This is a genomic window from Planomonospora algeriensis (assembly GCF_977012225.1).
Map to the genome: position 1 here is coordinate 1 of NZ_CDRNDK010000002.1, position 56,440 is coordinate 56,440.

General features: G+C 71.0%; 51 protein-coding genes, 2 tRNA genes, 2 pseudogenes and 1 riboswitch (1 of these 56 cut by a window edge). Of the genes and pseudogenes, 29 read left to right on the forward strand and 26 right to left on the reverse strand.

What is annotated here, in order from left to right:
- Window positions 1-459 precede the first annotated feature (459 nt).
- The 6 genes from ACWJ6R_RS00315 to ACWJ6R_RS00340 form a co-directional block, all read right to left on the reverse strand.
- Window positions 460-3,045: a valine--tRNA ligase gene (locus ACWJ6R_RS00315; protein WP_449060268.1), complete on the reverse strand. Its 2,586-nt coding sequence runs from the start codon at window positions 3,043-3,045 to the stop codon at window positions 460-462.
- A 191-nt stretch (window positions 3,046-3,236) separates the two neighbouring features.
- On the reverse strand, window positions 3,237-4,514 hold the full coding sequence (gene clpX, locus ACWJ6R_RS00320; protein ID WP_068903694.1) for an ATP-dependent Clp protease ATP-binding subunit ClpX: 1,278 nt from the start codon (window positions 4,512-4,514) through the stop codon (window positions 3,237-3,239).
- Window positions 4,515-4,707: 193 nt separating this feature from the next.
- On the reverse strand, window positions 4,708-5,352 hold the full coding sequence (locus tag ACWJ6R_RS00325) for an ATP-dependent Clp protease proteolytic subunit (RefSeq protein WP_449060269.1): 645 nt from the start codon (window positions 5,350-5,352) through the stop codon (window positions 4,708-4,710).
- A gap of 11 nt (window positions 5,353-5,363) precedes the next feature.
- Complete coding sequence (locus ACWJ6R_RS00330) at window positions 5,364-6,008, reverse strand: ClpP family protease (protein WP_449060270.1); 645 nt, start codon at window positions 6,006-6,008, stop codon at window positions 5,364-5,366.
- A gap of 323 nt (window positions 6,009-6,331) precedes the next feature.
- Window positions 6,332-7,702 (reverse strand): trigger factor, encoded by a 1,371-nt coding sequence (gene tig, locus ACWJ6R_RS00335; RefSeq protein ID WP_449060271.1) that lies wholly within the window; start codon window positions 7,700-7,702, stop codon window positions 6,332-6,334.
- Window positions 7,703-7,909: 207 nt separating this feature from the next.
- The gene (locus ACWJ6R_RS00340) at window positions 7,910-8,776 is read right to left on the reverse strand and encodes a helix-turn-helix domain-containing protein (protein WP_449060272.1); all 867 of its coding nucleotides are present in this window, start codon (window positions 8,774-8,776) and stop codon (window positions 7,910-7,912) included.
- A 242-nt stretch (window positions 8,777-9,018) separates the two neighbouring features.
- Here ACWJ6R_RS00340 and ACWJ6R_RS00345 point away from each other — a divergent pair, with 242 nt between their 5' ends.
- Window positions 9,019-9,525 (forward strand): ATP-binding protein, encoded by a 507-nt coding sequence (locus ACWJ6R_RS00345; protein ID WP_449060273.1) that lies wholly within the window; start codon window positions 9,019-9,021, stop codon window positions 9,523-9,525.
- 65 nt (window positions 9,526-9,590) lie between these two features.
- On the opposite strand, the gene ACWJ6R_RS00350 is transcribed toward ACWJ6R_RS00345, so the two are convergent.
- A tRNA-Pro gene (locus ACWJ6R_RS00350) sits at window positions 9,591-9,664 on the reverse strand.
- An 88-nt stretch (window positions 9,665-9,752) separates the two neighbouring features.
- On the opposite strand from ACWJ6R_RS00350, the gene ACWJ6R_RS00355 reads away from it, so the two are divergent.
- A tRNA-Gly gene (locus ACWJ6R_RS00355) sits at window positions 9,753-9,826 on the forward strand.
- A gap of 88 nt (window positions 9,827-9,914) precedes the next feature.
- On the opposite strand, the gene ACWJ6R_RS00360 is transcribed toward ACWJ6R_RS00355, so the two are convergent.
- The gene (locus ACWJ6R_RS00360; RefSeq protein WP_449060274.1) at window positions 9,915-10,067 is read right to left on the reverse strand and encodes a hypothetical protein; all 153 of its coding nucleotides are present in this window, start codon (window positions 10,065-10,067) and stop codon (window positions 9,915-9,917) included.
- Between the two features lie 101 nt (window positions 10,068-10,168).
- On the opposite strand from ACWJ6R_RS00360, the gene ACWJ6R_RS00365 reads away from it, so the two are divergent.
- The 8 genes from ACWJ6R_RS00365 (at window position 10,169) to ACWJ6R_RS00400 (ending at window position 19,199) form a co-directional block, all read left to right on the forward strand.
- Window positions 10,169-11,566 (forward strand): TrpB-like pyridoxal phosphate-dependent enzyme, encoded by a 1,398-nt coding sequence (locus ACWJ6R_RS00365; RefSeq protein WP_449060275.1) that lies wholly within the window; start codon window positions 10,169-10,171, stop codon window positions 11,564-11,566.
- A gap of 358 nt (window positions 11,567-11,924) precedes the next feature.
- Window positions 11,925-13,685: an ATP-binding SpoIIE family protein phosphatase gene (locus tag ACWJ6R_RS00370; RefSeq protein WP_449060276.1), complete on the forward strand. Its 1,761-nt coding sequence runs from the start codon at window positions 11,925-11,927 to the stop codon at window positions 13,683-13,685.
- A gap of 212 nt (window positions 13,686-13,897) precedes the next feature.
- On the forward strand, window positions 13,898-14,785 hold the full coding sequence (locus ACWJ6R_RS00375) for a TIGR03086 family metal-binding protein (RefSeq protein ID WP_449060277.1): 888 nt from the start codon (window positions 13,898-13,900) through the stop codon (window positions 14,783-14,785).
- A gap of 9 nt (window positions 14,786-14,794) precedes the next feature.
- Window positions 14,795-15,400: an HD domain-containing protein gene (locus tag ACWJ6R_RS00380; protein ID WP_449060278.1), complete on the forward strand. Its 606-nt coding sequence runs from the start codon at window positions 14,795-14,797 to the stop codon at window positions 15,398-15,400.
- An 83-nt stretch (window positions 15,401-15,483) separates the two neighbouring features.
- Complete coding sequence (locus tag ACWJ6R_RS00385; RefSeq protein WP_449060279.1) at window positions 15,484-16,284, forward strand: DeoR/GlpR family DNA-binding transcription regulator; 801 nt, start codon at window positions 15,484-15,486, stop codon at window positions 16,282-16,284.
- Window positions 16,281-17,378, forward strand: a complete 1,098-nt coding sequence (galT, locus tag ACWJ6R_RS00390; RefSeq protein WP_449060280.1) for a galactose-1-phosphate uridylyltransferase — start codon at window positions 16,281-16,283, stop codon at window positions 17,376-17,378. The genes ACWJ6R_RS00385 and galT overlap by 4 nt, the downstream gene beginning before the upstream one ends.
- Before the next feature lie 72 nt (window positions 17,379-17,450).
- Window positions 17,451-17,586: riboswitch (cyclic di-AMP (ydaO/yuaA leader) on the forward strand.
- Between the two features lie 3 nt (window positions 17,587-17,589).
- Complete coding sequence (locus tag ACWJ6R_RS00395; RefSeq protein ID WP_449060281.1) at window positions 17,590-18,597, forward strand: coiled-coil domain-containing protein; 1,008 nt, start codon at window positions 17,590-17,592, stop codon at window positions 18,595-18,597.
- Between the two features lie 95 nt (window positions 18,598-18,692).
- Entirely contained in the window at window positions 18,693-19,199 is a 507-nt protein-coding gene (locus ACWJ6R_RS00400) for a DinB family protein (protein ID WP_449060282.1), read from the forward strand.
- Window positions 19,200-19,307: 108 nt separating this feature from the next.
- Here the strand turns inward: ACWJ6R_RS00400 and ACWJ6R_RS00405 are convergent, their stop codons facing one another.
- The 3 genes from ACWJ6R_RS00405 to ACWJ6R_RS00415 all read right to left on the reverse strand — a co-directional run bounded on the left by ACWJ6R_RS00405 (window position 19,308) and on the right by ACWJ6R_RS00415 (window position 22,459).
- Entirely contained in the window at window positions 19,308-19,877 is a 570-nt protein-coding gene (locus ACWJ6R_RS00405) for a MarR family winged helix-turn-helix transcriptional regulator (protein ID WP_449060283.1), read from the reverse strand.
- A gap of 49 nt (window positions 19,878-19,926) precedes the next feature.
- Complete coding sequence (locus ACWJ6R_RS00410) at window positions 19,927-21,231, reverse strand: M50 family metallopeptidase (protein WP_449060284.1); 1,305 nt, start codon at window positions 21,229-21,231, stop codon at window positions 19,927-19,929.
- Window positions 21,232-21,343: 112 nt separating this feature from the next.
- A complete protein-coding gene (locus ACWJ6R_RS00415) occupies window positions 21,344-22,459 on the reverse strand; it encodes a PP2C family protein-serine/threonine phosphatase (protein ID WP_449060285.1) in 1,116 nt (371 codons plus the stop codon).
- Window positions 22,460-22,737: 278 nt separating this feature from the next.
- Here ACWJ6R_RS00415 and ACWJ6R_RS00420 point away from each other — a divergent pair, with 278 nt between their 5' ends.
- Complete coding sequence (locus tag ACWJ6R_RS00420; RefSeq protein WP_449060286.1) at window positions 22,738-23,805, forward strand: GNAT family N-acetyltransferase; 1,068 nt, start codon at window positions 22,738-22,740, stop codon at window positions 23,803-23,805.
- Window positions 23,806-23,883: 78 nt separating this feature from the next.
- Window positions 23,884-24,102 (forward strand): hypothetical protein, encoded by a 219-nt coding sequence (locus ACWJ6R_RS00425; RefSeq protein WP_449060287.1) that lies wholly within the window; start codon window positions 23,884-23,886, stop codon window positions 24,100-24,102.
- Here ACWJ6R_RS00425 and ACWJ6R_RS00430 read toward each other — a convergent pair.
- Window positions 24,066-24,533 (reverse strand): ribose-5-phosphate isomerase, encoded by a 468-nt coding sequence (locus ACWJ6R_RS00430; RefSeq protein WP_189239229.1) that lies wholly within the window; start codon window positions 24,531-24,533, stop codon window positions 24,066-24,068. The two genes, ACWJ6R_RS00425 and ACWJ6R_RS00430, sit on opposite strands and share 37 nt — an antisense overlap.
- 99 nt (window positions 24,534-24,632) lie before the next feature.
- Here ACWJ6R_RS00430 and def point away from each other — a divergent pair, with 99 nt between their 5' ends.
- On the forward strand, window positions 24,633-25,121 hold the full coding sequence (gene def / locus ACWJ6R_RS00435) for a peptide deformylase (RefSeq protein WP_189239230.1): 489 nt from the start codon (window positions 24,633-24,635) through the stop codon (window positions 25,119-25,121).
- 95 nt (window positions 25,122-25,216) lie between these two features.
- Here the strand turns inward: def and ACWJ6R_RS00440 are convergent.
- Both ACWJ6R_RS00440 and ACWJ6R_RS00445 read right to left on the reverse strand, forming a co-directional pair.
- Window positions 25,217-26,625 (reverse strand): annotated as a pseudogene (locus ACWJ6R_RS00440) (aldehyde dehydrogenase family protein).
- A gap of 339 nt (window positions 26,626-26,964) precedes the next feature.
- On the reverse strand, window positions 26,965-27,585 hold the full coding sequence (locus ACWJ6R_RS00445; protein WP_449060288.1) for a mycothiol-dependent nitroreductase Rv2466c family protein: 621 nt from the start codon (window positions 27,583-27,585) through the stop codon (window positions 26,965-26,967).
- A 222-nt stretch (window positions 27,586-27,807) separates the two neighbouring features.
- Here ACWJ6R_RS00445 and pepN point away from each other — a divergent pair, with 222 nt between their 5' ends.
- The 5 genes from pepN (at window position 27,808) to ACWJ6R_RS00470 (ending at window position 35,203) form a co-directional block, all read left to right on the forward strand.
- Entirely contained in the window at window positions 27,808-30,381 is a 2,574-nt protein-coding gene (gene pepN, locus ACWJ6R_RS00450) for an aminopeptidase N (protein ID WP_449060289.1), read from the forward strand.
- A 216-nt stretch (window positions 30,382-30,597) separates the two neighbouring features.
- A complete protein-coding gene (locus ACWJ6R_RS00455) occupies window positions 30,598-31,581 on the forward strand; it encodes a hypothetical protein (RefSeq protein ID WP_449060290.1) in 984 nt (327 codons plus the stop codon).
- Window positions 31,582-31,712: 131 nt separating this feature from the next.
- Entirely contained in the window at window positions 31,713-32,525 is an 813-nt protein-coding gene (locus tag ACWJ6R_RS00460) for a nuclease-related domain-containing protein (RefSeq protein WP_449060291.1), read from the forward strand.
- Window positions 32,526-32,723: 198 nt separating this feature from the next.
- Complete coding sequence (gene ilvD, locus ACWJ6R_RS00465; protein ID WP_449060292.1) at window positions 32,724-34,562, forward strand: dihydroxy-acid dehydratase; 1,839 nt, start codon at window positions 32,724-32,726, stop codon at window positions 34,560-34,562.
- A 155-nt stretch (window positions 34,563-34,717) separates the two neighbouring features.
- Window positions 34,718-35,203 (forward strand): helix-turn-helix transcriptional regulator, encoded by a 486-nt coding sequence (locus ACWJ6R_RS00470; protein ID WP_068903649.1) that lies wholly within the window; start codon window positions 34,718-34,720, stop codon window positions 35,201-35,203.
- Window positions 35,204-35,341: 138 nt separating this feature from the next.
- Here the strand turns inward: ACWJ6R_RS00470 and ACWJ6R_RS00475 are convergent, their stop codons facing one another.
- The 3 genes from ACWJ6R_RS00475 to ACWJ6R_RS00485 all read right to left on the reverse strand — a co-directional run bounded on the left by ACWJ6R_RS00475 (window position 35,342) and on the right by ACWJ6R_RS00485 (window position 37,033).
- Window positions 35,342-35,548, reverse strand: a complete 207-nt coding sequence (locus ACWJ6R_RS00475) for an FmdB family zinc ribbon protein (protein ID WP_449060293.1) — start codon at window positions 35,546-35,548, stop codon at window positions 35,342-35,344.
- A 99-nt stretch (window positions 35,549-35,647) separates the two neighbouring features.
- Window positions 35,648-36,472, reverse strand: coding sequence for a GNAT family N-acetyltransferase (locus ACWJ6R_RS00480; protein WP_449060294.1), 825 nt, complete (start codon window positions 36,470-36,472; stop codon window positions 35,648-35,650).
- Between the two features lie 51 nt (window positions 36,473-36,523).
- Window positions 36,524-37,033, reverse strand: a complete 510-nt coding sequence (locus ACWJ6R_RS00485) for an HNH endonuclease (protein WP_449060295.1) — start codon at window positions 37,031-37,033, stop codon at window positions 36,524-36,526.
- Between the two features lie 317 nt (window positions 37,034-37,350).
- Between ACWJ6R_RS00485 and ACWJ6R_RS00490 the strand changes: the two genes are divergently transcribed.
- From ACWJ6R_RS00490 to ACWJ6R_RS00500, 3 genes and pseudogenes are all read left to right on the forward strand, one after another.
- Window positions 37,351-39,423, forward strand: a complete 2,073-nt coding sequence (locus ACWJ6R_RS00490; protein WP_449060296.1) for a prolyl oligopeptidase family serine peptidase — start codon at window positions 37,351-37,353, stop codon at window positions 39,421-39,423.
- 100 nt (window positions 39,424-39,523) lie between these two features.
- Complete coding sequence (locus tag ACWJ6R_RS00495; protein WP_449060297.1) at window positions 39,524-40,090, forward strand: helix-turn-helix domain-containing protein; 567 nt, start codon at window positions 39,524-39,526, stop codon at window positions 40,088-40,090.
- Window positions 40,091-40,188: 98 nt separating this feature from the next.
- Window positions 40,189-40,452 (forward strand): annotated as a pseudogene (locus ACWJ6R_RS00500) (VOC family protein); the annotation flags it as partial.
- Between the two features lie 134 nt (window positions 40,453-40,586).
- Here ACWJ6R_RS00500 and purU read toward each other — a convergent pair.
- Window positions 40,587-41,438, reverse strand: coding sequence for a formyltetrahydrofolate deformylase (purU, locus tag ACWJ6R_RS00505; protein ID WP_449060298.1), 852 nt, complete (start codon window positions 41,436-41,438; stop codon window positions 40,587-40,589).
- A gap of 353 nt (window positions 41,439-41,791) precedes the next feature.
- Here purU and ACWJ6R_RS00510 point away from each other — a divergent pair, with 353 nt between their 5' ends.
- The 4 genes from ACWJ6R_RS00510 to ACWJ6R_RS00525 are packed head-to-tail and all read left to right on the forward strand — an operon-like array spanning window position 41,792 to window position 43,823.
- The gene (locus tag ACWJ6R_RS00510) at window positions 41,792-42,505 is read left to right on the forward strand and encodes an inorganic phosphate transporter (protein WP_449060299.1); all 714 of its coding nucleotides are present in this window, start codon (window positions 41,792-41,794) and stop codon (window positions 42,503-42,505) included.
- Window positions 42,433-42,738, forward strand: coding sequence for an inorganic phosphate transporter (locus tag ACWJ6R_RS00515; protein ID WP_449060300.1), 306 nt, complete (start codon window positions 42,433-42,435; stop codon window positions 42,736-42,738). The genes ACWJ6R_RS00510 and ACWJ6R_RS00515 overlap by 73 nt, the downstream gene beginning before the upstream one ends.
- A 26-nt stretch (window positions 42,739-42,764) precedes the next feature.
- Window positions 42,765-43,367, forward strand: a complete 603-nt coding sequence (locus ACWJ6R_RS00520; protein WP_449060301.1) for a DUF47 domain-containing protein — start codon at window positions 42,765-42,767, stop codon at window positions 43,365-43,367.
- Window positions 43,368-43,379: 12 nt separating this feature from the next.
- Window positions 43,380-43,823, forward strand: coding sequence for an NUDIX hydrolase (locus ACWJ6R_RS00525; protein WP_449060302.1), 444 nt, complete (start codon window positions 43,380-43,382; stop codon window positions 43,821-43,823).
- Between the two features lie 21 nt (window positions 43,824-43,844).
- Here the strand turns inward: ACWJ6R_RS00525 and ACWJ6R_RS00530 are convergent, their stop codons facing one another.
- From ACWJ6R_RS00530 to ACWJ6R_RS00545, 4 genes are all read right to left on the reverse strand, one after another.
- The gene (locus ACWJ6R_RS00530; protein ID WP_449060303.1) at window positions 43,845-44,993 is read right to left on the reverse strand and encodes an FAD-dependent monooxygenase; all 1,149 of its coding nucleotides are present in this window, start codon (window positions 44,991-44,993) and stop codon (window positions 43,845-43,847) included.
- On the reverse strand, window positions 44,990-45,598 hold the full coding sequence (locus tag ACWJ6R_RS00535; RefSeq protein WP_449060304.1) for a TetR/AcrR family transcriptional regulator: 609 nt from the start codon (window positions 45,596-45,598) through the stop codon (window positions 44,990-44,992). Before ACWJ6R_RS00535 ends, ACWJ6R_RS00530 begins: the two co-directional genes overlap by 4 nt.
- Before the next feature lie 746 nt (window positions 45,599-46,344).
- Window positions 46,345-46,836, reverse strand: a complete 492-nt coding sequence (locus ACWJ6R_RS00540) for a GNAT family N-acetyltransferase (RefSeq protein ID WP_449060305.1) — start codon at window positions 46,834-46,836, stop codon at window positions 46,345-46,347.
- Window positions 46,833-48,395, reverse strand: a complete 1,563-nt coding sequence (locus tag ACWJ6R_RS00545) for an XRE family transcriptional regulator (protein ID WP_449060306.1) — start codon at window positions 48,393-48,395, stop codon at window positions 46,833-46,835. Before ACWJ6R_RS00545 ends, ACWJ6R_RS00540 begins: the two co-directional genes overlap by 4 nt.
- A gap of 341 nt (window positions 48,396-48,736) precedes the next feature.
- On the opposite strand from ACWJ6R_RS00545, the gene ACWJ6R_RS00550 reads away from it, so the two are divergent.
- From ACWJ6R_RS00550 to ACWJ6R_RS00565, 4 genes are all read left to right on the forward strand, one after another.
- Entirely contained in the window at window positions 48,737-49,021 is a 285-nt protein-coding gene (locus ACWJ6R_RS00550; RefSeq protein ID WP_449060307.1) for a hypothetical protein, read from the forward strand.
- A 543-nt stretch (window positions 49,022-49,564) separates the two neighbouring features.
- On the forward strand, window positions 49,565-50,437 hold the full coding sequence (locus tag ACWJ6R_RS00555) for a mechanosensitive ion channel family protein (RefSeq protein WP_449060308.1): 873 nt from the start codon (window positions 49,565-49,567) through the stop codon (window positions 50,435-50,437).
- A 160-nt stretch (window positions 50,438-50,597) separates the two neighbouring features.
- A complete protein-coding gene (locus tag ACWJ6R_RS00560; RefSeq protein ID WP_068903622.1) occupies window positions 50,598-50,996 on the forward strand; it encodes a globin in 399 nt (132 codons plus the stop codon).
- Between the two features lie 45 nt (window positions 50,997-51,041).
- On the forward strand, window positions 51,042-52,571 hold the full coding sequence (locus tag ACWJ6R_RS00565) for a glycoside hydrolase family 13 protein (RefSeq protein WP_449060309.1): 1,530 nt from the start codon (window positions 51,042-51,044) through the stop codon (window positions 52,569-52,571).
- Between the two features lie 97 nt (window positions 52,572-52,668).
- Here ACWJ6R_RS00565 and ACWJ6R_RS00570 read toward each other — a convergent pair whose 3' ends face one another.
- The 4 genes from ACWJ6R_RS00570 to ACWJ6R_RS00585 form a co-directional block, all read right to left on the reverse strand.
- Window positions 52,669-53,490 carry an arylamine N-acetyltransferase family protein gene (locus tag ACWJ6R_RS00570; RefSeq protein ID WP_449060310.1) on the reverse strand — a complete coding sequence of 274 codons (822 nt, stop codon included), beginning with the start codon at window positions 53,488-53,490 and terminating at the stop codon, window positions 52,669-52,671.
- A 45-nt stretch (window positions 53,491-53,535) separates the two neighbouring features.
- Window positions 53,536-53,997, reverse strand: a complete 462-nt coding sequence (locus tag ACWJ6R_RS00575) for an acyl-CoA thioesterase (protein ID WP_449060311.1) — start codon at window positions 53,995-53,997, stop codon at window positions 53,536-53,538.
- 69 nt (window positions 53,998-54,066) lie between these two features.
- Window positions 54,067-55,731, reverse strand: a complete 1,665-nt coding sequence (ettA, locus tag ACWJ6R_RS00580; protein WP_189239252.1) for an energy-dependent translational throttle protein EttA — start codon at window positions 55,729-55,731, stop codon at window positions 54,067-54,069.
- 26 nt (window positions 55,732-55,757) lie between these two features.
- Window positions 55,758-56,440, reverse strand: partial view of a GGDEF domain-containing protein gene (locus ACWJ6R_RS00585; protein WP_449060312.1) — the 3' portion only. 619 nt of this gene lie beyond the right edge of the window; only the last 683 of its 1,302 coding nucleotides appear in the window; the start codon falls outside the window, past its right edge; the stop codon is at window positions 55,758-55,760.

The following is a 56,440-nucleotide window of genomic DNA, read 5'->3' on the forward strand; positions in this document are numbered from 1 at the left end:
GTGCATCATGCACTGGCTTTTAGCACACTGTTGAGTTCTCAAGAAACGGACGCGTCCACCGCCTGCCGGGATCCGAAGACCCGGTGTGCGGGGCGTTCCACTTCGTTGCGTTCCCATCCTACCGTATCGTCCGCTTCGTGTCAATCTGACCCGATTCGTCCGATCCCGGTCCGACCGGAACCACCCCGTCTCCGGGGCAACCCCTCTAACTTACCTCGACATCCCGTTCGTGTCCACTCATGCGGTCACGCCCGATTTGCCGGGAGTTCTAGAGAGGGGGTGCAGGGGTTCGCCCTGCAAGAAGAAACCTTAGCAGCCTCTACGGCTGACATGACCAACTTCCCGGTAACAGGTGGGTCTTCCCAACGCCAGAAGACTCCAAACGCGAAGACGCGGGGTCAACGGCCCCCCGCGTCCTCACCTCATCCCGGTCCGGCACCTCGGCTGCAGAATTCCGATTCAGCCGGCGGGCAGCGCGGCCAGCTGAGCGGTCAGCCGGGCGATGTCCTGGTCGGCCTGAGCCGCACGGGCCCGGACCTTGCTCACCACGTCATCCGGCGCCTTCGACATGAACTGCTCGTTCCCCAGCTTGGCGGCCACCTGCGCCGCCTCCTTGCGCGCCACCGCGAGGTCCTTCTCCAGGCGCTTGCGCTCCGCGGCCACATCGATGGCACCCGCCGTATCGATCTCCACGGCGATACCGCTCACATCGAGACGCGCCGTCGCCGCGAAGGACTCCGACGGCTCGTCCAGCCGGAGCAGCGAACGGATCGCGCTCTCATGGGGGGCCAGAGCCGTACCGGCGAGGGACAGCCGCGCCGCCACCCGCTGGCCCGGCTTGAGCCCCTGGTCGGAACGGAACCTGCGAACCTCGGTGACCAGGTTCTGAACCGCGAGGATCTCCTCCTCCGCCGACGGGTCACGCAGGGACTCCTGGACCGTGGGCCAGGGCGCGACCACGATGGACGGCCCCCCGGTCAGCGCCCTCCACAGCTCCTCGGTGACGAACGGCACCAGAGGGTGAAGCAGTCGCAGCAGCGCGTCGAAGACATGCCCCAAGACCAGCCGGGTGTGTTCCTGGCCCGCCGCGATCTGGATCTTGGCGAGTTCCACGTACCAGTCGCAGACCTCGTCCCAGGCGAAGTGGTAGAGCAGATCTGAGGCCTTGGCGAACTCGAACTCCTCGAAGGCGGCGTCCACGGACGCCGTGACCTCCTGGAGGCGGGAGAGGATCCACCGGTCCGCCGCGGTGAGCTCCGCCGCGGGAAGCTCTCCGACCGCGGCGCCGTTCATCAGGGCGAACCGGGTCGCGTTCCAGATCTTGTTGCAGAAGTTGCGGGAACCGCCCGCCCACTCCTCGCTGATCGCCACGTCGGAGCCCGGGTTGGCGCCGCGCAGCAGGGTGAAGCGGGTCGCGTCGGCGCCGAAGCGCTCCACCCAGTCCATCGGGTCCACCACGTTCCCGAACGACTTGGACATCTTCTTGCCGAACTGGTCGCGGACCATGCCGTGCAGCGCGACGGTCCGGAACGGCGGCCGGCCGTCCATCGCGTACAGGCCGAACATCATCATCCGGGCGACCCAGAAGAACAGGATGTCGTAGCCCGTCACCAGGACCGAGGTGGGATAGAACTTCTCCAGCTCGGGCGTCCGGTCGGGCCAGCCGAGGGTCGAGAACGGCCAGAGCCCCGAGGAGAACCAGGTGTCCAGGACGTCGGGGTCCTGGACGTAGCCCTCGGGCGCCTGCTCGTCCGGACCCACGCAGACGACCTCGCCGGCCGGGCCGTACCAGACGGGGATGCGGTGTCCCCACCACAGCTGCCGTGAGATGCACCAGTCGTGCATGTCGTCGACCCAGTCGAAGTAGCGCTTGGCGAGCTCCGGCGGGTGGATCTTCGTGCGGCCGTCCCGGACCGCGTCGCCCGCGGCCCTGGCCAGCGGTGAGACGTCGACGAACCACTGCAGCGAGAGACGGGGCTCGACCACCGTCTTGCAACGCGAGCAGTGGCCGACCGAGTGCAGGTAGGGCCGCTTCTCGGCGACGATCCGGCCCTGCTCCCGCAGCGCGGCGACCACGGCCGGCCGCGCCTCGAAGCGGTCGAGGCCCTCGAACGGACCGTGCGCGGTGATCACTCCGCGCTCGTCCATGACCGTCATCGACGGGAGCGAGTGCCGTCGGCCGATCTCGAAGTCGTTCGGGTCGTGGGCCGGGGTGACCTTGACCGCGCCGGTGCCGAAGGCGGGGTCGACGTGCTCGTCCGCCACGACCGGGATGCGGCGGCCGGTCAGCGGGAGCTCCACCTCGCGGCCGACCAGGTGGGCGTAGCGCTCGTCGGACGGGTGGACGGCCACGGCGGTGTCACCGAGCAGCGTCTCGGCCCGCGTGGTGGCGACCACGATGGAGTCGTCGCCGTCGCCGTACCGGATCGAGACGAGCTCTCCCTCGTCCTCGGTGTGCTCGACCTCGATGTCCGACAGGGCGGTGAGGCAGCGCGGGCACCAGTTGATGATGCGCTCGGCGCGGTAGATGAGCCCGTCGTCGAAGAGCTTCTTGAAGATCGTCTGCACCGCGCGGGAGAGTCCGGGGTCCATGGTGAAGCGCTCGCGGGACCAGTCGACGCCGTCCCCGAGCTTCTTCATCTGGCCGAGGATCCGGCCGCCGGACTCCTCCTTCCACTGCCAGACCCGCTCGACGAACGCCTCACGGCCGAGGTCGTGCCGGGACAGGCCGTCCTTGGCGATCTCGCGCTCGACGACGTTCTGGGTGGCGATGCCGGCGTGGTCCATGCCCGGCATCCAGAGCGTCTCCCTGCCCTCCATGCGGGCACGGCGAGTCAGCGCGTCCTGGATCGAGTGGTCCAGCGCGTGCCCCATGTGCAGGACACCGGTCACGTTCGGCGGCGGAAGGACGATGGTGTACGGCTCGCGCTCACTGCTCGGATCCGCGGCGAAGTATCCCTCCGCTACCCAGCGCTCGTAGCTCCGGGTCTCCACATCGGCGGGTGTGTACTGGGTGGGCAGCTCTGGAGTCGTCACGGTGCCCAATTCTAAGGACGTCCGGGCGGCCGTCGTCCCATCGCCCGGTGAGTCGCCGGTCCTCTGGGCGGCTCGCGCCCCGTCCGTCCGCCGGGGTCTCCCCGCCCGTGGACCGCTTCTCGCCGGGTCCCGGACACGGCGGCGCCCCCGCGGATGATCCGCGGGGGCGCCGCCGTACGGGATTCGGGCGGGTGCCGGGGCTAGGCCGACTTCTCGCGGGGGGCCCGCTGCTTGCTGAGTTGGTCGCGCGGGACGAGCGTCGGGTTGACGTGCTCCAGCACCGACTCCCGGGTGATGACGACGCGGGCCACGTCCTCGCGGGACGGCACCTCGTACATCACCGAGAGGAGGACCTCCTCCAGGATCGCCCGCAGGCCTCGCGCACCGGTGCCGCGCAGGATCGCCTGGTCGGCGATGGCCTCCAGGGCGTCCTGGGTGAACTCGAGTTCGACGTTGTCGAGCTCGAAGAGGCGGCGGTACTGCTTCACGAGGGCGTTGCGCGGCTCGGTGAGGATCTGGATGAGCGCCTCGCGGTCGAGGTTGTGCACGCTGGTGATGACCGGGAGGCGGCCGACGAACTCGGGGATCATGCCGAACTTCAGCAGGTCCTCGGGCATCACGTCGCCGAAGATGTCGGAGGAGTCGATGTCCTCCTTGGAGCGGATGATGGCGTTGAAGCCGATGCCCTTCTTGCCGATCCGGGACTCGATGATCTGCTCGAGGCCGGCGAAGGCTCCACCGCAGATGAACAGCACGTTGGTGGTGTCGATCTGGATGAACTCCTGGTGCGGGTGCTTGCGCCCGCCCTGCGGCGGCACGCTCGCGGTGGTGCCCTCCAGGATCTTCAGCAGCGCCTGCTGCACGCCCTCACCCGAGACGTCGCGGGTGATCGACGGGTTCTCGCTCTTGCGGGCGATCTTGTCGACCTCGTCGATGTAGATGATGCCGGTCTCGGCCTTCTTGACGTCGTAGTCGGCGGCCTGGATCAGCTTGAGCAGAATGTTCTCGACGTCCTCGCCCACGTAGCCCGCCTCGGTCAGCGCGGTGGCGTCGGCGATGGCGAACGGGACGTTCAGCATCTTCGCCAGCGTCTGGGCGAGCAGTGTCTTGCCGGAACCGGTCGGGCCCAGGAGCAGGATGTTCGACTTGGCCAACTCGAGGCCGTCGTCACGCCCGCGCTCGCCGGACTGCACCCGCTTGTAGTGGTTGTAGACCGCCACCGAGAGGGCCTTCTTCGCCTTGTCCTGACCGATGACGTAGGCGTCGAGGAACTCGTAGATCTCTCTCGGTTTGGGCAGGCTGTCCCACTTGAGCTCGGAGGACTCGCTGAGCTCCTCCTCGATGATCTCGTTGCAGAGATCGATGCACTCATCGCAGATGTATACGCCGGGCCCGGCGATGAGCTTCTTGACTTGCTTCTGGCTCTTCCCGCAGAAAGAGCACTTCAGCAGGTCTCCCCCGTCGCCGATGCGTGCCACCCCAGATACTCCTTTGCGTGGGACCGCCTGGCTGCCGCGGTCCGGTTCTTTCGAGACCGGTCGGAACCCGGTACGAAAAGTCATCCCGCTTAGGTTTCGACGTTACCGCCTTCTGAGCCCTCAGTGAGCCCTCTGACGGCGAGTCGCACCGGAAGGTGCCCAATTGGGCACCGTTCCGATGCAATCTACCTCCTCAGGAGGCGACAGCCTTGGCGAGCTTCTTGCGCGACGGGATGATGTCGTCGATCAGCCCGTACGCCTTGGCTTCCTCCGCGTCCAGAATCTTGTCGCGCTCGATGTCCTTGCGGATCTCCTCGGCGCCCTTGCCAGAGTGGCGCGCCACCAGGGTCTCCAGGAGCGCGCGCATCCGCAGGATCTCGCGCGCCTGGATCTCGATGTCGCTCCCCTGTCCGCCGCCCTCGGTGGAGGGCTGGTGGATGAGCATCCTGGCGTTCGGCAGGGCGAACCGCTTGCCCGCCGTACCGCCGGCCAGCAGGACCGCGGCGGCCGAGGCCGCCTGGCCCAGACAGACCGTCTGGATGTCCGGCCGGACGAACTGCATCGTGTCGTAGATCGCCGTCATGGCGGTGAACGACCCGCCCGGCGAGTTGATGTAGATGCTGATGTCACGGTCGGGGTCGAGCGACTCCAGCGTCAGCAACTGCGCCATGACGTCGTTGGCGGACGCGTCGTCGATCTGCACACCGAGGAAGATGATGCGATCCTCGAACAGTTTATTGTACGGGTTCATCTCCTTCACGCCGTACGACGTGCGCTCGACGAAGGAGGGGAGAACGTAGCGGCCGTTGATGTCTCCCGGCCGGATCAACTCACTCACGTTGTGTCCCTTCAGGAGACGGCGCCCTCGGAGGGCACCTGGCGGGCGCTCCGGACGACGTTGTCGATGAAGCCGTAGTCCTTGGCCTCCTCGGCCGTGAACCAGCGGTCTCGGTCGGAGTCGGCCTCGATCTGCGCCAGGTCCTGGCCCGTGTGGAACGCGATGCGCTCCGCGAGGGTCTTCTTGACGTAGAGCATCTGCTCCGCCTGGATGGCGATGTCGGCGGCGGTGCCGCCGATGCCGCCCGAAGGCTGGTGCATCATGATGCGTGCGTGCGGCAGGGCGTAGCGCTTGCCCGGCGCGCCGGCGCAGAGGAGGAACTGGCCCATGGAGGCGGCCAGACCCATCGCGACCGTGCACACGTCGTTCGGCACGTATTCCATCATGTCGTAAATCGCCATGCCGGCGGTCACCGACCCGCCAGGCGAGTTGATGTAGAGCCAGATGTCCCGCTCGGAGTCATCCGCTGCCAGGAGAAGCAGCTCGGCACAGATTCGGTTGGCGATCTCGTCGTTGACCTGGGTGCCCAGCACGATGATGCGCTCACGCAGCAGCCGCTGGTAGAGCTGGTCTTCGAGCCTGAACGAGCCGGTCGGCTGGCTCATCGACTCGGGCCCGGAGCCGGTCGGCTGGTAGAAGGTCGGCGGGCTGGTCACAGCGTCACCTTCCGATGCGTCGTAATCGATTGGCTTTGCTTGTGACCTTAACGCGCGGCGCCTACCGGACATGCCCCCTCCACGTGCTGTTCGCCGACAGCGCATGATGAGCCCGCTCCCGCCCCGGTGCGCATCCGGCGGTTCCGCCGTCCCCAGGAGGGGCCGGGAGAGCCCGGTGGAGGGCGCTGCGGGGTTCCGGCCGCGCCCCGTCCGCCGCTCCGTCCGGGGCTCCCGGAACCGGTCGCGCCTCGCGGAAACCGGAACGGCGCCCCCGCCGTGTGGACACGGTGGGGGCGCCGCGGGTGTTCCAGCGGAGCGAGGGCTTACTCCTCGGTCTTCTCCTCGGCGGGCTCCTCGGTGGGCTCCTCGCCGTTGATCTCGGTGTAGATGGCTTTGAGGTCCACCTCGTTGCCGGCCTCGTCGACGACCTTGGCGGCGTCGCCGATGACGCTCTTGGCCTTGTCGCGGACGATCTCGACCATGGCCAGGGTGAGCTGGTCGTTGTCCGCCAGGTGCTGGGCCAGCACGTTCGGGGCGACGTTCATCTGCATGGCGCGCCGCACCACGAAGTTGGTCAGCTCCTGCTCGCTGACGCCGAGCTCCTCGGCCTTGACGATCTTGTCGAGGACGAAGCCGGTCTTGAGCGCCTTGGCGGAGCTCGCCTCGAACTCGGCGTGGCGCTCCTCCTCGGTGGTCTGGTAGAGGCGGAAGTACGCGTCCTTGCTCAGGCCGCTCTCGGCGATCTGGTGCTCGAGATTGTGCTTGCGGTTGTCGAGCTCGGCCTTGAGCGCGCTCTCCGGAAGCGGAATGTCGATCTTGTCGAGGAGGGCGTCGAGGGCGTTCTCCCGCGCCTGCACGACCTGGTCGATGAGCTTGTTGCGGCGGATCTGCTCGCGGAGGCTGTCCTTGAGCTCGCCGAGGGTGTCGAACTCGCTCGCCAGCTGGGCGAACTCGTCGTCGAGCTCGGGGAGGACCTTCTCCTTGACGCTCTTGACGGTGATGGTCACCACGGCCTCCTCGCCGGCGTTCTCGCCGCCGACCAGGTTGGTGGTGAACTCCTTGGCGTCACCGGCGGACATGCCCACCAGCGCGTCGTCCAGGCCCTGCAGCACCGAGCCGGCACCGACCTCGTAGGAGACGTCGCTCGCCTGCTGCTCCTCGATGTTCACGCCGTCGATCGCGGCGGCGAGGTCCATGACGACGAAGTCGCCGTTCGCGGCGGGGCGCTCGACGCCGGTCAGCGTGGCGAAGCGCTGCCGCAGGCCGTCCAGCTGGGTGTCGACGTCCTCGTCGGACACCTCGGCGACCGGGACGGTGACCTCGAGACCCTGGTAGTCGGGCACCTCGAAGTTCGGGCGGATGTCGACCTCGGCGGTGAACTCGACCTGCTCACCGTCCTCGATCTTGGTGACCTCGATCTCCGGCTGGCTGACCGGGAAGATGTCGCTCTCGTCGACGGCCTGGCCGTACAGCTTCGGCACCGCGTCGTTGAGGGTCTCCTCCAGCACCACCGCGCGGCCGAAGCGCTGCTCGATGATGCGGGCCGGAACCTTGCCGGGGCGGAAGCCGGGAACGCGCACCTGCTGCGCGACCTTCTTGTAAGCCGCCTGCATGCTCTCGCCGAGCTCCTCGAACGGCACCTCGACAGTGAGCTTGACCCGGGTCGGGCTGAGCTCCTCGACAGCGGTCTTCACGGGGTGGTCTCCTTGATCAAGCTTCGAGTGATCGCGGGCGCGCGCCAATTCGTACGGCTATCGCGGCAAGCTCGCGCGCCGCGCCCACATGAGCGGCGCAGGGCACAGCCTCAAGAGATGCGGATCGGGGCATGCTCCACTGCGGCGGGTGTCCAGCGCCACAGGCCAGTCTAGGGCAGACCCGTACCCCGCAGCGAACGGCGCGGGTCAGATCTCCTTGATGATGCGCCGGAGGATGTCGACGGTCTCACCCGGCGTGGTGCTCACCGCGCACAGACGCTCCATGACCTCGCTGTAGCGGTCCACCTCCTCGGGCTTGTCGAGGTAGAGCGCGCTGGCGAGCTGCTCGACGTAGACGACGTCGGGAAGCTCGCTGTCGTGGAAGCGCAGCACGCTGAAGGCGCCGCCCTCCGCGCTGTGCCCGCCGAAGCTGAACGGCATCACCTGAATCGTGATGTTCGGCTGGCGCATCAGCTCCATCAGGCGCTCCAGCTGCGCCCGCATCACCTCGGTGCCGCCGATGGGGCGCCGCAGCGCCGCCTCGTCGATGACCGCCCAGAAGAACGGACCGTCGGACCGCTCCAGCACCCGCTGGCGCTCCAGGCGCAGGTCCACCCGGCGCGCGATCTCCTCGGGCGCGATCCCGGCGCCGCCGGCGGTGATGACGGCTCTGGCGTACTCCTCGGTCTGGAGCAGGCCGGGCACGAACTGCACCTCGTAGGTGCGGATGCGGGCCGCCGCCTCCTCGAGGCCGACGTACGTCTGGAACCAGTTGGGGAGCAGGTCGTTGAAGCGGTGCCACCAGCCGGGCTCGTTCGCCCTGGACAGAAGGTCCATCACGGCCGTCCGCGCCTCTTCGTCCTCCACCCCGTAGAAGGTGAGCAGGTCCGAGACGTCGCGCTCCCGCAACCCGACCCGTCCGAGCTCCATTCTGCTGATCTTGGATTCGGAGCCTCGGATCAGATGGCCGGCGTCCTCCCGCGTGAGGCCCCTGGCCTCGCGCAGACGGCGCAGCTGGGAACCCAGGAGGATGCGCAGAGCTGTGGGACCCGATCCCTGCTGGATCTGCGTCACTTCGCCTCCCTATTCACTTAGGCCAGCGCACACAGTGTCACCACTTCCGGCCGTTATGACAAGGCCTGGACGCGCGCCCTATTGGTCAACCTCATACCCTAAACGCACATGCCGCTGCACGCTGCAACTGCACGTGCATTTGGGTCTTGCAGGAGCCGCCCGCGTGACTCATGATGGCTTGGTGCATATTGGGCTTATAGTGCACAAGTTTTGAAAACTCTCAACGGCGCGGAGAGCTCACGATGACAGCGGGAGGTACCGGCAGGATGGTGGAGGAGCCGCGATCGGCCGCCGCCTGTCTGCAGGCGACTCGTGAGATCGGCTTCGACGAGCTGCTCACGGCCGACCGCTCGGACGCGGCGGCCTGCCCGCTGCCCCGTCAGGCCGACTCGGTGAAGACCGCCCGGGACGTGACGCGCTCCACGCTGAACGACTGGGGGCTGTCCGAGCTCAGCGACGACGCCGCGTTAGTGGTTTCGGAACTTGTCACCAACGCCGTTCGCTACGCTCTGTGCCCGTCCAGCCGGTCCGAGGCGCCGATCACCCTGATGCTGCTGCGGCTCTCACCCCATGTGCTCCTCGCCGTGGCCGACCCCAGCGACACGCCGCCCGTGCCGAAGGAACCGGACTTCGTCTCCGAGAACGGCCGTGGGCTGTACATCGTGGAGACCTACAGCCGCTATTGGGGCTGGGACCACCTCGCCCGCGGAGGCAAGGCCGTCTGGGCGCTCTTCAGCGGCACCGCCTGAGCACCGTCGCGCGAGCCGGAAAAAGCAAGAACCGGGCACCGGTCGGAACCGGCACCCGGTCGATGTCGGGGTGACAGGATTTGAACCTGCGGCCCCCTGCTCCCAAAGCAGGTGCGCTACCAAGCTGCGCCACACCCCGGCGGTCGGGTACGCGCACGGTCCGGATCTCCGGTACGATTACGCCCTGACGACCGGATGAAGTCTAGACCAGACCAACACCGGATCGCGCGGACGTAGCTCAATGGTAGAGCCCCAGTCTTCCAAACTGGCTACGCGGGTTCGATTCCCGTCGTCCGCTCCACGCAAGAAGGGCCAGGTCACCGGCTATCCGGGGATCTGGCCCTGCTTTTTCCGGCGGACTTCCCGATCTTTCACACCGGTCCGGCCGATCAGCCGCTCGCGGGGCCGCTCAGCCACTGCTTGAAGCGGAGGTCCTCCACGAACGCGGTGTCCGCGACCCCGTCCGCGGGATGACCTTCGACCATCTCCTCCGGCAGGACCCTCTCCGGGAGCCGCCGCCAGTCCTTCTCCTCCTTCTCCATGGGACCAGCGTACGTCCGCGCACGTGCCGTACCGGGTGGTGGAAGAGGGCGCAGGCGTGCGCAAAGGACAAAGGGGAAACGCGTAGACCACAGAGGGTGAGGTGAACGACACTGAGGGCAGCGACCCCTGGAGGCGAACCGTGTCCGAGGCCACCCGAGTGCTGCTCGACGAGTCCCGCATCCCGCGTCACTGGTACAACGTCCTGGCCGACCTCCCGGCCCCTCCCCCGCCGCCGCTGCACCCCGGCACCCTGCAGCCGGCCGGTCCCGACGACCTGGCTCCGCTCTTCCCGGCGGAGCTGATCCGCCAGGAGGTCTGCACCGACCGGTTCGTCCCCATCCCGGACGGCGTCCGGGAGGTCTACCGGCTCTGGCGGCCGACCCCGCTGATCCGTGCCCGGCGGCTCGAGCGCTCGCTCGGCACCCCGGCCCGGATCTACTACAAGTACGAGGGCGGTTCCCCGTCCGGCTCCCACAAGCCCAACACCGCCGTCCCCCAGGCGTACTACAACGCCCGCGAGGGGGTCCGCCGCCTCACCACCGAGACCGGCGCCGGGCAGTGGGGCTCGGCCCTGGCGTTCGCCTGCGCGCAGTACGGCCTCGACTGCGAGGTCTGGATGGTCCGCGCCTCCTACGACCAGAAACCGCACCGCCGGTCCCTCATGCGGGTGTACGGCGCGGCCGTGCACGCGAGCCCGTCACCGGAAACCGTCTCGGGCAGCAAGGTCCTGGCCGAGGACCCCGATTCCCCCGGCAGCCTGGGCATCGCGATCAGCGAGGCCGTCGAGGTGGCCGCGGCCGCCCCCGACACCCGGTACGCGCTGGGCAGCGTGCTCAACCACGTGCTGCTCCACCAGACGGTCATCGGCGAGGAGGCGATCGAGCAGCTGGCGGCGTTCGGCGAGGCGCCGGACCTGATCGTCGGCTGCACGGGCGGCGGGTCCAACTTCGCCGGGCTCGCCTTCCCGTTCCTGCGGGAGAAGCTGGCCGGGCGGATGGACCCGGTCATCCGGGCGGTGGAGCCCGAGGCCTGCCCGTCGCTGACCCGGGGCGTCTACGCCTACGACTTCGGCGACGCCGCCGGGCTCACCCCGCTGCTGAAGATGCACACGCTCGGCCACGGCTTCGTGCCCGACCCGATCCACGCGGGCGGCCTGCGCTACCACGGCATGTCCCCGCTGATCTCGCACCTGCACGAGCTGGGCCTGTTCGAGGCGGTGGCCAAGGGGCAGACCGAGTGCTTCGAAGCCGGGCTGCGTTTCGCCAGGACCGAGGGGATCGTCCCCGCCCCGGAGCCGACGCACGCGCTGGCCGAGACCGTCGCCGAGGCGCTCCGCTGCCGGGAGACCGGCGAGCCGAAGGTCATCCTGACCACGCTGTGCGGGCACGGCCACTTCGACCTGAACGCCTACGACCGCCACCTGTCGGGGGAGATGGAGGACTTCGCGCTGCCGCAGGAGCGCATCGACACCGCGCTGGAGGAGCTGCCCGTCATCTGAGAGCGGGGATCGGCCGCGCCTCTCGGCGTGTCCCCGGACCCGGACGAGACATCCGGCCGTTTCTCAGGTAAACATGAGACTCCATCGTAGATCATTCTTTACGCTTGGCCCGGACAGGAGTCAAGGCACTGGAGGAACACGTCAAGGACCCCGGTCGAAGGCCAGGGCGTGAGGCACGGCGTCGCCGTCACCTCACGTCCGCGTCGACCAGCCCGGTCATCGGTGAATGGAGGTGCGAGAAGATGACTGCGTCCGATGCACGGCGGCAGACCCACCGGCGGCCGCCTCCTCAGCCCGTCGTTCCGGAACCCACGGGAGCGGACACCCCGGCCCCCGTTCACGAGCCATGGCGGGACGCATGAGCACCGATGCCCCGGCGGAGCGGGCCGACCACCGCTTCGTGACCAAGACCCCCGCGGCGGGCGAGGTCCGGATGGGCAGTCCGGCCTCCGTGCACGAGCGCTTCTCGCTGCTCAACGCCGCCAGCAAGCGCATCGGCACCACCCTGGACATGTTCGAGACGGGCCGGGAGCTGATGGAGGTCGCCGTGCCGCGCTTCGCCGACGCGGCCGGCATCCTGGTGCAGGACCGGCTCGTCACCGACGGCGAGTTCCCGCACCGCAGCACCGACGGCTCGGCGCTGGTGCGGCGCCTCGCGGTCGGCGTGGCGTCCGCCGCCCCGGGGGAGTACGCCCAAGCCTTCCCGGTGGACGAGGTCACCGTCTACGACGCCTGGACGCCGTACGCCAAGGTGATGGCCACCGGCAATCCGATCCTGTACCCCCGGCTGGGCGCCCGCACCGCGCGGGAGATCGGCCGCGCCTGGAAGCACGACACGGCGGCCAGGGTGCTGGAGGACAGCTCGTTCCTGGTGGTGCCGTTGAAGGCACGCGGCCGGGTGCTGGGCTTCGTCGTCTTCACCCGCCGGCCGGACAGCGACCCCTTCGACGAGCAGGACGTGGCTCTCGGCGAGGAACTCGCGGCCAGAACCGCGATCTGCCTGGACAACGCCCGGCTCTACGGCCACGAGCGCCGGACCGCGCTGACCCTGCAGAGCAGCCTGCTCCCCTCCGACCTCTACCAGCCCCTCGGCCTGTCGATCGCCTCCCGCTACCTGCCGGCGAGCGACCTGGCGAGCGTCGGCGGCGACTGGTACGACGTGATCCCGCTGCCGGGGTGCCGGGTCGCCCTGGTGGTCGGCGACGTGATGGGGCACGGCACCCGGGCCGCCGCCACGATGGGCCAGCTCCGGGTGGCGGCCCGCACCCTGGCCAGCCTCGACCTGAGCCCCGGCGAGGTGCTGTTCCGGCTCAACCGGATGAGCCAGGACCTGGACGGCAGCCAGATCGCGACCTGCGTCTACGCCACCTACGATCCGGTCACCCGGCTCTGCACGATCGCCCGCGCCGGGCACGTGCCTCCGGTCCTGGTGCACCCGGACGGCACGACGGAGATCGTCGAAGTGCCCGCGGGCCTCCCGCTCGGCATCGGCAACGACCCGGTCGAGACCGCCTCGCTCACCCTGCCGCACGGTTCCGTGCTCGCCCTCTACACCGACGGCCTGGTGGAGAGCCGCGACCGCGACATCGACGAGGGCATCGGCGCGCTGCGGCACCTGCTCTCCGGCCGGATCGAGGAGCTGGGCAAGGACCTGGATGAGATCTGCGACCTCACGATCGGCGCCCAGCGGCCGGGGCACGAACGCGACGACATCGCGCTCCTGCTGGCCCGGGTGCACGAGCTGTCCGAGAACGAGGTCGCCGTGCTCGCGCTCCCCCCGGACAGCCGTTCGGCGGCGAAGGCCCGCGGCTTCGTCCGTGCCACGCTCACCGAGTGGGGGCTGGAGTCCGTCTCCGACGGCACCGAGCTCATGGTGAGCGAGCTGGTCACCAACGCGGTCCGGCACGGTGAGGGGTCCGTCGGGCTCCGCCTGCTGCGCGGCCCGAGCCTGGTCTGCGAGGTGGCCGACCGCTCGCCCTCGATGCCGGTCATGCGGGAGGCCGCGGGCACCGACGACAGCGGCCGGGGACTGCAGCTCATCAACTGGATGGCCCACCGCTGGGGCACCCGCCCGACACCCCAGGGGAAGATCGTCTGGGTGGAGCAGAAGCTGCTCTAGAACCGCTCCAGGACACCCGCCGCCGGGCGCGGACCGCATGATGCCCGCCGTACGGCGTTCCCCCGTCGCCTGAAGGCGGCGGTCCCCTGCCGAGGCTCTGATGGAACCCCTGTCGCAGATGGGGGACGCCCCACCCGGTCATGCCCGACGGGTGCGCTGACTACTGGCGCTCCACGGGTTACGGTCGAATCGATGATTCGGGAGGGCTGCACATGACCATCGACATCCGGGAGGCCTACCGGCGGGCGCTGGACGACTTCGGCGCCCTCGTCCACCGGATCGCACCCGGGCAGTGGGAGAACCCGACACCGTGCGCGGGCTGGGACGTCCGCACCCTGGTCAACCATGTGGTGAGCGAGAGCCTGTGCGTGCCCGAGCTGTTCGCCGGGCGGGGCACCGCGGAGATCGGCGGCGCCTTCGACGGCGACATGCTCGGCGACGACCCGCTGAAGGCGTTCGACGCCTCGGCGTCCGCCGCCGTTCAGGCGACCGGTGACGACGGTTCCCTGACGGCCGTCGTCCGGCTCTCGTTCGGCGACGTGCCCGGCGCGGAGTACATCACCGAGCTGTTCGCCGACGCCCTCATCCACACCTGGGACCTGGCCCGGGCGATCGGCGCGGACGAGCGGCTCGACCCCGAGCTGGTCGAGGCCTGCGCGGCCTGGTTCGCCGACGCCGGGGACGACTACCGGCAGGCGGGCGTCATGGGCGATCCGCATCCGGTGCCCGCGGCACCGGCCTGCAGGCCAGGCTCCTCGCCGCCTGGGGCCGCACCGGCTGAGGCCCGCCGTACCCGAGACGGCTCCGGCGGAGGATCCGGCCCGGGACGACCGCGGCTCCACGGGTCCTGCGCCGTGCCTCCGGCGGGAGCGCAGCGCCCGGCGGAGGATCCGGTCCGCGACGGAGCCCCGCGGCGCGCTACCGCGCCGCGGGCCGCCTGCCGTGGTTGGCCTTCCGCTTCTTCCTCGCCCGCGCCTTGCGCGCCCGTCTGCCCATCGCGACCGCCTCCGTCCGTGGATCCCAGGTCAGGTCTCCACCGTCCCCCGGGAACGCACGCCGTACAAGGCCCAAGTCGCGGGTCTTCCGGCGGCCGCCCTTAGAGTCCGGGCATGAGCTCTCAACTGGTGGACCGCTGGCGCGCCCTGGCCGGCCCCGGCGCCGACCGCCTCGGCGCGGACCTGATCTCCCGGTACGGCGAGCCGCACCGCAGGTACCACACGGCCGCCCACCTGGAGGCGGTGCTCGACCACGTCGACGCGCTGGCCGGGCACGCCGGCGATCCCGACCTGGTACGGCTCGCGGCCTGGTTCCACGACGCCGTCTACGATCCGCGGCGCGGCGACAACGAGGAGCGCAGCGCCCGGATGGCCGAGCGGGCGCTGCCCGAGCTGGGCCTGCCGGCCTCGGCGGTGGCGGCGGTGGCGCGCCTGGTCAGGCTCACCGTCACCCACGCCCCCGCCGCCGGCGACGCGGACGGAGCCGTGCTGTGCGACGCCGACCTGGCGATCCTGGCCGCTTCCCCGGAGGTCTACGCCGCCTACGCGGCGGCCGTGCGCGAGGAGTACGCCTTCGTCCCGGGGGAGGCGTTCCGGACCGGGCGGGCGGCCGTGCTGCGCTCGCTGCTGGACCTTCCAATGATCTTCCACTCCCCGGCCGCTTCGGGCTGGGAGGGGGCCGCTCGGGAGAACATGCGGGGGGAACTCGACCGCCTGTGAGGGATTATCCAGCATAAACGAACATCTTCCAGGCACTTCGATGTGGTAATTTGATGGAAGTTGTTTGATTAAGGAGTGGGTCAATGCTCGCCCAACAGCGGCAGCAGGCGATTCTGGAACGGGTGCGCGGCAGCGGCGGCGTCCGTGTCGCCGATCTCGTCCGGGAGCTCGGCGTGTCCGACATGACGATCCGCCGGGACCTGGAGGTCCTCGCCGAGCGCGGTCTGCTGGAGAAGGTCCACGGCGGGGCGACCGCCGCCGGTCCCGGGTCGACCGAGGAACCCGGGTTCGCCGCCAAATCGGCGCGCCAGCAGCCGGAGAAGGAGGCGATCGCCCGGCAGGCGGCCCGGCTCGTCCGGCCCGGCACGGCCATCGCGCTCTCGGCGGGCACCACGACCTGGACGCTGGCCCACTTCGTCGTCGACGTCCCCGAGCTGACGGTCATCACCAACTCGATCCGGATCGCCGACGTCTTCCACCGCTCGCCCCGCGCCGACCGCACGGTCGTGCTGACCGGCGGCGTGCGCACCCCCTCCGACGCACTGGTCGGACCGGTCGCGGTGGCCGCGATCCGCGGGCTGCACGTGGACACCCTCTTCCTCGGGGTGCACGGGATGAGCGCCCGCGCCGGGTTCACCACGCCCAACCTCCTGGAGGCCGAGACCGACCGCGAACTGGTCGCCTCCGCGCACCGCCTGGTCGTGCCCGCCGACCACACCAAGTGGGACACGGTCGGGATCAGCACCATCGCCCGGCTGTCCGAGGCTCACGTCGTCATCAGCGATCCCGGACTGCCCCAGGAGGCCCGCGAGGAGCTCTCCTCCCAGGCGGGCGAGCTCGTCATCGCCGAACCGGAGCAGGACAGGCAGGTGGCGGACCGGTGAAGCGCACCCTCACCCACCTGGCCGACGGCCGGGAGCTGTTCTACTTCGACCGGCACGACGGCGCGGACCGCGGCGCCGTCGACGAGCGCGGGCTTCCGCCCCGCCCGGCTCCCTCGGAACTGCGCTACGACCCGCTGACCGAGGAGTGGATCGCGATCGCGGGGCACCGGCAGAGCCGGACCTTCCTGCCCCCCGCCGACCAGTGCCCGCTCTGCCCGTCGGCCCCCGGCCGCCTCTCCGAGATCCCCGCCTCCTCCTACGACGTCGTCGTCTTCGAGAACCGGTTCCCCTCGTTCTCCATCCCCCTCGGCGCCTCCGGTGATCCCGGCGGTCACGCCGGAGCGGGCGCGATCGGCGAGACCCGCCCGGGCCTGGGCCGCTGCGAGGTGGTCTGCTTCACCTCCGACCACGCCTCGTCCTTCTCCTCGCTCTCCCCCGAGCAGGTCGAGCTGGTCATGGAGGCCTGGATCGACCGCACGGCGGAGCTGTCGGCGATCCCCGGCGTGGAGCAGGTGTTCTGCTTCGAGAACCGCGGAGCGGAGATCGGCATCACCCTGGCCCACCCGCACGGCCAGATCTACGCCTACCCCTACGTGACCCCGCGCACGAAGCTGACCCTGCGGGCCGCCGAGCGCCACCGGGAGCGGACCGGCGGGAACCTGTTCGCCGACGTCCTGGCCGCCGAGCAGGAGGCCGGGGTGCGGGTGGTCGCCGCCAACGAGCACTGGACGGCGTTCGTCCCGGCCGCGGCCCGCTGGCCGTTCGAGGTGCACCTCTACCCCCACCGGCGGGTCGCCGACCTGGGCGGGCTGGATCAGGCCGAACGCGCGGCGTTCGGGCCGCTCTACACCGACGTGCTGCGCCGGCTGGACGGGCTGTTCGGCGTGCCCATGCCGTACGTCGCGGCCTGGCACCAGGCGCCGGTCAGCTTCGGGCGGGAGCTGTCGTACGCGCACCTGGAGCTCTTCAGCATCCGCCGGGCGCCGGACAAGCTGAAGTACCTCGCCGGGTCGGAGTCCGCGATGGGGGCTTTCGTGAACGACGTCCTGCCCGAGGAGGCGGCCCGTCTCCTGCGCGAGGCGATCACGGGTTGATCACCTCTTGGTCTCGGCTTGGAGCCGCATGACCATCCCATTACCACTACTATCCTTCAGTCGTCGGCTTCAACAGCAGATATGCCTAATCCCGGGCGCCTCGCCCGGGAGCCGGGGAACCACCGCATCTGGGGTGAACCACGTCAGTGGAAGGGCTTCCTCCAGCCCGAACCCGTCAGCTAACCCGGCCGGCTGAAGGAGAGGAGAGTTCGTGGCGGCTGCGTCGCCTACGTCGTCTGCATCGCCGATGTCCCCCGGGTTCCGTCACCGCGCGGCCGCGGCCGTCTGCCTGATCTCCGCGCTCGGCTTCACCCTCGGCGTCCCCGCCGCGGGCCTCGCGGAGCCCAAACCCACCGAGGCGGAGCTCCGCAAGGACCTGAAGCGGCTCGGCAAGAAGGTCGACGGGCTCATCGAGGCCTACGCGGCCAAGCGGGAGTCCGTGCGCAAGGCGGAGAAGGCGGAGAACGTCGCCAAGGACAATCTCCGCAAGGCGGAGAAGACCTACCAGGAGGCCAAGCGGGAGGTCGATTCGATCGCCCAGCTCCGCTACCAGAGCAACTCCGGCGACCTGCCCGTGCTGCTGTTCTCCGGCGGGGGCGACATGGCCGCCGCCGCCGTGATGGAGCAGCTCGTCGCCCAGCAGGGCGCCTACCTGGAGGATTTCGCCACCAGCAGGGAGCGCAGGAAGCAGGCCGCGGAGCAGGCCGCCCGGCTCACCGACGACCTCCGGAAGGAGGCCGAGGAGGTCGAGGAACGGCGCGAGGAGGCCGAGAAGGTGATCCGCGACATCAAGCGGAAGCTGGACCAGCTGGTCCCCCTCGGCTCCGGCCGCCGCGCCGACGGCAGCTGGGTGCCCCAGCTGCCCAACGGCCCCGACAACATCACCGACCGCACCCGGAACATGCGCGACGTCGTCAAGCGGCGCTTCGAGCTGACCCACACGGTCGGCTGCTACCGGAGCATGAACGACGGAGGCGAGCACCCCCTGGGCCGCGCCTGCGACTTCATGATGAGCACCGGCGGGGCGATGCCCTCGGCCGCCAACCTCAAGCTCGGCGACGAGATCGCCGCCTGGGTCCTGAAGAACAGGAGCAAGCTCGGCGTCAAGTACGTGATCTGGCGCCAGCGCATCAACCACGGCTCCGGCTGGCGCTTCATGTCCGATCGCGGCGGCAACACCGCCAACCACTACGACCACGTGCACATCTCGATGCTCTGACCCGCCGCCCCCGCCGGACGGGGGTTCCGGACGGGGGGGGTCCGGCCGGAGAAACGGCATGACAGCGGTCGGGCACGCGGGCAGGATGAGGCCCCATGAGTGACAACCGGGTCAATCCCCCCTTCATCGCCGATGAGACGTCCATGCTGTACACCTGGCTGGACTGGCACCGCGAGACCCTCGCCGTCAAGTGCGCGGGCCTGACCGAGGAGCAGCTGCGGCTGCGCGCCGCCGCGCCGTCCGCGCTCTCGCTGCTGGGCCTGGTCCGGCACCTGGCCGAGGTGGAGCGCTACTGGTTCCGCGAGATCCTGGCGGGCGAGGACGTGCCCGACCTCTTCTGCAGCCGGGAGGACCCCGACGGGGACTTCGACAACGTGGAGACCGCCTCGGCCGAGGAGGCGTTCGCGCACTGGCGGGCCGCGATCGACGACGCCCGGCGCCTGTCCGCCGGGCTGCCGCTGGAGACCCTGGCCAAGACGCCGCGCAGGGGCGAGGAGGTCTCGCTCCGCTGGATCCTGGTCCACATGATCGAGGAGTACGCCCGGCACAACGGCCACGCCGACATCATCCGCGAGCACATCGACGGCGTCACGGGCGAGTAGCCGCTCCCCGGGTGAGACCCGCGGCCCCGCCGCCGTCCGGGACCGCACCGGGCTCCGCGCCCGGCCCCGGCTCCCCCGGCCCGCCGGATCGCGGGGCCGGGGCGGACTTCACCGCTCCACCGGCCCGCCGGGTTCCGGTGCCGGGGCGGACTTCACCGCTCCACCGGTCCCCCCTCCCTCCAGCGCCTCGGCGATCAGGCGGTCGAGGGCGGCCGAGTCCGCCGGACGGGCCGTGGCCGCCTCGGCGAACCGGGTGAGCAGCCGAGCGAACGCCTCCCGGTCCGCCCGGTCCCAGTCGGCCATCAGGCCGTCGAGGTGGGCCCGCCGGTAGCGGACCACCGTCTCCAGGACCCTGCGGCCGGGCGCGCTCAACACGAGCCGGGCCCGCCTGGCGTCGACCTCGGACTCCTCGCGGGTCACCAGGCCCGCGCCGATCGCGTCGTTGACCAGCCTGCTCGCCGTGGAGGGGTCGACGTCGAGCTGCTCGGCGACGGCCCCCACGGTCACCTCGGCGACATCCAGGCTCAGCTTGTGCACGGCGTGCACGACCATCACGTTGGACATCTGCACCGGCCGCTGCGGATCGGCGGCCTTACGCGCGCGCAGCGGCCGCGACCATATCCGGCGCAACCGGAACAGGGCCACGTCGATCACCGCTCCGGGCGTCCCGTCCTCCACGGCCCCACCCTATCGGCGGACGCCGCGGCCGGCCGCGCCCGAAGCCGGGTCAGCCGGCCAGGCGGATCGGGTTGACCAGGTCGGCGTACATCAGCAGACCGGCCACCGCGATCATCACGAAGGCCAGCACGTAGGTCAGCGGGAGCACCTTGGCGATGTCCACGTGCCCCGGCTCGGGCCTGCGGGTGACGCGGGCGAAGCCGCGCTTGACCCCCTCCCAGAGGCCGCCCGCGATGTGGCCGCCGTCCAGCGGGAGCAGGGGGATCAGGTTGAACAGGCCGATCGCCAGGTTGAAGCTGGCCAGCAGGCTGATGAAGACGGCCGCCTTGTTCTCCAGCGGGATGTCGGAGGCCGCGATCTCACCGCCGATGCGGCTGACCCCGACGACGCCGATGGGACCGTCCTTGTCGCGCTCCTCTCCGGAGAAGGCGGCGTTCCAGACGCCGACCATCTTCTCCGGGAAGCGGAGCAGCGCGGTGGCGGTCCTGGAGGTGAGGTCCCCCATGTGCACGACCACGGCGCCGAAGCTCTGCTTCTCGATGACCTGCCTGGGGCTGACCCCCAGGTAGCCGACCCGCTCCAGCTTGCCCGGCTCGTCGAGGGACTCGCGCTCCTGGGCGATGAGCGTGGCCGTGAGGGTCATCGCCTGCCCGCCCCGGGTGATGCCGATCTGCACCGGCCCGGCTCCGCTGCCGCGGATGGCGCGGGTCGCCGCGTCCCAGGTGGTGACGGGCCTGCCGGCGACCGAGACGATGACGTCGCCGGGGCGCAGTCCCGCCGCGGCGGCGGGACTGGCCGCGTCGGCGGCGGTGCACTCGGGGTTGGCGGCGTACTCGGCGGTGGTCTTCACGCACTCCGGGACCGAGGCGACCTCCGTCTTCAGCACCGCGATGCCGAAGCCCATGAGCACGACGGCGAACAGGACGAACGCCAGCACGAAGTTCATCGCCGGGCCGCCCGCCATGATGATGACCTTCTGCCACCAGGGCTTGCGGTAGAAGACGCGGTCCTCGTCCCCCGGGCGGACCTCCTCCAGCGCGACCTCGCGGGCGTTCTCGATCAGGCCCTGCCACGGGCCGGTGGAGACCGAGCGCACCTTGCCCGGCGCGTCGCCGGCGCGGGGCGGCAGCATGCCGATCATGCGGATGTAACCACCGAAGGGGATCCACTTGACGCCGTACTCGGTCTCCCCGCGGCGGCGCGACCACATCGTCGGCCCGAAACCGACCATGTACTGCGTGACCCTGACGCCGAACAGCTTCGCCGGCACGAGGTGGCCGAGCTCGTGCAGTCCGATCGAGGCCATCAGTCCCAGCAGGAAGAGGACGATGCCGATCAGGAAAAGCAGGTCCACAGAGGTTCCCCCTGGTCGCGGATTTACCAGCAATGCCCCATAAGAGACTAGCCGAAGCCTCTGCTGCCGGGACCGTGCTCGGGGACCGCGGCCGGGGCGGGCCGGGAGGCGGTCAGGGCCGCCAGATGAGGATCAGCGCGCAGTCGTCGTTGTGCCCCGCCGACATGGAGGTGACCAGGCTGCGCGCCCCGCCCGCGAAGCCCGAGGGCAGCAGCCGCTCGGCCTCGCCCAGCAACCGGTCGAGACCGGCGTCGATGTCGCGGCCCGGCTGCTCGATCAGCCCGTCGGTGTAGAGCATGAGCGCGTCGCCCTTGCGGAGGGTCCCCCGGTCGGGCTCGCAGTGCAGGTCCGGGACGACCCCCAGGACCACCCCCTTGGCGGAGGAGACCCGCCAGGTGCCCGTCCCCGCCTCGAACGTGACCACCGGCGGGTGCCCGGCCGAGGTGATCTCGTATTCGCCCGTGGCCAGATCGATCCTGACGTGGACGGCGGTGACGAAGCCCTCGGCCTCCCGCTGGCGGTGCAGGTAGGCGTTGCAGGCGGGCAGGAAGTCGGAGACCGAGCCGAGCAGGCCGCCGAAGGTCCCCGACAGCATCAGCGCCCGGGTGCCCGCGTCGACGCCTTTGCCCGAGACGTCGACCAGGGCCAGCTCCAGCGTGTCGCCGTCGCGCGCGGAGACCAGGAAGTCGCCCCCGAAGGAGGAGCCCCCGGCCTGCTTGAGCACCACCTTGGAGCCCCAGTCCTTGGGCAGCGGGGGCAGCTCGCTCTGCTTCTTGAGCCGGTCGCGCAGCTCCAGCAGCATCACGTCGCCGCGCAGTCCCTGCACGCCGAGCTGGCCCCGGGTGCGGGACATGAGTGCGGCCAGCACGGCGGTGAAGCCGAAGGCCGCCAGCAGCCCGGGACCGATGTGCGCCGGGCCGGCGGCGAAGCCGACGTAGGTCAGCGCGACCACGGCCGCGCAGAGCAGCTTGGCCAGGCTCCGCAGCCGCAGCTGCAGCCCGCCGACCAGGATGACGGGGATCACGAGCGCCGGGGAGAACCACTCGACCGAGACGCGGGCGGCCAGGGCGCCGATCACCAGCGTCAGCACGATCAGCGTGATCAGCAGGTTGCGGTCGCGGGCCAGCGGTCCCCGGCGCAGGAACCGCACGGTGGACACCAGGAAGGGGACCCGCACCAGGAGCGCGCGGAGCCCTGCGGGGATCAACGGCGCCGGTCGGGAACTCATGATGCGCTCGACTGTAGCGGGCCGCCCGCCTTTTGGGCAGCCCACTTGACCAATACCTTGATCATTAAGCACGTATATTCGATGGCTGGAAACGGCCGTTCTGCCTACCGTGGGAGGAATGAGTCTCACCCTGCGGCCGATGACAGAATCCGACTGGTCCGAATGGATCTCCGTCGACGAGGAGGCGTTCGGCAACGCCTTCCCCCCGCACCGCGTCGAACTGTTCAGGAACAACACCGAGTTCGACCGATCTCTGGGCGCTCGAAGGCGGCCGGCTGGTGGGCGTCACCGCGGTGTGCAGCTTCACCATGACGGTCCCCGGCGGCCCGATCCCGGTCGGCGGGGTCACCGCCGTCGGCGTGCTTCCCTCGCACCGCCGCCGGGGCGTGCTGACCGCCCTGATGACCCGCCAGCTGGCGGACCTGCGCGAGCGGGGCGAGGCCGTCGCCGCGCTCTACGCCTCCGAGGCGGCGATCTACGGGCGGTTCGGGTACGGCAGGGCCGCCGACACCCTGTTCTTCGACATCCCCACCCGCGGCACGGCCCTGGCCCCGCACGCCCCGGCCGATCCCGCGCTGCGCCTGCGGATCGTCAGGCCCGCCGAGGCCAGGGAGGTCTTCGAGAAGGTCTTCGAGGCCGCGCTCGACAGCCGTCCCGGCCTCTACGCCCGCACGTCCGCCCGCTGGGACGCGGTCCTGTCCGACCACGAGGCCGACCAGAACGGAGCGGGACCGCTCCGGGCGGTCGTCGCCGAGGACGACGGCGGTCCGCGCGGCTACGCGCTGTTCCGGATCAAGGCGGGCGTCACCCAGCACGACGAGCCGGACGGCGAGCTGCGGCTGAAGGAGCTCTTCGGCCTGGATCCGGCCGCCTACGCGCTGCTCTGGCGGCACCTGCTCGAACGCGACCTGGTCGCCCGGGTGAAGGCGTGGAGCCGCCCCTCCGACGATCCGCTGATCCACCTGCTGGCCGAGCCGCGCCGGCTCCGCGCGGGCTGGCTCGACGACCTGTGGGTCCGGATCGTGGACGTCGAGCGGGCTCTTCCCGCGCGCCGGTACGCCGCGCCGGTGGACGTGGTGGTCGAGGTCGAGGACGCCGTCTGCCCGTGGAACGCCGGCCGCTGGCGGCTGACCGCCGGCACCGGGGCGGCCCGGTGCGCGCCCACCAGGGAGGTCGCCGACCTGGTGCTGCCGATCACCGCGCTGGGCGCCGCCTACCTGGGCGGCCGGTCGCTCACCGCGCTGCAGGCGGCCGGCGTCGTGCGCGAGGCGCGGGCGGGAGCCGTACGGGAGCTTTCCACCGCGCTGTCATGGGAACCGGCCCCCTGGGCGGGTCTGATCTTCTGAGGGCTCGGCTCCGCGGAGCCCGCTCGCCGCCGGGAACGGATCCGTCCGTACGGCGCCGTCGGGGGTTATCGTGACGGCATGGCACTGCAGAGCTTGCAGATCACGGCGATCACCGCGATGCGGGCCCGGGACGTCTCCCGGCCCTCCAAGGAGCAGCAGGAGGCCGCCGACCGGCGGCCCCTGCGCGACGAGACCCCCCGCAGGGAGCCGGCGCGCAGGGGCCGGGACAGGTGGGGACGGGCGGAGACGGGGCCGGGCGGCTACGGCAGCGGCGGGAGCTCGCCGGTCGTCTCGTAGGAGGCGAGCTGCTCGATGCGGCGGCTGTGCCGCTCGGCGCCCGAGTAGGGGGTCGACAGGAAGAGCTCGACGAACCTGGTCGACTCCTCCTGCGGGTGCATGCGCCCGCCGATGCTGATCACGTTGGCGTCGTTGTGCTCGCGGGCCAGCTTGGCGGTGTCCTCGCTCCAGGCCAGGGCCGCGCGGATGCCGCGCACCTTGTTGGCCGCGATCTGCTCGCCGTTGCCCGAGCCGCCGATGACGACCCCGAGGCTGCCGGGGTCCCCCGCGACGCCCTCGGCCGCGCGCAGGACGAACGGCGGATAGTCGTCCTCGGCGTCGTAGACGGACGGACCGCAGTCGACGACCTCGTGGCCGTGCTCCTTCAGCCAGGAGACGAGGTGGTTCTTGAGCTCATAGCCGGCATGGTCGGCACCGATGTAGACACGCACGGGCCCAGTGTGGCAGGTGGAGGTGTCCGGCCGGACCCCCACCCCCCGCTAGAGTAATGACCGGTCTGCTACAAGAACCCTTACATCCGGGAGCCCTCCATGCGCGACATCCGAGTGATCGGGGATCCGGTCCTGCGCACGCCCGCCGAGACGGTCGTCGACTTCGACCGCGACCTGCGCCGCCTGGTCGACGAGATGTTCGCCGCGATGTACTCCGCGCAGGGCGTCGGCCTGGCGGGTCCGCAGATCGGCGTGTCGAAGCGGATCTTCGTCTACGACTGCAGCAACCGCAAGGGCCACGTGATCAACCCCGAGCTGACGGTCGACGACGACGCCGAGATGGTCGACGAGGAGGGCTGCCTGTCGGTCCCGAGCCGCGAGACGGGGAAGCCGCTCTACGCCAGGACCCCGCGCGCCTCGGGGGTCACCGTCACCGGGGTCGACCGCCTGGGCCGCCCGGTGCGGGTCCGCGCCCGCGGCATGCTCGCCCGGTGCTTCCAGCACGAGACCGACCACTTGAACGGCATGCTCTACGTCGACCGGCTGGCCAAGGACGCCGCCCGCAAGGTCCTGCTCCAGACGCCCTGATCCGGCCCCTCCGGCGCGGGCGGGACCCGGTGTCCGCAGCTCCCCGGCCCGCACGTCCACGGCCCGGGATCTCCGGGCGCGCCGGGGATGGACGTTCAGAGCTGGAGCGACTTGGTCTCCAGATACTCCTCCAGGCCGAACTCCCCCAGCTCGCGCCCGAGGCCGGACTGCTTGTAGCCGCCGAAGGGGGCCAGCGGGTTGAACCGGCCGCCGTTGATCGCCACCTGGCCGGTGCGCAGCCGCCGCGCCAGGGAGACGGCCCGGTTCTCGCTGCCCGCCCACACCGCGCCCGCCAGGCCGTACGGCGTGCCGTCGGCGATGGCGACGGCCTCGTCCTCCCCCCGGCTGTAGGGGATGACCGTCAGGACGGGACCGAAGATCTCCTCCTGTTCGATGACCATGCCGGGCTCCACCCCCGCGAAGACCGTCGGCTCCACGTAGAAGCCCCTGCCCGCGGGGCGGTCGGCGCCTCCGGCGACCAGCCGGGCGCCCTCCTCCTGGCCCCGGTTGATGTAGCGGACGACCCGGTCGCGCTGCGCGGCGGAGGCCAGCGGGCCGAGCCGGGTGGCCTCGTCGAAGGGGTCGCCGACGGTGTACTCGCCGGCGGCCGCCACGGCGAGCCCGACGGCCTCGTCGTACTGGTCGCGGTGGACGATCATGCGGGTCCAGGCGGAGCAGGTCTGGCCGGAGTTGAGGAAGGCGTTGGCCACCGTCGCCTTGACCGCCGCCGGCAGGTCGGCGTCCGGCAGGATCACGCTCGCCGACTTGCCGCCGAGCTCCAGCGCCACCCGCTTGACCGTCTCGGCGGCCAGCGCGGCGACCCGGCGCCCGGCCGAGGTGGAGCCGGTGAAGGAGACCATGTCCACCCCGGGGTGGGCGGCGACCGCCTCGCCGACGACCGGGCCGCGGCCGCTCACCATGTTGAACACCCCGGCGGGCAGCCCCACCTCGTCGAAGACCCCGGCCAGCGCGAAGGCCGCCAGCGGCGCCACCTCGCTGGGCTTCAGCACGACCGTGCAGCCGGCGGCGAGCGCCGGCCCGACCTTGCACACGATCTGGTGGAGCGGGTAGTTCCACGGCGTGACGGCGCCGACCACGCGACCGGCTCCCGCAGGATCCAGGAGTTGCCGATCCTGCGGGTGTCGAACTCGTAGGCCTCGGCCAGCCGGGCGTAGGAGTCCAGCACCTCGGCGGGCATCAGGGTCTGCACCTTCAGCGCCATCCGGTAGGGGGCGCCCATGTCGGTGGAGATGATCCTGGCTATCTGGTCGGAGCGCTCCCGGATGAGCGCGGCGGCCGCGGCGAGGACCTTGCCGCGCTCGGCGGGGGCCGTGGCCGACCACCGCGGCAGGGCCGCGCGGGCGGCGGCCACGGCGGCCTCGACGTCGGCGGGCGATCCCGCGGGGACCCGGTCGATCAGTTCCTCGGTCGCGGGGTTGACGACGTCGATGCTCTCGCCCGACGCCGACGGCTGCCATGCTCCGTTCAGATAAAGGTGACGCATGCCCTCATCCTTGCGCGCGGACCGGTGGAAGGCGAGAGCCCCGATCATTGCACAGCGTGTTCGTTACATTACTCACCGTTGAAAGTGCGGCTGGCTGCCGTCCGTCGCCTCGTCCGCCAAGAATACGGAGGAGCGCCCCGGTCGGTGGCGAATAGCCGAGATCTCACATATTCGCCATGTCTCGTCGCGTCTTGTCACGCATGTGAGCGGTACGGCTCCCGTCTTGTCACGCATGTGAGCGGTACGGCTCCCGCCACGTCGCTCACCACGCGCCGAGGCCGTACGGCTCTCACCGCGTGCGACCGCGCGGCCGGTCACTCCGCCGCGCGGCCCACCGGCTCAGTCGAAGATCGGCGGCCGGGTGCGGGAGCGCTTCAGCTCGAAGAAGCCGTCGAAGCCGGCGACCAGCCGGACGCCGTCCCAGAGCCGGCCCGCCTCCTCGCCCTTGGGCGCCGGCGAGATGACCGGGCCGAAGAACGCGACGTCGCCGACCGCGATCACCGGGGTGCCGACCTCCTGGCCGACCCGGTCGATGCCGTCGGCGTGCGAGGCGCGCAGCGCCCCGTCGTAGGCGTCGGAGTCCATCGCGTCGGCGAACGCTCGGTCCAGGCCCGCCGCCTCGAGCGCCTCCTCCACGGTCTCGCGGAGGGTGTCGAGCTGCTTGACCCTGCCCTCGTTGTGGAAGCGGACGCCCAGCTCGGTGTAGAGCCGGCCGACCGTCTCGGAGTCGTGCTTCTCCTGCACCGCGGTGACCACCCGGACCGGGCCCAGGGCGTTGGCGATCATCTCGCGGTAGGCGTCGGGGACGTCCTTGTCCTCGTTGAGGACGTACAGGCTCATGATGTGCCAGCGCGGCTCGATCGGCCGCACCTTCTCCACCTCCAGCAGCCAACGCGAGGTCATCCAGGCGAAGGGGCAGAAGGGGTCGAACCAGAGGTCCACCGGTGTGCGCTCGGTCATCGGTCAGCTCTCTCCTCAAAAGGATGTTCCTCCAGGGGACAACCCCTCGCACAAGAGCCCGTATTCCGCTCGCGGGCGATCACCGCGGGGATCTTCCCCGTGCTCCGCGGGGAGGCCCGGCCCTCATCCGATCTTCCAGGCGACGATCCCCCTCCCCTCATGGCAGGATTCAGAACAGTCCTCCAGCAACGGAGCGGAGGAAGTTGCGACGAGGGAGCGGTAGTGGCAGGCAATCTGACCCGTGACGAGGCCCGCGAGCGCGCACGGCTGCTCAGCGTGCAGTCGTATGCGGTGGAGCTCGACCTGACCGAGGGTGAGGAGCGCTTCGAGAGCGTCACCACGGTCCGCTTCACCAGCACCCGGGCCGGCGCGGAGACGTTCATCGACCTGGCCGGGGCCAAGGTGCGCAAGGCCGTGCTCAACGGCGCCGAGCTCGATGTGAGCACCTACGACCTCGAGACCGGCCGGCTCCCCCTGCCGGGCCTGGCCGAAAGCAACGAGCTGCGGATCGACGCCGACTGCTCCTACATGCGCACCGGCGAGGGCCTGCACCGTTTCGTCGACCCGGTCGACAAGAGCGTCTACCTGCACAGCCAGTTCGAGACGGCCGACGCCCACCGGATGTACGCCTGCTTCGACCAGCCCGACCTGAAGGCGGCCTTCGAGCTGACCGTGCTCGCGCCCTCCCACTGGGAGGTCATCTCCAACGCGGCGCCCGACGAGATCGAGGACCTCCCCGAGCACCGCGGCAGGCACGGGGCCCTGCAGGCCTCCAAGCGCTGGCACTTCCCGCCCACCCCGGTGATGAGCACCTACATCACCGCGCTGTGCGCCGGGCCGTACCACAAGGTGACCGCCGAGCACGACGGCATCCCGCTGGGCCTGTACTGCCGGGCCTCGCTCGCCGAGCACCTGGACGCCGACAACATCTTCGAGGTCACCCGGCAGGGCTTCGACTTCTTCCACAAGGTGTTCGGCCTGCGCTACCCCTTCGGCAAGTACGACCAGCTGTTCGTGCCGGAGTTCAACGCCGGCGCGATGGAGAACGCCGGCTGCGTGACGTTCCTGGAGGACTACGTCTTCCGCTCCCGCGTCACCGACGCCGTCATCGAGCGCCGCGCCGAGACGATCCTGCACGAGATGGCGCACATGTGGTTCGGCGACCTGGTCACCATGCGCTGGTGGGACGACCTGTGGCTGAACGAGTCCTTCGCCACCTACGCCTCGGTGCTCTGCCAGGCCGAGGCCACCCGCTGGGGCCAGGGCGCCTGGACGACCTTCGCCAACGTGGAGAAGGCCTGGGCCTACCGCCAGGACCAGCTGCCCTCCACCCACCCGATCGCCGCCGACATCGTCGACATGCACGCGGTCGAGGTCAACTTCGACGGCATCACCTACGCCAAGGGCGCCTCGGTCCTCAAGCAGCTCGTCGCCTACGTCGGCCTGGACAACTTCCTGGCGGGCGTGCGCGACTACTTCAACGAGCACGCCTGGGGCAACACCGAGCTGTCGGACCTGCTGCGCGCGCTGGAGCGCACCAGCGGCCGCAACCTGTCGGAGTGGTCCAAGGAGTGGCTGGAGACCTCCTGGGTCAACACCCTGCGCCCGGCCTTCGAGGTCGACGAGGCGGGCCGCTTCACCAGCTTCGAGGTGCTGCAGGAGGCTCCGGCCGACTATCCGACGCTGCGCTCGCACCGCGTCGCCATCGGCCTGTACTCCTACTCCGGTGACGCCCTCGTCCGCGTCAAGCGGGTCGAGCTCGACGTGGTCGGCGCCCGTACGGCCGTGGCCGAGCTGGTCGGCGAGGCCCAGCCGGACCTGGTGCTGATCAACGACGACGACCTGACCTACGCCAAGGTCCGGCTGGACGAGCGCTCGCTGCGCACCCTGGTCTCCGGCGGCATCGCGAAGTTCGCCGGGCCCTCGGGGTCGCTGCCGCGCGCCCTGTGCTGGTCGGCGGCCTGGGACATGACCCGTGACGCCGAGATGGCCACCCGCGACTACGTGGCGCTGGTCACCTCCGGCATCGGCTCGATCGAGGACATCACCGTCACCCAGACCGTGCTGCGCCAGGCCCGCCTGGCCGTCCAGCAGTACGCCGACCCCGCCTGGCGCGCCGAGGGCCTGAGCCTGCTGGCCTCGGCGCTGCGCTCCCTCGTCGCGGCGGCGGAGCCCGGCTCGGACCACCAGCTCGCCTACCTCAACGCCCTGGCCGCCACGGCCGTCTCCGCCGACGACCTGGCGTTCCTTTCGGGCCTGCTGGACGGCACGACCGTCCTCGCGGGCCTGACCGTCGACACCGACCTGCGCTGGACCCTCACCCAGGCCCTCGTCTCCGGCGGCGTGCTCGGTGACGCCGACATCGCCGAGGAACTGCTGCGCGACCCCACCGCGACCGGTGAGCGCGCCGCCGCGCTGGCCCGCGCCGCCCTCCCGACGGCCGAGGGCAAGGCCGGCGCCTGGAACGCGATCACCGAGGGCGAGCTGAGCGGCGCGCTGCTCCGCTCGACGATCGGCGGCTTCATGGACCCGCGCCACCCCGAGCTGCTGGAGCCGTACGCCGACCGGTACTTCGCCGAGATCGGCCGGATCTGGAAGTCCTGGACCTCCGACAGCGCGCAGAACTTCGCCAACGGCTGCTACCCGGCCCTGGCCATCTCCCCGGAGACCGTCGCCAGGACCGAGCGGCTGATCGAGGAGAGCAACCCGCCGCACGCGCTCAGGCGCCTGCTCCTGGAGGGCGCCGACGGCATCCGCCGCGCCCTGCGGGCCCAGGCCAGGGACGCGTCGGCCTGACGGACCGGACCGGCAGGCGCCCCCGCGGGAACACGGCGGGGGCGCCGTCGCGTTCCCGCTCCGGATTCTGAACGCCGGAGGCGCCGCCGCGCCGGGCGCACCGGGCCCCGCACACGCTGCACACTCCGTACACCGGGGGCGCCGCCGCGCTCCCCGAGACGCGCCGGCGGTCCGCGGACCGCCGGCGCCGGGAAAACGAAGGCCGTCCGGCCGTCGATGGATTCGGTACAGGACCTGCTCGTCGCCCTCGCCAGGCGGCACGCGTTCGCCGACCTCGAGGCCCTCACCGACGATCCCGAGGTCGCCGCGGTGTGCGAGTTCGGACACCGGCTGCTCTCCCTCGACGCCGAGGACTTCGCCGCCGAGGCGCGGCAGGTGCCTCCCGCCCTGCGGCGGCGCGCACGGGCGTGCACCATGCCGCAGACCCCCAGGGAGCAGCCGCGCGGCGCGCTGGAGTCGCTGCGCCCCGCCTACGGGCTGCTGCTGGAGGTGATCGCCATCCGGTGGGAGCGGCGCGAGCTCAGCCCCATGGTGGCCGCCCTGCACATCGCCAGCGAGTACCTGCCGATGCTCGCCTTCGAGTCGGTGCTCGGCCACGCGGGCGACCCGGTCCGCTGGCCCGCCGGGCTGAGCGCGCCCGGCAGCAGGTTCGGCGCGATCGGCGACCGCGAGTGCGACCACACCAAGTCCGAGCAGTCGGCCGCCAACCGCACCCTGCGGGTGGCCGGGGAACCCGCCGAGGGCTGGCGCGCCTACTTCGACCGCCAGCACAGCCAGGTGGCCGGCGCGCTGGCCACCTGCGTGTCGGACTGCCGCAACCCCTGCGCCGCGATGGACTGGGTGGCGCCGGACCCGCGCGCGGACCTCGCCCTGCGCTCACGGGTCGCGCTGGCCTTCGCCGAGACCCCGCTGGTACGGCTCCGCCACGCGGCCCCGGTGGGCCACGGGTTCGGCGTGCCCTCGCCCGAGGAGGTCCTCGAGGCCTGGGAGCGCAGCCGGGTCCTGCTGGCCAAGAACGAGGTGGGCGGCGCGGCCGGGCGAGAGGACGGATTTCCGCTGCCGGGCCTGCCCAGCCTCTTCTCCGCCGTCGCCGCCGCCCCGGTGGCCGTCTCCGCGCTGCTGGAGGACATCACCGTCCACCTGGTCGGACTGCTGAGATCCGGCGGGGACCAGACCTCGGCGCGGGGCGGGGTTCTCTAGAGAGGAAATGTATGGATACCCGCCGCGGTGCACTCTCATGCGGGTGACCGTGGTCACAAAAGTGTGAGTTAGGGACTACTAGGCACCCTCTTTGAACTTCGGCTACCGTGAGTCACGTGGACTCCGGTCATGTGCCAGAAGACGGTAACAGCACGTCACCGCTCCGGGTCGGTGATCGCCGGGCCGAGGAGAGGCCGGCGGCTCGGCCCGTCGCGCCCGCGTCTACGTACGCGCCGACCGCCGAGCGGGTCTCCCTGCGCGGCCTGCTCGGCCACCCCCGGTACCGTCCGCTCCGCCGCCGGCTGCTGATCGCGGTCGTCGCGGGAGTGGCGGGGGGCTTCCTGCTCGCCGGCTGGCGCTGGGGGGTCACCACCGCCGTGCTGGCCGCGATCGCCGACACGGTGGTGCGCGCCCGCTCGCACTCGACGGTGCCCGCCTGGCGGCGCGCCTCGGTCGCCGAGCGGCGCACGGAGGCCCAGCTGAAGCGGCTGGAGCGCAACGGCTACCGCACCCTGCACGCCCGCGCGATCCCGGACAGTGAGGCCCAGATCGACCACCTGGTCATCGGCCCCACGGGGATCTACGCCGTCGACTCCGAGAAGTGGGACAAGCGGCTCCCGGTGCGGGTGCAATCGCACCGCAAGCTGTTCCACGGCCCCTTCGACCAGAAGAAGCGCCTGGACGAGGCCCGCTGGGAGGCGAGCCGGGCCGCCGAGCTGATCGGCAAGGCGCTCGGCCGCGAGGTCGTCATCGTCCCCTCCCTCGCGATCTACGGTCCGCCCGTCCCGTGGAAGGTCCTCACCGTCCGCGAGGTCGACGTCTTCGACGGCTCGCGGGTCCGCAAGTGGGTCACCAAGCGGGAGCGCTCGCTCACCGACGCCGAGATTCAGAGGATCTACGAGATCGCCGAGCGCGTCCTGCCCCCCCGCTATCCCGAGAGCTGACGCGTTCCCCGTTTCCCGTCCCGGACGCCCGGTGGCCCTCGCCGCCGGGCGTTCCGCGTCTCTCAGGCACCGCGGCCGCCGCACCGGACGTCCGCCCTGGACGTCGCGGGGGGCGTCCGCCACATGGACCGCGGGTCTCACCAGGCGGGCGCTGGCCGTACCATTTGAAGACTCAGCGTCGATGATGGGAGAAGCGTCATGCCGGCCCTCAGGTCTCGTACGGTCACTCACGGCAGGAACATGGCCGGAGCCCGGGCCCTGCTCCGGGCGACGGGCGTGGACGGCGGCGACTTCGGCAAACCGATCATCGCCGTGGCCAACAGCTTCACCCAGTTCGTCCCCGGGCACGTCCACCTGCGCGAGGTCGGCGACGTCGTCGCCGGGGCGATCCGGGAGGCCGGGGCGATCCCGCGCGAGTTCAACACGATCGCGGTCGACGACGGCATCGCCATGGGCCACGGCGGCATGCTCTACTCGCTGCCCAGCCGCGAGCTCATCGCCGACGCGGTCGAGTACATGGTCAACGCCCACTGCGCGGACGCGCTGATCTGCGTCTCCAACTGCGACAAGATCACTCCGGGTATGCTGCTGGCCGCGTTCCGGCTCAACATCCCCACGGTCTTCGTCTCCGGCGGGCCCATGGAGGCCGGCAAGACGCCGGGCCGCAAGCTCGACCTGATCGACCCGATGATCGCCGCCGCGAACGAGGACGTCTCCGACGCCGAGCTGCTGGAGATGGAGGAGAACGCCTGCCCGACCTGCGGTTCGTGCAGCGGGATGTTCACCGCCAACTCGATGAACTGCCTCGCCGAGGCCATCGGCCTGGCACTGCCCGGCAACGGCACGATCCTGGCCACCCACAAGGCCCGCAAGAAGCTGTTCCAGGACGCCGGCCGGCAGCTGGTGGAGATCACCCGCCGCTACTACGAGCAGGACGACTCCAGCGTGCTGCCGCGCAGCATCGCCACCAAGGAGGCGTTCGAGAACGCCATGACCCTGGACGTGGCGATGGGCGGCTCGACCAACACGATCCTGCACATCCTCGCCGCGGCCCGCGAGGCCCAGGTCGACTTCGGCCTGAAGGAGATCAACGAGATCTCGCTGCGGGTGCCGTGCCTGTGCAAGGTCGCCCCCGCCACGGACAAGTACCACATCGAGGACGTGCACCGGGCCGGCGGCATCCCCGCCATCCTGGGCGAGCTCGACCGGGGCGGGCTGCTCCACCGCGACGTGCCCACCGTCAACGGCGGCACGCTGGGCGACTACCTCGACGCCTGGGACCCGAAGTCGGCCGGCGCACTGCCGGAGGCGCGGGAGCTGTGGCACGCGGCGCCCGGCAACATCCGGACCGTCAAGCCGTACTCCCAGGAGGCCCGCTGGGACTCCCTCGACCTGGACCGCGAGGGCGGTTGCGTGCGCGACATCGAGCACGCCTACACCCGCGACGGCGGCCTGGCCGTGCTCTATGGCAACATCGCCGCCGAGGGCTGCATCGTCAAGACCGCCGGGGTCGATGAGTCGATCTGGCGCTTCTCCGGGCCCGCGGTGGTCTTCGAGTCGCAGGAGGACGCGGTCGAGGGCATCCTGAACAACCGCGTCAAGGAGGGCGACGTCGTCGTCATCCGCTACGAGGGCCCCAAGGGCGGTCCGGGCATGCAGGAGATGCTCTACCCGACCTCGTTCCTGAAGGGCAAGGGACTGGGCAAGGCCTGTGCGCTGATCACCGACGGCCGCTTCTCCGGCGGCACCAGCGGCCTGTCCATCGGCCACGCGTCCCCGGAGGCGGCCGAGGGCGGGACCATCGCCCTGGTCGAGGACGGCGACCTCGTCGAGATCGACATCCCGGGCCGCTCGATCGAGCTGAAGGTGCCGGAGCCGGAGCTGGCCGCCCGCCGCGAGCGGCTCCTGGCCGACCTGGGCGGCTACCGGCCGCGCGACCGCCACCGCCCGGTGACCGCCGCGCTGCAGGCCTACGCCGCGCTGACCACCTCGGCCTCCACCGGCGCCTCGCGCGACCTGTCCCAGCTCTCCCGGTAGACGCGTCCGCGCAGGACCGCCGACGGGCGGTCCTGCGCGTTCCGGGCCCCGCCCGGGTACGGCCCCGGCGGCATCCCGGACTTTCCTTCGGGTTACACTCCTGAAGCCGGTAGCTCTGTTCGAAAAATGTCAGTGCCCGTCCGTATTCTGTGGGTATGGCTACCGTCATGAAGCCCCCCGCCAGCCCGCTGACGACCGCCGAGATCGCCGCCCTCGCCCTGTCCCTGGCACACCTGGGGTCGGGCCCGCAGGCCGCCGCCGCCCGGCACGGCCTCCGCCACGCCTTCGAGCACCTGGAGCTCGACGACGACGTCACCGCCGCCACCCTCGCCACCCTGACCGAGCCGCTCCCCTCCGCCGTCGCCGACCGGGCCAGGACCATCGCGAGCGCGATCACGTCCCGGCTCGTGATCCGCCTGCACTACCGGGACGTCTCCGGCCGGATCACCGTCCGCGACGTCGACCCCGTGACCTGCATGGTCCACCGCGAGCACTGGTATCTCGTGGGCATGTGCCGCATGCGCGGCGCGATCCGGGCCTTCCGGTTCGACCGGATCATCGCCACCGAACCCACCTTCGTCCCCGCCCGGCCGCATCCGGCCGAGCGCTTCCTGCCCTTCCAGGGCAAGCGCGCGGCGTGATCCTCCCCGGGCGCATCCGCTGAAGCGCCGCGCCGCGCGCCCCCTGAGACGCCGGAACGCCGCCCCGCGAGCGCGGGGCGGCGTTCTGTCGTGCGGATCCGCGACCTGGACGCCGCTTCCCGGAGACTCCGGCCGGGGTCAGCCGCAGCAACCACCACCGCAGCAACCGCCACCGCCGGCGGGCCTGGGGGCGGCGGCGCCGCCGGTCATGGCGACCGTGGACAGCAGCCGGACGGTGTCCTCGTGTCCGGCGGGGCAGGGCGCGGGTTCGTCGGACTTGGCCATCGGACGCGACAGTTCGAAGGTGGACCCGCAGGCGCGGCAGCGGAAATCGTAGCGAGGCATGCCACCAGATTACTCAGACCGCCGGGTTCCTCCCCCTTCCCGGAGCAGTCGTGACCCGGCCGTCGCGGAGACGTCACGGGATCCGGCGCGACGGCGCCCTCACCCGAATGCGATCTCGGCGTAGTCGGCGATCGCCCGGTAGCCGATCGCCTGGTAGACGGAGTTGGAGACCGGGTTGCCCAGGTCGGTGAAGAGCAGCACCTCGGTGGCGCCGGCGTCCAGCGCCCCGCGGGTCACCGCGCGCGTGACCGCCTCGCCGTATCCCCGGCCGCGGAACTCCGGCGGCGTGTAGACCGGGCCGATCCGCGACATGGCGGCGATCGGCGTGGAGAAGGCCGCACACGCGACGGGACGCCCGCCGTCCTCCCACAGGACCAGTTCCTCGCGGCCGATCCGGCTGGAGACCACCGGCAGGACCCCACCCGCCGGCCGCTCTCCCAGCGCCTCCAGGTGGAAGTCGGCGAGCCAGGCCGCGAGCAGCTCGCGGTCATCGGTGCCCGCCGTACGGGCGGCCCCGGAGACCGGGCGCCGGAGCGGGGTGACGGTCTCCAGCCGGTAGAGGCGCTCAGGGACGCGCCGGGCCACAGGCCGCCACCAGGAGGCGGCGAACGCCTCCGCCTGCGCCAGCGGCCCGCTGATCCCGGGGACCGCCCGCTCGGCCTCGATCAGCGCGGCGGCCAGGGACGGCACGGAAGCGACGGGGAGGTCGGGCAGGAGCAGCCCGCGCGGCGGCGTGTGGACCGCCGCGGCGACGGTCCCGCCGTCCTCCTCCAGCCAGGCCAGCAGCACGTCCTCACTGTGGACGCCGGCGCGGATGCCGCGCAGGACGGTGAGCGGGGCGGTGTTGCGGACCGGGTCGCGGAGCAGCCACGGCTCCGCCGCCCCGGCGAACACCTCGATGTCGGAGGTGAAAATCCATGCCATGCACCGATTGTGCCGACACGGACCTCGCCGGGGCGAGCGGATGCGGCGGTCTCAGGCCGCGTTCTCCGCGAGGTACGGAGCCCACTGGGGGTCGCCGGCGACGTGCGCGCCGATCAGCCGCCAGTGCACGCCGCGCGGCACCACCGGGGCGACGTTCAGCGTCCACCCCAGCTCCTCCAGCAGCCTGTCGGCCTTGCGGTGGTTGCACGCCGTACACGAGGCCACGCAGTTCTCCCACGTGTGGGGGCCGCCGCGCGAGCGGGGGATCACGTGGTCGATGGTGTCGGCCCGCTGACCGCAGTAGGCGCACCGGTAGTCGTCCCGGCGCATCAGCGCGTTCCTGGTCAGCGGGATCCGCGACCGGTAGGGGATCCGGACATAGCGACGAAGCCTGATCACCGACGGCACGTCGACCGTGCGGCTCGCCGAGCGGAGCACGGTGCCCCGGCCGTCGCGGTGCACGACGTCCGCCTTCTCCCTCAGCACCAGCACGACGGCGCGGTGCATGGAGAGGGTGGTCAGGGGTTCGAAAGTGGCGTTGAGCAACAGGACCTGGCGCATCAGCGGGCCTCTCCCGCCGTGCGTCGCGTCATCTCGGGGGGCACACCGCCGCGTGCCCCGGTTGGCGGCCCCTCTTGGGGCCCGGGCGCTTCCGTCACGAGGACCTCCGCCGGACGGCCCAGCGGATGGTCACCACGGCACCGTCCTGGACCAAGTTTGACTTCTGGATCGGTGTGCCCGCCACTCATAAACGACTGGAGGGACTCCTGGTGCTTTTATGCCCCCATTACCTGTTCTTCACTCCTCCGAAGCTCGTTCGGTACGCCTGGCGCGCAAGCGGTGTCCCGTTGTCCGCCGGAGGTCGTAGGGTTCCAGCCATGACGCGACAGCCGTACCCGCCCGCCCGCCGTGACGACGTCGTCGAGGACCTGCACGGCACCCCCGTCCCCGACCCCTACCGCTGGCTGGAGGACTCCGACGGCCCGGCCACCGCCGAATGGCTGGCCGCCCAGGAGAAGCTCTTCACCACCGAGATGGGAGGGCTCCCGGGGCGGGAGCGGTTCAGGGCCCGGGTCGCCGAGCTGCTGAAGTCCGGTTCGGTGGGCGCCCCGGTCTGGCGGGGCGAGCGGCGCTTCTTCACGCGGCGCACCCCGGAGCAGGAGCACGCCGTGCTGTACACCGCGGACCCCTCCGGCGCCGAGCGGGCGCTGCTGGACCCGATGGCCCTGGACCCCACCGGGCTGACCACCCTGGACGCCTGGCAGCCCGACAAGGAGGGCCGCCTGCTCGCCTACCAGATCTCGGTGGGCGGCGACGAGGAGTCCAGCCTCTACCTCATGGACGTCGCGACCGGGACCCGCATCGAGGGCCCGATCGACCGGTGCCGCTACTCCCCCATCGCCTGGCTGCCCGGCGGCGGGGCGTTCTACTACGTGCGCCGGCTGCCCGCCACGGAGGTGCCCGAGGGCGAGGAGCAGTACCACCGCCGCGTCTACCTGCACCGGGTCGGCACCTCCACCGAGGAGGACGTGCTGATCTTCGGCCACGGCATGGAGAAGACCAACTACTACGGCGTCGGGGTGTCGCGCGACGGCCGGTGGCTGCAGATCTCCGCCTCCCGGGGCACCGCTCCCCGCAACGACCTGTGGACCGCCGACCTGGAGGCGTCCTCCCCCGAGGCCCCGGAGCTCGTCGTCGTCCAGGAGGGCGTCGACGCCCAGACCGGCCTGCACTTCGGCCGCGACGGCCTGCTCTACGTCTTCACCGACCGCGACGCCCCCCGCGGGCGGATCTGCGTGACCGATCCCGCCACCCCGCAGGCCGAGCACTGGCGCGACCTGATCCCGCAGGACCCCGAGGCCGTGCTCTCGGACTTCGCGATCCTCGACGACCTGGACCGGCCGGTCATGCTGGCCGGCTGGACCCGCCACGCGATCAGTGAGATCTCCGTGCACGACCTGGCCACCGGTGAGCGGACCGGCGAGGTGCCCACCCCCGGGCTGGGCACGATCGGCGGCATCAGCGAGCGGCCGGAGGGCGGCCACGAGGCCTGGTTCGGCTACACCGACAACACCACGCCGCCCACCGTCCAGCGCTACGACGCCCGCACCGGCGAGACCTCCCTCTGGGCCGCCTCCCCCGGCGCCGTCGAGGTGCCCGCGGTCACCACCGAGCAGGTCGTCTACCGCTCGGCCGACGGCACCGAGGTCCACATGCTGGTGATCTCCCCGCCCGGCGCCGAGGGTCCCCGTCCCACGATCCTGTACGGCTACGGCGGCTTCGGCATCTCGATGACCCCGGGCTACTCGGCCTCGATCCTGACCTGGGTGGAGGCGGGCGGCACCTACGCCATCGCCCAGCTGCGCGGCGGAGGCGAGCAGGGGGAGGACTGGCACCGCGCCGGGATGCTCGCCCGCAAGCAGAACGTCTTCGACGACCTGCACGCGGCGGCCGAGCACCTGATCGCCACCGGCGTCACGACCTCCGACCGGCTGGCCATCTCCGGCGGCTCCAACGGCGGCCTGCTGGTCGGCGCCGCTCTCACCCAGCGCCCCGACCTCTACGCCGCGGTGGCCTGCTCGGCCCCGCTGCTCGACATGGTCCGCTACGAGCTGTTCGGTCTCGGCGCGACCTGGAACGTGGAGTACGGCTCAGCCGAGGAGCCCGGCGAGTTCGCCTGGCTCTGGTCCTACTCCCCGTACCACCGGGTCCGCGAGGGCGTCTCCTACCCGGCGACGCTGTTCACCGTCTTCCAGTCCGACACCCGGGTCCACCCGCTGCACGCCTGGAAGATGTGCGCGGCCCTGCAGCACGCCCAGGCGGCCGACCGGCCGGTCCTGCTGCGCAACGAGGCCGAGACCGGTCACGGCGCCCGCGCGGTCAGCAAGACCGTCGAGCTCGCCGCCGACCAGCTCACCTTCCTGGCCCACCACACCGGTCTGACCGCCTGAGGCGGTCCCTCCGCCCGGCCCTCCGGTCGCCGGGACGGGCGGGGCACGGAGGCTGGCGTCCTTCGTCGGTGGCCTCCACGAGACCTACGTCGACACCGTCATGACCGGCGCGGCGGAGGGCGTGCAGGTCGACCTGACCCCGGCGGGGGCGCGGCGGCTGCTGGGGATCCCGCTGAGCGAGCTGGCCAACCGGGTGATCCCGCTGGAGGAGGCGCTCGGTCCGTGGGCGGGCACCGCGGTGGAGCGGCTGGCAGGGACCGGTGATCGGCGCGCCCGCCTGGCGCTGCTGGACGGGATGCTCGCCCGGCGGATCCACGCGGCCCCCGGCCCGGACCCCCGGGTCTGCTGGGCGTGGAGTCGGCTCGTGGCCACGGGCGGCGCGACGGGTGTCGCGGCGCTGGCCCGCGAGCTCGGCTGGAGCCATCGGCACCTGGTCTCCCGCTTCCGCGACCAGATCGGCCTCACGCCCAAGGCCGCCGCCCGGGTGCTCCGCTTCGAGCACGCCCTGGAGCGCCTGCGCGGCGGCGCCCGCCCCGCGGACACCGCCGCGGCCTGCGGTTACTACGACCAGGCGCACATGAACCGCGACTTCCGGACGATGGCCGGGACCAGCCCCGGCGAACTGGTCAGGTCCTGGACCGCGGGGCGGGCGATCGTCCCGGGCTGACCCTCCGGCCCCAGGTCAGATTCTTCCAAGCCCTGCGGCGTCCCCTCTCTGCACACTGGCAGGGCCGCGCAGACGACCGCGGAGAAGGAGGAACGATCATGCGAACGGTCTATCCACTGGTCCGCTACCGCGATCCGGCGGGGGCGATCGAGTGGCTCGCCAAAGCGTTCGGGTTCGAGGCCGGGGACGTCTCCGCCGACGGCGACGGCACGATCACGCACGCCGAACTGACCGTCGGCACCGGAATGATCATGCTGGGTGCCGGGGAGCCCGGCGGCCAGGGGGTCTACGTGGCCGTCGACGACCCGGACGCCCACCACGACCGCGCGGTGTCCGCCGGGGCGGAGATCACCTCCCCGCTGACGGACCGGCCCTACGGCTCGCGGGAGTACGCCTGCAAGGACCCCGAGGGCTGCCAGTGGTATTCGGGACGTACCGGCCCTGACCTCACCCGGCGGCCGGCCCTCCGCGGTGGCGGGGCCGCCGACGGGACCACCTACCGGGGGAAGACGATCGTCTTGTGCCCGTCGAGCAGCACGCGCTGCTCGGCGTGCCACTTGACCGCCCTGGCCAGCACGAGGCACTCCACGTCCCGGCCGATGGCCACCAGGTCCTCCGGGGAGTGGCTGTGGTTGACCCGGGCCACCTCCTGCTCGATGATCGGCCCCTCGTCCAGGTCCGACGTCACGTAGTGGGCGGTGGCCCCGATCAGCTTCACCCCGCGGGCGTGCGCCTGGTGGTACGGCTTGGCGCCCTTGAACGACGGCAGGAACGAGTGGTGGATGTTGATCGCCCGCCCGGCCAGCTTCTCGCAGAGGTCCTGCGAGAGCACCTGCATGTAGCGGGCGAGCACCACCAGGTCCGCCTGGTAGTGCTCGACCAGCGTCAGGACCTCCGCTTCCTGCCTGGCCTTGGTCTCCGGGGTGACCGGCAGGTGGTGGTAGTCGACGCCGTGCGACTGGGTGAGCGGGCGCAGGTCGGGGTGGTTGGAGACGACCGCGACGATCTCGATGTCGAGCAGGCCGGAGCGGGCCCGGTGGAGCAGGTCGTTCAGGCAGTGGTCGAACTTGCTGACCATGATGAGCACGCGCGGCCTGACCGCCGCGGCGCGCAGGTTGACCTCCATGCCGAACTCGGGGGCCAGCGCGGCCAGGGCGGTGCGCAGCCCGTCCTCGGGCACCGGCGCGGAGAACTGCACCCGCATGAAGAACCGCTCGCTGTCCCGGTCGCCGAACTGCTGGCTCTCGGTGATGTTGCACCCGTGCCCGGCGAGCATCCCGGAGACCGCGGCGACGACCCCGGGGCGATCCGGGCAGGACAGCGTCAGGACGTACTCGGCAGGACTCATGGCCTTCACCTTCGCACAGGTCGGATCGTTCGGGGCGCCGTGGGGCCGCGCCGTGGGGCCGGGCTCCGGTCGGCTGCCGCGTTCGCCGCGTCCGACCGGCACCGATCCGTCCCGGCGGCCGCGGGAACGAGGTTACCCGGGTCCGCCGCCGGGACGCTCCTCCCCGCCGATCTCCGGCGGCACCGTCATCGGCCATCTCGACATTCGGATGCTAAGTTCCGCATGGTTTCGGGTATCTATGTTCGATGACGGATCACCCCCGAGGCACGGACGGAGACGGTACGGACGCAGACGCGAAGACCGCGTACGGGACCCACGCGGGAGAAGCCGGAGGCGCAGACGGCTGACGTGGGGTGGGAACCGTGGACCTCGCCGCGTTGACGGCGCTCGCGGCACTGTTCGCGATCATCACGGGGATCAACGACGGCGGTGCGCTCCTCGCGACCGGTCTCAAGATCCCCAACATCCGGCCGGTGACCGGCGTGCTCATGATGATGACCGCGGTCGCGCTGGTCCCCCTGGTGACGCACCGGGTCGCGACCACCTTCGCCACCCGCCTGACGACCGCAGGAGGCCCCGACGGACGGATCATCATGTTCGTCGCGGTCCTGTCCGCCCTGGCCGTCGTCCTGGTCCTGAGCAACAGGGGACGGCCCACCAGCCTGACCCTCGCCATCGTCGGCGCCCTCACCGGAGCCGGCCTGGGCTGGGGCGTGCCGGTCTCCCCGCAGATCGTGCTGTTCGTCCTCGCCGTCGCGCTGGCGGCGCCCTTCGCCGGCGCGCTGCTGGCGGTCCCGATGCGTCGCGCGCTGTCGCGATTGGGGCACACCCGCCTGCTCCGGCGGTGGCACCGGGCCGGGTTCACCCTGCAGTGCCTGGCGTACGCGGCCAACGACGGCCAGAAGATGCTCGCCGTCTTCATGCTGGCCCAGGGCTTCTCCGGAGCCCCCCTGCCCACCTGCGTCGCGATGGCCGGGATGTTCGGCGCGGCGCCGTGTACGGCCTGCCGCGCGCCGGCCGTACGCTCAGCCGGGAGATCATCGCCTCGCGGCCGCTGCACGGGGTGACCGCCGAACTGGCCAGCGGCACCGCCGTCCTCGGCTGCGCCGCGCTCGGCTCACCGGTGAGCATGACCCAGACCATCGCCGGCGCCCTGATCGGAGCCGGGATGACCGGGAGTTCCGGCCGGGTGCGCTGGCACACCACACTGAAGATCGTTCTAGCCTGGATGCTGACGTTGCCGGTGAGCGGCCTGCTCGCCGCGGCGGCGGCGCTCATCGCCAGAGGGGTGGTCGCTTGAAACGGTTACGCCGCATCCGGGACCTGATGACCGGCCACATGGACAGCGCGCTCACCGACGCGCTGATCGGGCAGCTGGAGGCGACCAAGCAGGGCGCCTGGCTGGCCGTCGCCATGATCGGCGGTGACACCCGCAGGGCCGACGCGCACGAGATGATGCGGGAGATCGAGCACCGGGGCGACACCGAGCGCGCCCGCCTGGTCGAGGAGCTCTCCGGCGCCCTGATCACCCCGATCGACCGGGAGGACATGTTCCGGCTGTCCCGCTCGATCGACGACGTCCTGGACTCCCTGCGGGACTTCGTCCGCGAGTCGCACCTCTACCGGTTGCGCGAGCAGCGGCGCTTCGCACCCATGCTGGACCAGGTGATCACCGGGATCGAGGCCCTGGAGACCGCCGTCCACGACCTGGCCTCCCGGCCCTCGGCGGTCACCGGTGACGCACTGGAGGTGAAGAAGGCCAGCGGCGCCCTCCAGCGCATGTACCAGTACGAGATCGCCAGGATCTTCTCCGGCGAGATAACCTCCGAGACCATGAAGGAGCGCGAACTGGTACGCCGCCTGGAGGTCGTCGCGAGCGCCATCGGCGACGCGGCCGACGCCATCGCCGACGGCGCGATGAAGCGCTGAGCGATGGCGGAGGTGAGCGATCGGCCCGCGGCCCGGGCGGTCTGCGTGGACGGGTCCGGCCGGGTGCTGCTGATGCACTGGCGCGACGCGGTGAGCGGACAGACCGTGTGGGAGCCGCCGGGCGGCGGGATCGACCCGGGCGAGACCCCGCTGGAGGCCGCCCGCAGGGAGCTGGCGGAGGAGACCGGCCTGCCCGGCGAGGCGGTGCTGGACCGGTGGCTGCCGGTGCGGCGGGAGTTCACCTGGCTCGGCGTCCGCTACGTCAAGACCGAGCGGTTCTACCTGGCCAGGTTCGACCGGGTCCCGGAGGTGCGTCCCGACCGGCTCACCGCCGAGGAGGACGGCGCCTATCTCGGGGTGGCCTGGCTCCTCCCCGAGGAGATGCCCGAGCTGCCGGACGCACTGGAGCCACCCGGTCTGCCGGAGATCGTCTCCCGGCTCACGCTGCTGGGGTGAACGGGCCCCGGACCCCGGCCCTCAGATCCCGGCGCTCAGCCGCTTGAAGGCACGCCCCATGACGGCGGTGCCGCCGGGCAGGTCCGCGAGGCCGAACAGGCGGTTGCGCAGCGTGATCCGCCAGGGCTGGTGCGGGACCATCCAGCGGGCGGCCCCGCGGCCGCTTCGCTGCTTGCCCAGGACGAACGGGCGCATCCGGCGTTCGTAGCGCTCCAGCGCCGCCTCGACACCGGCGCCGAGCAACTCGGCGGAGAGCAGGTGCGCCCCCGCCATCGCCATCGACGAACCCTGGCCCGCCATGAGCGAGACCGCGTGGGCGGCGTCACCGAGCAGGGTGACCCGCCCCCGGCTCCATCCGGGCATCTGGATCTGGGCGACCTGGTCGTAGTAGGGATCCTCCGGGCAGTGGGCCAGCACCCGGTCCACCAGGCCGCCCATCCCCCGGTAGCGGGATGCGATCTCCGCTCGGGCGTCGGCGGGCAGGGCCGTCCCGGGCGCGGCGTGGACCAGCCAGGCGGCGAGGCCCCCGTCCCGCGTCGGGTAGATCCCCGCCTGCCGGTCCGGCACGCTCACCAGGAGGGCCCTCCTGCCCACCTCCTCGGCCAGTTCGGCGTCCCGGACCAGGTAGGAGGCCGTGTGGTAGCCGAGCGGCCGCAGGTAGCGCTCCTCCGGACCGAAGACCAGCCTCCGGACCACGGAGTGCAGGCCGTCGGCGCCCACCAGGAGGTCGGCGCGGTGGACGTTCCCGTCGGTCAGCTCGACGTCCACGCCGCCGGGAACGTCCCGGATCGCGGTGACGCTGGTGCCGTACCGGATCTCGGCGCCGAGGTCCAGCGACGAGCGCAGGACCCTCTCCAATTCGCCGCGCATGATGCTCAGCACGCGCCCGTCGGCCATCGCCCTGGCGGAGTCGTAGCTCAGGCCGCCGGCCCGCCTGCCCCGCCCGTCGAGGTAGACGATCTCGGCGATGTCGGCGGAGACGTCGTGCAACTCCGCGAGGATGCCCATCCGCTCGGCCACGTCGTATCCGGCGCCGAAGAAGTCGATCATGTAACCGTCGCTGCGCGGCCCGGCCGCCCTCTCCACCATCGTCACCTCGGCCCCGGCCCGCCGCAGCCACCACCCCAGCGTGAGCCCGGCGATTCCGGCGCCGCAGATCAAGACCTTCATGACGTCTCCTCCCTCTCGCCGAACAGACCGTCCCGGTAGACGCTCAGCACCTCCTCCGCCCATCGGCTCGCCCCTTCGGGAGCGAGCGGATCGACGCCGAGCACGTCGGCGAGCTGGTCCCGCAGGAGCAGCAGCACCAGGTCGTTGACCATGAGGAAGGCCGTACGGACCTGCGGATCCCGTCCCGCGGAGAGGACCCCGCGCGCGGCGAGCGCCTCGGTCATCGCCCTGCTGGCCGCGAACCACCGGCGGAACACCGCGGTCCCGGCGGGGTCACCGGACAGCAGCAGGCGGCGCAGGTAGGCGGGGACCGGTGAATCGGGCGGAAGCTCCGCCAGGAGCACCTCCGCCATGGACGCCCCGTCGGACAGATCGAGCTCACCCCTGGTCGCTTCGGTGAACAGGCCGTCGAACACCGACGCCACATGGTCGTCCACCGCGGCGCGGAGCCCGTCCTTCGAACCGAAGTGATGGATGACGAGGCCGGGTGAGACCTCCGCCGCCGAGGCGATCTGGCGGACCGTCACCGAAGCGGGCCCCTGCGCCGCGAACAGCTCCAGTGCCCGGTCCCGGATGACGGCCTTGGCGGTACGATCATCTGCCATTGAACGCATGTTCAATAGACTAAACGATCGTTCAATGTAAGGCAAGTGACGGATCCCGTCCCGGATGACGACTCCGCGATGAACCGCACCCTCTGCCGCGGCCCCGGGCGGCCCCGCAGGCGACGAGTCGGACGATGGGAGGAAAGATCCCCACCCGGGAGGTAGAAGACCGCCCCGGCGGGAGAAGATCCTCTACCCGGAGAGGCGTGATCGGCCGCCCACTGCACGGACCACTGGGGAGACATCACTTCCGGAGGGGCAGGACGACTCCCTCGGGAGTGGTTCTCTCCACCTTCCGGGGACCAGACCTCTTTCCTCGGCCGGACGACCCCAAGCGGCCCGGCCCTCCGAGGAGCACGACTTGCCCGGAGGACTCGCCGACGGCCGGACACGCGGTCCGGGCATAGTGATCATCACAGGCATCCGGGCCGACCGGAAACGGAGCGGAGAGACCGACCGCCCGGCACGCGGCGATCAGGGGAGATCGCCCATGCGGCGATCTCCGATGCCCGCCCGGTACGAGGTGAAGCACCCGGACGGGCGCCGGGGCGTTCCGACTGACGCAGGCGCTCTTCTCAGCCCACGTGCGTGACGCTGGCGGCACCGCTCAGTCGGATGACACCGGGTTTGTGAACGATGATCCTTTTCATCGCACCCCCCAAAAAAATCGGTATAGGTACGAAGGATAAGTATTCCGGCATTTCCTCGAACGGCAATGACGAGAGGAGATCCATGCAATATTCGCACTATTTAGGCAGGGCGGACATCGTGCTCGTGAGATCTTTCTCCCAGTACAGCACGACGTTTCCCCCTCTCTCCTCCCTGCGGATCTCACGCCAGCCGTACTTGCGATAGAGCCCGATCGCGGCGCGCTGGTTCAGCGTGGTGTCACAGAGGAGCCCGGCATAGCCCAGCTCGACCGCCCGCGCCTCCAGGGAGAGGACCATCTGGGCGCCGTGCCCCTGCCGCTGGAACTCCGGATGCACCCGCAGGCGGCACATCTCGGCGATCTCGTCGTCGATCCGGCGCAGCCCGCCCATCGCCATGACACGACCGCCGATCTCCCCCACCAGGAACTCCCCCCGGTCGGCGAGGTAGACCTCGTTGATCCGCGGGAAGTCGTCGTCGTACCACACGCCGTCCCCCGGGGCGAGCCCGACCTGCGCGAGGCAGATCTGGTGCAGCGCGCAGACGGCCTCGAGGTCAGACCAGCGGTAGCGCCTGATCCTGAGGCTCATGCAGTCGGCACTTCGAGCTCGGTCACCGAAGCGGTGCGCAGCGCCTCCAGATACGCCTTGAGCCGGGGATGGCCGGGAGCCTTGGCCTCGACCGCCCTCGCCACCTCCTGTGCACGCTGCATGAGGATGTCCGGCCTGCACCCGTCGCCCAGTCCTTCGATCGTCGCCTGGGCGATCGTGAGCGCCTCCTCGACGTCGCCCTCCATCAGCTTGCACCTGGCCCGATCAAGCCTGATCAATGTGGGGTCGAGCCAGTCGGAGGGGCCGTACTTGGTGAGAGCCTGCTCGAGGATGAGGTCGGCCTCCATCGCCTGCCCCAGCCTGACCAGGGCGTCGCCCTGGTGGAAGTAGAGCTGGCGCTCGGTGTAGCCGAAGGCCGCGTCCTCCTTCTGGTCCGCGGTCATCTGGGAGAACGCCGCCCTGGCCCGGGACAGCGCCCGCTTGGCCTGGTCGACCACGTCCTTCTTCCCCGAGCCCGAGAGCATCGCGAGCGCCCGGGCCTCGACCACCGGCGCCATGGCCTGAGCCGCGCACGGGGTCTGGCCGGCCAGATCACCGCTCTTCTTGGCAAGGTTGAGCGCCTCCCGCGGGTCGCCGTAGTAGAGCGGGACCAGCGCCTCGCGGGCCGTCACCCAGGCCCGCAGCGCACGGTCCCCGGTCTCGTCCGCCGCCATCCTGCCGGTCCTGAAGAAGGACCGCGCCATCCGGTGGTCGCCCAGATTGATCATGATCATGCCGCTGAGCCCGGACAGCTGCGCCGCCATCCGGCAGAGCCGTTCCTGCAGGTCCACCGGCTGCCGCCGCTCCATCGCCTTGCGCACGGCGCTGAACTCCAGCAGCACGTCGCACAGCAGGCGGAGCGGCGGCGTGTTCATGTACTGCCGGCCGAAGCCGACGGCGGCCTCCTCCCACTGGTCGAGCATCGCCGGGGAGACCGTGGCCGACACCAGGGTGCCGTCCATCCTCCTGCGTATGTTGTCCACCGATCCGAGCACCTGGCCGTCCAGGGCGACACTGCCGCCGGCCAGAAGGCCCAGAAGCGTTCTCCGTAGCACGTTCTCGTCCTCCTCGCCCCCGTCCACCGTAGGGTCACTGTCGACCTGAGGTGGGATCCACCGCTCGCGCGGCCCAGGGGAAGCTTCGGGTTTCTCATCCTGGAGATCGCCTCGGACGACACCGGGCATCTTGTGGCCGTGGCCGCAGATGCACGGGCCCTCGTATCCGAGGGCGACCGGTTCTACCCGGTAGACGGTGCACAGATAGTGGAGGTATTCGGGACCGGGCCGCTTCAGCCCGCTCTCGTAGGCGGACAGAAGCGTCTCCCCGATGCCGGGCGCGGGCTTGCCGTCGCGCTCGAACAGCGCCCTGACCTGTTCGATCACGTCGGCGAGCGCGATGCCGTGCGCGAGACGATGACCCTTGATCCGCGTGGTCCCGAACTGCGGACCGCACTTCTCGTGGATCTCCTCGGCTATCTGCGCCGAGCCTCGTCCCGTGGCCAGACCCCGAGCTCGGATCCGCCGCGCCAACTCTGTCTCTCTGTGCTGCCTGCCGGACATACCGGCCCCTCTCTCGTGACCAGCTGGGCGGGCTGGCACACTTACATGTCCTGACCGGTCCTCTCCTGCTGACTCAGTGTGACGATAGCGTCGCACTGCGCCTACTGAGAATGATGGACCACCTTTGACTCATCCGGAACCAGCGAATAGAGCCATCGGCTAAGGATCGTCTCCCCCCGGACTGCTTCTTTCAACCTACTTGGGAGAACGTCCACCCTGATCTTGGGTTTCACGCCGTTGACCACCGCGCCGGTGTGAGACATCTTTGGCCAACCAGCACTGATTCGCCTGATCGCAAGAATGCGATTCGGTGCCGGCCGAACCCAAGGAGGAGGGACGAGGTGCAGGGAGACGACTTCGAGCATCTGGAGCGATTGGTGTCAGAACTGGACGCTCGGGGGCTGCACGCCCGCGTGGTGCGGAGCCAGACGGGTCGCGTGTTCGTCCGCGTGATCAACCCGAACGCGACCAGCCTGGCGGAGAACGTCACCTGCCGCGCCCAGGCCGCGCCCAGCCATCCCGACTGGTACTACTGGTGGTCCTGGGGCGAGCGGATGCACACGGCGGAGGACCCCGCCGGTGCCGCGACCAAGGTCGCACGCGTACTCGCCGCGGTGGGGGATTGACGATGGCGGTGGACCGGCACGGAGCGCAGCCGTACCGGTCCACCGCGTCCACCGCGGCCGGCCGGGCCGCGGGGTGACCGGTGCGGAGCGTCCTCGGACGCTGGGCACCCCGCCGGCTTCGGAACACAGAGCCGCCGTCCGGGTCCTCCCGGACGGTGATCGGGGAGAGATCCCTCCCGCATAGCGGTACGGGACACGCTTCCGGGTGCGTGCCCCGTCCGTGCCGTACGCCACCGGAGCGTCCGGATCCGCCCCCCGCGGCCCCGGACCGGACGCCCCCGTCTTCCCCGGCGTGATGTGACGGCGGCCGGTTCTGTCGGCAATATTGGGAGCGTCGATGACTTTCCCATTGCCGACCGAACCGATCCGGGAGGGATCCTCTCCGTGTTCCTGCTGTCCCCCAGTCCTTCTCCCACCCCGTCGCCGACCCCGGCCCCCTCATCGACATCCGGCACCTCGGTCCTGGAACTCCCCCTCCAGATGACCGAAGGTCTGAGCAGGGCGTGCATGGGCAGCGGTGAGACTGACATAGTCTGCGACCTCGTGTCCTCCGTCCTGCCCGCGACCTGGGCTCCCGTGATCGGCGGCCTGATCGCCATCGCCCTGATCATGGTGGTCGCCTTCGTCCTGCGGAACGTCTCCCACCGCCTGATCACCCGGGTGGTACGGCGCGCCTCCTCGGGCAACTCCTCGATCGCCGGGCGGCTGCGGGGCCGGCAGACGGTGCAGCCGGAGGGGCTCGACGCGGTCGCCGCGGAGCGGCGCAGGCAGCGCTCGGAGACCATCGGCTCGGTGCTGCGCTCGGTCTCCTCGATCGTCATCATCGGCACCGCGATCCTGACCGTCCTGGAGCGGCTCTCCGTCCCGATCGCCCCCCTGCTGACCAGCGTCGGCATCATCGGCGTGGCCCTCGGCTTCGGCGCCCAGGAGCTCGTCAAGGACTTCATCGCGGGCATGTTCATGCTCCTGGAGGACCAGTACGGCGTGGGCGACGTGATCGACGCCGGTCCCGCGACCGGCACCGTGGAGGCCGTCACCCTGCGCATCACCCGTCTGCGGGACGCCGACGGCCGCGTCTGGTACGTCCGCAACGGCACCATCACCCGGGTCGGGAACGAGTCCCAGGGCTGGTCCCGCGCGACCGTGGACGTCCCGGTCGCCTACAGCGCCGAGGTGCCGGCGGTCCGCGAGATCCTCTCTCAGGTCGCCGAGGAGATGTGGGAGGACCCCGCCTTCCGCGACTCCGTCATCGTCGAGGAGCCGCAGGTCTGGGGGATCGAGCAGATCTCCGACACCGCCGTGGTCTTCCGGATCAGCGCCAAGACGATCCCGTCCCGCCAGGCGGAGGTCGCCCGGGAGATCCGCCTGCGGGTGAAGGCGGCCCTGGACCGGGCGTCCATCACGATCGCCGGCTGACCGGTGCGGCGGGCCCGCCGCACCGGTCGCTCCGTCCACGGCGGGCGGGGAAGCATCCCGCCGCACCGGTCGTTCTGACCGACGGCGGCGGGATGCGTTCCGCCGCGCAGACCCGTTCGCGGCGGGTGATGCCCGCCGGATGACCCCTTAGGCTGAAACCGTGTCAGGTACCACCGAGGAATCCCAGTCGTTCTACGACGCCGTCGGCGGTGAGGAGACCTTCCGCCGTCTCGTCCGCCGCTTCTACGAGGGGGTCGTGGACGACCCGCTGCTGTGGCCGATGTACCCCGCGGAGGACCTGGCGGGGGCCGAGGACCGGCTGAGCCTGTTCCTGATGCAGTACTGGGGCGGGCCGGGCACCTACAGCGAGCGGCGCGGCCACCCCCGGCTGAGGATGCGGCACAACCCGTTCGTGATCGGGGGCGCCGAGCGGGACGCGTGGCTGCGGCACATGCACGACGCCGTGCTCTCCCTGGAGCTCCCCGAGGAGCTCGAGAAGCGCCTGTGGGACTACCTCGTCTACGCGGCGCACAGCATGGTCAACGCACCCGACGCGTGACGCGCCCGACGCATAAAGGCCGCCGGGCCGGGGCAACCCCCACTCATGGAAATCCCCTGGTGGCGTGATGCCGTCGTCTATGAGATCTACGTTCGCAGCTTCGCCGACGCCTCGGGAGACGGCGTCGGCGACCTGGCCGGCGTCCGGCAGCGCCTGCCGTACCTCGCCGAGCTCGGCGTGGACGCGATCTGGCTGACCCCCTTCTACCGCTCCCCCATGGCCGACGGCGGCTACGACGTGGCCGACTACAGGAACGTGGACCCGCTGTTCGGCACCCTGGACGACTTCGACGCGATGACGGCCGAGGCCCACCGGCTCGGCCTGCGGGTGCTCGTGGACATCGTGCCCAACCACAGCTCCTCGGAACATCCATGGTTCCAGGCTGCGCTGCGGGGCGAGGGCCGCGACCGCTACATCTTCCGGGACGGCGGCGAGCTGCCGCCCAACAACTGGCAGTCGACCTTCAGCGGACCGGCCTGGACCCGGCTCCCCGACGGGCAGTGGTACCTGCACCTGTTCGACTCCTCGCAGCCGGACTTCAACTGGCGCAACCCCGAGGTGCGCGCCGAGTTCCTCGACGTGCTGCGGTTCTGGCTGGACCGGGGCGTGGACGGGTTCAGGATCGACGTGGCGATGGGCCTGTACAAGGCCGAAGGGCTGCCCGACACCCCGCCCGAGGGCCAGGCGTTCAAGGCCGAGTCGCCCATCTGGAGCCGTCCGGAGGTCCACGAGGTCTACCGGGAGTGGCGCAAGGTGCTCGACTCCTACGACGGTGAGCGGATGGCCGTCGGGGAGGTGTGGACCGACTCCGCCGAGGACCTCGCGCTCTACGTCCGCCCGGACGAGCTGCACCAGAGCTTCAACTTCGCCTGGCTGCAGGCGCCCTGGTCGGCCACGGCGTTCCGCAAGGTCATCGACGACACCCTGGCCACGGGGGAGGCGCACACCTGGGTGCTCTCCAACCACGACGTGGTCCGCCACGTCACCCGCTACGGCGAGGGACTGCCCGCCTCGACCACCGGGCTCGCCCGGGGACGGGCGGCGCTCCTGGCCATGCTCGCCCTGCCCGGATCGGCCTATCTCTACCAGGGGGAGGAACTCGGCCTCCCGGAGGTGACGGATCTTCCCCCGGAGGTCCGCCAGGACCCCATCTTCATCCGCTCGCAGGGCACGCTCCCCGGCCGGGACGGCTGCCGCGTCCCCCTCCCGTGGTCCGGTGTCGCCGAGCCGTACGGCTTCTCCCCCGAGGGCGCGGCGCCGTGGCTCCCCCAGCCGGCGGAGTGGGCCGCGCTGACGGCCGAGCGCCAGGCGAACGACCCCGGTTCGACGCTCGCCTTCTACCGGCAGGCGCTGCGGGCCCGGCGGTCGCTGCGCGGCGCGCTCCCCGACCTGGTCACCTGGCTGGACTCCCCCGAGGACGCGCTCTTCTTCGCCCGCGGCCCGCTGACGTGCGTCGTCAACTGCGGTTCGGAGCCGGTGCCGCTCCCGCCGCACGACCGGGTCCTGATCGGCAGCGCCCCGGTGGAGGGCCACCTGCTGCTCCCGGACACGGCGGCCTGGCTGCACACGCCGTAGCGCCCCGCTCCGGCCGGGACGGGGCTCGCTCCCGGTGCCCCGTCCCCGGCCGGACTACGCGTGTCCTGAGCGGCCGGGGCGCCCCGTCCCCGCCTGACTACGCCGCGTCCTGAGCGGCCAGGGCGCGGGCGGCCAGGATCTCCGCCTCGCCGGTCTCCAGGCCGAGGCCGAAGACCTCCTCCAGTACGGCGTGCAGCTTCCCCGGCTCCAGCCGCTCCCCGTCGAGTTCGAGGCCCTGCAGCCGGCGGCGGACGCCCGCGGCCGTGCGCTGGACGATCGGGTGCCTGACGAACGGCGAGGTGGGGACGGTGGAGGTGTAGTGGTTGGCGACCTCGAAGTCCGCCGGGTAGTGCGTCTCGACACGGAAGGAGTACAGCGCGATCCAGCCTTCGGGGCGCAGGCCGTGCAGCACCCACTCGTCGCCGTCCCTGCCGAGCCGCCAGTCCCAGCCGTCCACCGAGGAGAGCGCGCCGTCGGCCAGCGGTACGGGCTCCAGCAGCCCGTCCCCGCCGAATCCCACGTCGGCCAGATGGGTCGTGCCCTCGGCCTCGACCAGGAGCATGGCGTGCGAGCGCGGGCGCCGCCGGTCCTCGCCCATCCTGACCCTGGCCAGCAGCCGGATCACCGGGTAGCCGAGCCGTTCCAGCACGGCGGCGAAGAGCAGGTTCTGCTCGTAGCAGTAACCACCGCGCCGGGAATCCACCAGTTTGCCCTGGAGGCTGTCGATGTCGAGCTGGACGCCCCGGCCCAGGATCACGTCGAGGTTCTCGAACGGGATCGTCGTCACGTGGGCGCGGTGCAGCGTACGCAGGGTCTCCGCGGTGGGGTCGAGCGGGCCCCGGTGGCCGATCCGCCGGAGGTAGGCGGCCAGGTCGATGCGTTCGACGCCCCATTCGGAGGCGATGGTGTTCTCCGTCATGCCCTCAATCATGACCGTTCACGACATGTCGGAGATGTCATTCGATCAACCGGCTTCGTATCCCTGCGGGCCTTCGGCGGTGAACCTGCTCAGGTAGGCGATCTCATCCTGGTTCAGCCGGCGGGGGGCGGCCTCGGCCACGTCGTAGGCGACGAGGATCGAGCGGGCGCGGACGAAGACCTCGTCGTCGTCGCGGATCTCGTAGTCGAGAGTGAAGCGCACCGGGCGGATCTCGGTCACCCAGGTCTCCACCCTGACCGGGTCGGGCCGGAAGGTGAGAGGCCGCCGGTAGTCGATCTCGTGCCTGGCCACGACGAGCCCCTGGAACGGGGCGATGCCCTCCCGGTGGGGGTCGACGTGGAACAGCCCGAGGCGGGCGTCCTCCAGGTAGTCGAAGAACCGCACGTTGTTGACATGACCCAGTGCGTCGATGTCGGCGAACCTGACGGCCCGGGGGAAGACGTGCCGGTGGGCGCGGCCCGTGTCGTTCGTGGTTTGTTCGAGCACACCGAGAACCGTAGCGGCCCCCGCCGCCTCCGCCCGGCGGCGGGGTGGCGGGGACCGCTGCGGGCCGGATCAGTCGCGGGTGAGCTTGCGGTAGGTCACGCGGTGCGGGCGGGCCGCGTCGGCACCCAGCCGCTCGATCTTGTTCTTCTCGTAGTCGGCGAAGTTGCCCTCGAACCAGAACCAGTTCGAGCCCTCTTCCCAGGCCAGGATGTGAGTCGCGATGCGGTCGAGGAACCACCGGTCGTGCGAGGTGATGACCGCGCAGCCGGGGAAGTCGAGCAGCGCGTTCTCCAGGCTGGAGAGCGTCTCGGTGTCCAGGTCGTTGGTGGGCTCGTCGAGCAGGAGCACGTTGCCGCCCTGCTTGAGGGTCAGCGCCAGGTTGAGGCGGTTGCGCTCGCCGCCGGACAGGACCGCGGCCTTCTTCTGCTGGTCCGGGCCCTTGAAGCCGAATGCGGCGATGTAGGCCCGGGACGGCATCTCGACCTGGCCGACCTTGATGTGGTCGAGCCCGTCGGAGACGACCTCCCAGACGTTCTTCTTCGGGTCGATGCCGCCGCGGCTCTGGTCGGCGTAGGAGATCTTGACGGTGTCGCCGATCACGATCTCACCGCTGTCCGGCGTCTCACCACCGGTGATCATGCGGAAGAGCGTGGTCTTGCCGACGCCGTTCGGGCCGATCACGCCGACGATGCCGTTGCGGGGCAGGTCGAAGGTGAGGCCGTCCATCAGGAGCCGGTCCTCGAAGCCCTTGGTGAGCTTCTCGGCGCGGATGACCGTGGTGCCCAGGCGCGGGCCCGGCGGGATCTGGATCTCCTCGAAGTCGAGCTTGCGGTGCTTGTCCGCCTCGGCGGCCATCTCCTCGTAGCGCTGGAGACGGGCCTTGCTCTTGGTCTGGCGGGCCTTGGGGTTGGAGCGCACCCACTCCAGCTCGTCCTCCAGGCGCTTCTTGCGCTTGGCGTCCTTCTGGCCCTCGAGCTTGAGGCGGGCGGCCTTGGCCTCCAGATAGGTGGAGTAGTTGCCCTCGTAGGGGTGGCACCGGCCGCGGTCGAGCTCCAGGATCCAGGTCGCCACGTTGTCCAGGAAGTAGCGGTCGTGGGTGACGGCCAGGACGGTGCCGGGATACTTCTCCAGGTGGGACTCCAGCCACTGCACGCTCTCGGCGTCGAGGTGGTTGGTGGGCTCGTCGAGCAGGAGCAGGTCGGGCTGCTCCAGCAGCAGCTTGCAGAGCGCGACCCTGCGGCGCTCACCACCCGACAGCTGGGTGACCTCGGCGTCCGGGGGCGGGCAGCGGAGCGCGTCCATCGCCTGCTCCAGCTGGCTGTCGAGGTCCCACCCGTTGCGGTGGTCCAGGGCGTCCTGGAGCTTGCCCATCTCCTCCAGCAGCTCGTCGCTGTAGTCGGTGGCCATCAGCTCGGCGATCTCGTTGAATCGGTCGAGCATGGCCTTGGTCTCGGCGACGCCCTCCTGGACGTTGCCGAGCACGGTCTTGGACTCGTTGAGGGGGGGCTCCTGCTGCAGCATGCCGACGGTGAAGCCGGGCATGAGCCGGGCGTCGCCGTTGGACGGCTGCTCCAGGCCCGCCATCATCTTCAGCAGCGTCGACTTTCCGGTGCCGTTGGGGCCCAGCACGCCGATCTTCGCGCCCGGCAGGAACGACAGCGTCACGTCATCGAGGACGACCTTGTCACCGTGCGCCTTGCGCACGCGCTGCAGTGTGTAGATGTACTCCGGCATGCCTTCTAGCTTAGGCCCTGCGGGACTCAGCTAGGGGCGTCCTGCGGTCCGGACGGCTGCGCGGGCGGCACGGACGACGTGGCCGGCAGATGGACCCGGTCCCGGCCGAGCTCCTTGGCGTGGTACAGGGCCAGATCGGCCACCGCGAGCAGCTCGATCAGGTCGTTGCCGTGCACGCTCATGACCGCGACACCGGCCGAGATCGTCACACTGATCATGTTTCCGTCGACCGGCACCGCCATCCGCCCGATGCGTGACCGCAACCGCTCGGCCACCCGCCGGGCCTCGGTCGTGTCGGCTCCGGGTAGCAGCACGACGAACTCCTCCCCGCCGAAGCGGCCCACGACGTCGTATTCGCGGAGCTGGCTGCGGAGCGTCGTGGCCACCCCGACCAGGACCTGGTCCCCGATCAGATGGCCGTAGCTGTCGTTGACCCGTTTGAAATGATCGATGTCGATGATCAGCACGGCCAGGGGGTCGCCGGTCCGCCGGGCCCTGACGATCTCGGTGTCCGCCTCGCGCTGCCAGGCGGCGGCGTTGAGCAGGCCGGTCTTCGCGTCGGTGCGGGCCGCGGCCTGGAGCTGGGCGTGCAGCAGGCTCCGCTGCAGCAGCACCACCGGCGGCAGCGCCAGCACCAGCAGCGTCAGGTTGATCCCGCAGGTGATGGCCACGATGACGCCGAGGCAGAGCTCGACCACGTCCAGTGTCA

Bases quoted from the DNA above. Each gene is read 5' to 3' on its own strand.
- ACWJ6R_RS00345 (WP_449060273.1), top strand. From the start codon at position 9,019: ATGACAGCGGGAGGTACCGGCAGGATGGTGGAGGAGCCGCGATCGGCC.
- ACWJ6R_RS00360 (WP_449060274.1), bottom strand. From the start codon at position 10,067: ATGGAGAAGGAGGAGAAGGACTGGCGGCGGCTCCCGGAGAGGGTCCTG.
- ACWJ6R_RS00370 (WP_449060276.1), top strand. From the start codon at position 11,925: ATGAGCACCGATGCCCCGGCGGAGCGGGCCGACCACCGCTTCGTGACC.
- ACWJ6R_RS00375 (WP_449060277.1), top strand. From the start codon at position 13,898: ATGACCATCGACATCCGGGAGGCCTACCGGCGGGCGCTGGACGACTTC.
- ACWJ6R_RS00380 (WP_449060278.1), top strand. From the start codon at position 14,795: ATGAGCTCTCAACTGGTGGACCGCTGGCGCGCCCTGGCCGGCCCCGGC.
- ACWJ6R_RS00385 (WP_449060279.1), top strand. From the start codon at position 15,484: ATGCTCGCCCAACAGCGGCAGCAGGCGATTCTGGAACGGGTGCGCGGC.
- ACWJ6R_RS00400 (WP_449060282.1), top strand. From the start codon at position 18,693: ATGAGTGACAACCGGGTCAATCCCCCCTTCATCGCCGATGAGACGTCC.
- ACWJ6R_RS00415 (WP_449060285.1), bottom strand. From the start codon at position 22,459: ATGAGTTCCCGACCGGCGCCGTTGATCCCCGCAGGGCTCCGCGCGCTC.
- ACWJ6R_RS00425 (WP_449060287.1), top strand. From the start codon at position 23,884: ATGGCACTGCAGAGCTTGCAGATCACGGCGATCACCGCGATGCGGGCC.
- def (WP_189239230.1), top strand. From the start codon at position 24,633: ATGCGCGACATCCGAGTGATCGGGGATCCGGTCCTGCGCACGCCCGCC.
- ACWJ6R_RS00445 (WP_449060288.1), bottom strand. From the start codon at position 27,585: ATGACCGAGCGCACACCGGTGGACCTCTGGTTCGACCCCTTCTGCCCC.
- ACWJ6R_RS00455 (WP_449060290.1), top strand. From the start codon at position 30,598: ATGGATTCGGTACAGGACCTGCTCGTCGCCCTCGCCAGGCGGCACGCG.
- ilvD (WP_449060292.1), top strand. From the start codon at position 32,724: ATGCCGGCCCTCAGGTCTCGTACGGTCACTCACGGCAGGAACATGGCC.
- ACWJ6R_RS00470 (WP_068903649.1), top strand. From the start codon at position 34,718: ATGGCTACCGTCATGAAGCCCCCCGCCAGCCCGCTGACGACCGCCGAG.
- ACWJ6R_RS00475 (WP_449060293.1), bottom strand. From the start codon at position 35,548: ATGCCTCGCTACGATTTCCGCTGCCGCGCCTGCGGGTCCACCTTCGAA.
- ACWJ6R_RS00480 (WP_449060294.1), bottom strand. From the start codon at position 36,472: ATGGCATGGATTTTCACCTCCGACATCGAGGTGTTCGCCGGGGCGGCG.
- ACWJ6R_RS00485 (WP_449060295.1), bottom strand. From the start codon at position 37,033: ATGCGCCAGGTCCTGTTGCTCAACGCCACTTTCGAACCCCTGACCACC.
- ACWJ6R_RS00490 (WP_449060296.1), top strand. From the start codon at position 37,351: ATGACGCGACAGCCGTACCCGCCCGCCCGCCGTGACGACGTCGTCGAG.
- ACWJ6R_RS00495 (WP_449060297.1), top strand. From the start codon at position 39,524: ATGACCGGCGCGGCGGAGGGCGTGCAGGTCGACCTGACCCCGGCGGGG.
- purU (WP_449060298.1), bottom strand. From the start codon at position 41,438: ATGAGTCCTGCCGAGTACGTCCTGACGCTGTCCTGCCCGGATCGCCCC.
- ACWJ6R_RS00520 (WP_449060301.1), top strand. From the start codon at position 42,765: ATGACCGGCCACATGGACAGCGCGCTCACCGACGCGCTGATCGGGCAG.
- ACWJ6R_RS00530 (WP_449060303.1), bottom strand. From the start codon at position 44,993: ATGAAGGTCTTGATCTGCGGCGCCGGAATCGCCGGGCTCACGCTGGGG.
- ACWJ6R_RS00535 (WP_449060304.1), bottom strand. From the start codon at position 45,598: ATGGCAGATGATCGTACCGCCAAGGCCGTCATCCGGGACCGGGCACTG.
- ACWJ6R_RS00540 (WP_449060305.1), bottom strand. From the start codon at position 46,836: ATGAGCCTCAGGATCAGGCGCTACCGCTGGTCTGACCTCGAGGCCGTC.
- ACWJ6R_RS00545 (WP_449060306.1), bottom strand. From the start codon at position 48,395: ATGTCCGGCAGGCAGCACAGAGAGACAGAGTTGGCGCGGCGGATCCGA.
- ACWJ6R_RS00565 (WP_449060309.1), top strand. From the start codon at position 51,042: ATGGAAATCCCCTGGTGGCGTGATGCCGTCGTCTATGAGATCTACGTT.
- ACWJ6R_RS00570 (WP_449060310.1), bottom strand. From the start codon at position 53,490: ATGACGGAGAACACCATCGCCTCCGAATGGGGCGTCGAACGCATCGAC.
- ettA (WP_189239252.1), bottom strand. From the start codon at position 55,731: ATGCCGGAGTACATCTACACACTGCAGCGCGTGCGCAAGGCGCACGGT.